The organism is Nostoc sp. UHCC 0252 (genome assembly GCF_034931145.1).
Lineage (GTDB): Bacteria > Cyanobacteriota > Cyanobacteriia > Cyanobacteriales > Nostocaceae > Nostoc.
The window spans coordinates 22,197-79,867 of the sequence record NZ_JAYGHE010000032.1; the positions used below are offsets into that span (position 1 = coordinate 22,197).

General features: G+C 40.4%; 48 protein-coding genes (1 of these 48 only partly in view). 30 read left to right on the forward strand and 18 right to left on the reverse strand.

What is annotated here, in order from left to right:
* Positions 1 to 107: 107 nt before the first annotated feature.
* Positions 108 to 1,928 carry a tetratricopeptide repeat protein gene (locus tag VB732_RS18435; RefSeq protein WP_323232355.1) on the reverse strand — a complete coding sequence of 607 codons (1,821 nt, stop codon included), beginning with the start codon at positions 1,926 to 1,928 and terminating at the stop codon, positions 108 to 110.
* A gap of 276 nt (positions 1,929 to 2,204) precedes the next feature.
* Here VB732_RS18435 and VB732_RS18440 point away from each other — a divergent pair, with 276 nt between their 5' ends.
* The 6 genes from VB732_RS18440 to VB732_RS18465 all read left to right on the forward strand — a co-directional run bounded on the left by VB732_RS18440 (position 2,205) and on the right by VB732_RS18465 (position 8,000).
* Positions 2,205 to 4,055, forward strand: a complete 1,851-nt coding sequence (locus tag VB732_RS18440; protein ID WP_323232356.1) for a hypothetical protein — start codon at positions 2,205 to 2,207, stop codon at positions 4,053 to 4,055.
* Positions 4,056 to 4,097: 42 nt separating this feature from the next.
* Entirely contained in the window at positions 4,098 to 5,015 is a 918-nt protein-coding gene (locus VB732_RS18445) for a hypothetical protein (protein WP_323232357.1), read from the forward strand.
* A gap of 177 nt (positions 5,016 to 5,192) precedes the next feature.
* The gene (locus VB732_RS18450) at positions 5,193 to 5,447 is read left to right on the forward strand and encodes a SemiSWEET transporter (protein WP_323232358.1); all 255 of its coding nucleotides are present in this window, start codon (positions 5,193 to 5,195) and stop codon (positions 5,445 to 5,447) included.
* A gap of 145 nt (positions 5,448 to 5,592) precedes the next feature.
* Complete coding sequence (locus VB732_RS18455; protein WP_323232359.1) at positions 5,593 to 7,248, forward strand: radical SAM protein; 1,656 nt, start codon at positions 5,593 to 5,595, stop codon at positions 7,246 to 7,248.
* 82 nt (positions 7,249 to 7,330) lie between these two features.
* On the forward strand, positions 7,331 to 7,519 hold the full coding sequence (locus VB732_RS18460; RefSeq protein WP_012411100.1) for a CPXCG motif-containing cysteine-rich protein: 189 nt from the start codon (positions 7,331 to 7,333) through the stop codon (positions 7,517 to 7,519).
* A gap of 19 nt (positions 7,520 to 7,538) precedes the next feature.
* Positions 7,539 to 8,000 (forward strand): SRPBCC family protein, encoded by a 462-nt coding sequence (locus VB732_RS18465; protein ID WP_323232360.1) that lies wholly within the window; start codon positions 7,539 to 7,541, stop codon positions 7,998 to 8,000.
* Positions 8,001 to 8,009: 9 nt separating this feature from the next.
* Here the strand turns inward: VB732_RS18465 and VB732_RS18470 are convergent, their stop codons facing one another.
* Positions 8,010 to 8,828: an SDR family oxidoreductase gene (locus tag VB732_RS18470; RefSeq protein ID WP_323232362.1), complete on the reverse strand. Its 819-nt coding sequence runs from the start codon at positions 8,826 to 8,828 to the stop codon at positions 8,010 to 8,012.
* 327 nt (positions 8,829 to 9,155) lie between these two features.
* On the opposite strand from VB732_RS18470, the gene VB732_RS18475 reads away from it, so the two are divergent.
* The 8 genes from VB732_RS18475 to gshB all read left to right on the forward strand — a co-directional run bounded on the left by VB732_RS18475 (position 9,156) and on the right by gshB (position 17,853).
* On the forward strand, positions 9,156 to 9,347 hold the full coding sequence (locus VB732_RS18475; protein ID WP_323232364.1) for a chlorophyll a/b-binding protein: 192 nt from the start codon (positions 9,156 to 9,158) through the stop codon (positions 9,345 to 9,347).
* Positions 9,348 to 9,665: 318 nt separating this feature from the next.
* A complete protein-coding gene (gene crtW, locus VB732_RS18480; protein WP_323232365.1) occupies positions 9,666 to 10,427 on the forward strand; it encodes a beta-carotene ketolase CrtW in 762 nt (253 codons plus the stop codon).
* Between the two features lie 86 nt (positions 10,428 to 10,513).
* Positions 10,514 to 11,485, forward strand: a complete 972-nt coding sequence (gene cofG / locus VB732_RS18485; protein ID WP_323232366.1) for a 7,8-didemethyl-8-hydroxy-5-deazariboflavin synthase subunit CofG — start codon at positions 10,514 to 10,516, stop codon at positions 11,483 to 11,485.
* 155 nt (positions 11,486 to 11,640) lie between these two features.
* On the forward strand, positions 11,641 to 13,386 hold the full coding sequence (gene hflX / locus VB732_RS18490; protein ID WP_323232401.1) for a GTPase HflX: 1,746 nt from the start codon (positions 11,641 to 11,643) through the stop codon (positions 13,384 to 13,386).
* A gap of 274 nt (positions 13,387 to 13,660) precedes the next feature.
* A complete protein-coding gene (locus tag VB732_RS18495) occupies positions 13,661 to 14,545 on the forward strand; it encodes a 2OG-Fe(II) oxygenase (protein ID WP_323232367.1) in 885 nt (294 codons plus the stop codon).
* 440 nt (positions 14,546 to 14,985) lie between these two features.
* On the forward strand, positions 14,986 to 15,900 hold the full coding sequence (locus tag VB732_RS18500; RefSeq protein WP_323232368.1) for a PEP-CTERM sorting domain-containing protein: 915 nt from the start codon (positions 14,986 to 14,988) through the stop codon (positions 15,898 to 15,900).
* 515 nt (positions 15,901 to 16,415) lie between these two features.
* Positions 16,416 to 16,679, forward strand: a complete 264-nt coding sequence (gene grxC, locus VB732_RS18505; RefSeq protein ID WP_114086110.1) for a glutaredoxin 3 — start codon at positions 16,416 to 16,418, stop codon at positions 16,677 to 16,679.
* A 196-nt stretch (positions 16,680 to 16,875) separates the two neighbouring features.
* Positions 16,876 to 17,853: a glutathione synthase gene (gshB, locus tag VB732_RS18510; RefSeq protein ID WP_323232369.1), complete on the forward strand. Its 978-nt coding sequence runs from the start codon at positions 16,876 to 16,878 to the stop codon at positions 17,851 to 17,853.
* Positions 17,854 to 18,057: 204 nt separating this feature from the next.
* Here gshB and ftsZ read toward each other — a convergent pair whose 3' ends face one another.
* The 3 genes from ftsZ to VB732_RS18525 form a co-directional block, all read right to left on the reverse strand.
* Positions 18,058 to 19,380: a cell division protein FtsZ gene (gene ftsZ / locus VB732_RS18515; protein WP_323232370.1), complete on the reverse strand. Its 1,323-nt coding sequence runs from the start codon at positions 19,378 to 19,380 to the stop codon at positions 18,058 to 18,060.
* A gap of 54 nt (positions 19,381 to 19,434) precedes the next feature.
* Positions 19,435 to 19,725, reverse strand: coding sequence for a hypothetical protein (locus VB732_RS18520; RefSeq protein ID WP_323232371.1), 291 nt, complete (start codon positions 19,723 to 19,725; stop codon positions 19,435 to 19,437).
* 562 nt (positions 19,726 to 20,287) lie between these two features.
* Entirely contained in the window at positions 20,288 to 21,142 is an 855-nt protein-coding gene (locus tag VB732_RS18525) for a cell division protein FtsQ/DivIB (RefSeq protein WP_323232372.1), read from the reverse strand.
* 797 nt (positions 21,143 to 21,939) lie between these two features.
* On the opposite strand from VB732_RS18525, the gene VB732_RS18530 reads away from it, so the two are divergent.
* Together VB732_RS18530 and VB732_RS18535 are read left to right on the forward strand one after the other, a co-directional pair.
* Entirely contained in the window at positions 21,940 to 23,271 is a 1,332-nt protein-coding gene (locus VB732_RS18530; protein ID WP_323232373.1) for a P-loop NTPase fold protein, read from the forward strand.
* Positions 23,272 to 23,500: 229 nt separating this feature from the next.
* A complete protein-coding gene (locus VB732_RS18535) occupies positions 23,501 to 28,552 on the forward strand; it encodes an eIF2A-related protein (protein WP_323232402.1) in 5,052 nt (1,683 codons plus the stop codon).
* Between the two features lie 95 nt (positions 28,553 to 28,647).
* On the opposite strand, the gene VB732_RS18540 is transcribed toward VB732_RS18535, so the two are convergent.
* On the reverse strand, positions 28,648 to 28,998 hold the full coding sequence (locus VB732_RS18540) for a hypothetical protein (RefSeq protein WP_323232374.1): 351 nt from the start codon (positions 28,996 to 28,998) through the stop codon (positions 28,648 to 28,650).
* 819 nt (positions 28,999 to 29,817) lie between these two features.
* Between VB732_RS18540 and VB732_RS18545 the strand changes: the two genes are divergently transcribed.
* The 4 genes from VB732_RS18545 (at position 29,818) to VB732_RS18560 (ending at position 33,807) form a co-directional block, all read left to right on the forward strand.
* Complete coding sequence (locus VB732_RS18545) at positions 29,818 to 30,651, forward strand: photosystem II manganese-stabilizing polypeptide (protein WP_323232375.1); 834 nt, start codon at positions 29,818 to 29,820, stop codon at positions 30,649 to 30,651.
* Positions 30,652 to 31,766: 1,115 nt separating this feature from the next.
* Positions 31,767 to 32,543: an RNA polymerase sigma factor SigF gene (locus tag VB732_RS18550; RefSeq protein WP_323232376.1), complete on the forward strand. Its 777-nt coding sequence runs from the start codon at positions 31,767 to 31,769 to the stop codon at positions 32,541 to 32,543.
* A gap of 164 nt (positions 32,544 to 32,707) precedes the next feature.
* On the forward strand, positions 32,708 to 33,562 hold the full coding sequence (locus VB732_RS18555; protein WP_323232377.1) for a hypothetical protein: 855 nt from the start codon (positions 32,708 to 32,710) through the stop codon (positions 33,560 to 33,562).
* Between the two features lie 2 nt (positions 33,563 to 33,564).
* Positions 33,565 to 33,807: a hypothetical protein gene (locus tag VB732_RS18560; RefSeq protein WP_323232378.1), complete on the forward strand. Its 243-nt coding sequence runs from the start codon at positions 33,565 to 33,567 to the stop codon at positions 33,805 to 33,807.
* 348 nt (positions 33,808 to 34,155) lie between these two features.
* On the opposite strand, the gene acsF is transcribed toward VB732_RS18560, so the two are convergent.
* Positions 34,156 to 35,232 carry a magnesium-protoporphyrin IX monomethyl ester (oxidative) cyclase gene (gene acsF, locus VB732_RS18565; RefSeq protein WP_323232379.1) on the reverse strand — a complete coding sequence of 359 codons (1,077 nt, stop codon included), beginning with the start codon at positions 35,230 to 35,232 and terminating at the stop codon, positions 34,156 to 34,158.
* A 421-nt stretch (positions 35,233 to 35,653) separates the two neighbouring features.
* Between acsF and VB732_RS18570 the strand changes: the two genes are divergently transcribed.
* Complete coding sequence (locus VB732_RS18570; protein ID WP_323232380.1) at positions 35,654 to 36,148, forward strand: TM2 domain-containing protein; 495 nt, start codon at positions 35,654 to 35,656, stop codon at positions 36,146 to 36,148.
* 69 nt (positions 36,149 to 36,217) lie between these two features.
* On the opposite strand, the gene VB732_RS18575 is transcribed toward VB732_RS18570, so the two are convergent.
* Complete coding sequence (locus tag VB732_RS18575; protein ID WP_323232381.1) at positions 36,218 to 36,904, reverse strand: DUF2996 domain-containing protein; 687 nt, start codon at positions 36,902 to 36,904, stop codon at positions 36,218 to 36,220.
* Positions 36,905 to 37,136: 232 nt separating this feature from the next.
* On the opposite strand from VB732_RS18575, the gene VB732_RS18580 reads away from it, so the two are divergent.
* Positions 37,137 to 37,982, forward strand: coding sequence for an alpha/beta hydrolase (locus VB732_RS18580; protein ID WP_323232382.1), 846 nt, complete (start codon positions 37,137 to 37,139; stop codon positions 37,980 to 37,982).
* Between the two features lie 32 nt (positions 37,983 to 38,014).
* On the opposite strand, the gene VB732_RS18585 is transcribed toward VB732_RS18580, so the two are convergent.
* On the reverse strand, positions 38,015 to 39,070 hold the full coding sequence (locus VB732_RS18585; protein WP_323232383.1) for a DMT family transporter: 1,056 nt from the start codon (positions 39,068 to 39,070) through the stop codon (positions 38,015 to 38,017).
* A 252-nt stretch (positions 39,071 to 39,322) separates the two neighbouring features.
* On the opposite strand from VB732_RS18585, the gene VB732_RS18590 reads away from it, so the two are divergent.
* A complete protein-coding gene (locus tag VB732_RS18590) occupies positions 39,323 to 39,685 on the forward strand; it encodes a hypothetical protein (RefSeq protein WP_323232384.1) in 363 nt (120 codons plus the stop codon).
* 335 nt (positions 39,686 to 40,020) lie between these two features.
* On the opposite strand, the gene VB732_RS18595 is transcribed toward VB732_RS18590, so the two are convergent.
* The gene (locus VB732_RS18595) at positions 40,021 to 41,535 is read right to left on the reverse strand and encodes an NYN domain-containing protein (RefSeq protein ID WP_323232385.1); all 1,515 of its coding nucleotides are present in this window, start codon (positions 41,533 to 41,535) and stop codon (positions 40,021 to 40,023) included.
* Between the two features lie 63 nt (positions 41,536 to 41,598).
* On the reverse strand, positions 41,599 to 42,471 hold the full coding sequence (locus VB732_RS18600) for a D-alanyl-D-alanine carboxypeptidase family protein (RefSeq protein ID WP_323232386.1): 873 nt from the start codon (positions 42,469 to 42,471) through the stop codon (positions 41,599 to 41,601).
* Between the two features lie 330 nt (positions 42,472 to 42,801).
* Here VB732_RS18600 and mnmG point away from each other — a divergent pair, with 330 nt between their 5' ends.
* The 3 genes from mnmG to VB732_RS18615 are packed head-to-tail and all read left to right on the forward strand — an operon-like array spanning position 42,802 to position 46,295.
* Positions 42,802 to 44,724 carry a tRNA uridine-5-carboxymethylaminomethyl(34) synthesis enzyme MnmG gene (gene mnmG, locus VB732_RS18605; protein ID WP_323232403.1) on the forward strand — a complete coding sequence of 641 codons (1,923 nt, stop codon included), beginning with the start codon at positions 42,802 to 42,804 and terminating at the stop codon, positions 44,722 to 44,724.
* Positions 44,725 to 44,771: 47 nt separating this feature from the next.
* A complete protein-coding gene (locus tag VB732_RS18610) occupies positions 44,772 to 44,894 on the forward strand; it encodes a hypothetical protein (protein WP_323232387.1) in 123 nt (40 codons plus the stop codon).
* A gap of 60 nt (positions 44,895 to 44,954) precedes the next feature.
* Positions 44,955 to 46,295, forward strand: coding sequence for a hypothetical protein (locus tag VB732_RS18615; RefSeq protein ID WP_323232388.1), 1,341 nt, complete (start codon positions 44,955 to 44,957; stop codon positions 46,293 to 46,295).
* A gap of 26 nt (positions 46,296 to 46,321) precedes the next feature.
* Here VB732_RS18615 and VB732_RS18620 read toward each other — a convergent pair whose 3' ends face one another.
* Both VB732_RS18620 and VB732_RS18625 read right to left on the reverse strand, forming a co-directional pair.
* Positions 46,322 to 47,887 (reverse strand): glucosaminidase domain-containing protein, encoded by a 1,566-nt coding sequence (locus tag VB732_RS18620; RefSeq protein ID WP_323232389.1) that lies wholly within the window; start codon positions 47,885 to 47,887, stop codon positions 46,322 to 46,324.
* A gap of 205 nt (positions 47,888 to 48,092) precedes the next feature.
* Positions 48,093 to 48,857 (reverse strand): N-acetylmuramoyl-L-alanine amidase, encoded by a 765-nt coding sequence (locus VB732_RS18625; RefSeq protein WP_323232390.1) that lies wholly within the window; start codon positions 48,855 to 48,857, stop codon positions 48,093 to 48,095.
* A 202-nt stretch (positions 48,858 to 49,059) separates the two neighbouring features.
* Between VB732_RS18625 and VB732_RS18630 the strand changes: the two genes are divergently transcribed.
* A complete protein-coding gene (locus VB732_RS18630) occupies positions 49,060 to 49,335 on the forward strand; it encodes a hypothetical protein (RefSeq protein ID WP_323232391.1) in 276 nt (91 codons plus the stop codon).
* 62 nt (positions 49,336 to 49,397) lie between these two features.
* Here the strand turns inward: VB732_RS18630 and VB732_RS18635 are convergent, their stop codons facing one another.
* On the reverse strand, positions 49,398 to 50,024 hold the full coding sequence (locus VB732_RS18635; RefSeq protein ID WP_323232392.1) for a hypothetical protein: 627 nt from the start codon (positions 50,022 to 50,024) through the stop codon (positions 49,398 to 49,400).
* Positions 50,025 to 50,388: 364 nt separating this feature from the next.
* Positions 50,389 to 51,330 (reverse strand): DNA polymerase III subunit delta', encoded by a 942-nt coding sequence (locus tag VB732_RS18640; protein ID WP_323232404.1) that lies wholly within the window; start codon positions 51,328 to 51,330, stop codon positions 50,389 to 50,391.
* 245 nt (positions 51,331 to 51,575) lie between these two features.
* On the opposite strand from VB732_RS18640, the gene VB732_RS18645 reads away from it, so the two are divergent.
* Positions 51,576 to 52,187, forward strand: coding sequence for a DUF411 domain-containing protein (locus VB732_RS18645; protein WP_323232393.1), 612 nt, complete (start codon positions 51,576 to 51,578; stop codon positions 52,185 to 52,187).
* Positions 52,188 to 52,475: 288 nt separating this feature from the next.
* Here the strand turns inward: VB732_RS18645 and VB732_RS18650 are convergent, their stop codons facing one another.
* Entirely contained in the window at positions 52,476 to 53,423 is a 948-nt protein-coding gene (locus VB732_RS18650; protein WP_323232394.1) for a tetratricopeptide repeat protein, read from the reverse strand.
* A gap of 227 nt (positions 53,424 to 53,650) precedes the next feature.
* Positions 53,651 to 54,046 carry a hypothetical protein gene (locus tag VB732_RS18655; RefSeq protein WP_323232395.1) on the reverse strand — a complete coding sequence of 132 codons (396 nt, stop codon included), beginning with the start codon at positions 54,044 to 54,046 and terminating at the stop codon, positions 53,651 to 53,653.
* A gap of 583 nt (positions 54,047 to 54,629) precedes the next feature.
* On the opposite strand from VB732_RS18655, the gene VB732_RS18660 reads away from it, so the two are divergent.
* Positions 54,630 to 55,541, forward strand: a complete 912-nt coding sequence (locus VB732_RS18660; RefSeq protein WP_323232396.1) for an SGNH/GDSL hydrolase family protein — start codon at positions 54,630 to 54,632, stop codon at positions 55,539 to 55,541.
* Positions 55,542 to 55,887: 346 nt separating this feature from the next.
* Entirely contained in the window at positions 55,888 to 56,883 is a 996-nt protein-coding gene (locus VB732_RS18665) for a folate-binding protein (RefSeq protein WP_323232397.1), read from the forward strand.
* Between the two features lie 10 nt (positions 56,884 to 56,893).
* On the opposite strand, the gene VB732_RS18670 is transcribed toward VB732_RS18665, so the two are convergent.
* Positions 56,894 to 57,671, reverse strand: partial view of a DUF5331 domain-containing protein gene (locus VB732_RS18670; protein ID WP_323232398.1) — the 3' portion only. The gene runs 86 nt beyond the window's last position; the window shows 778 of its 864 coding nt (coding positions 87–864); its start codon lies off the right edge, out of view — the gene reads right to left on this strand; its stop codon occupies positions 56,894 to 56,896.

The following is a 57,671-nucleotide window of genomic DNA, read 5'->3' on the forward strand; positions in this document are numbered from 1 at the left end:
TCAAAGACTCGTCGGCGAGTATCAAAGACTCATTCACGAGTATCAAAGACTCGTCGGCGAGTATCAAAGACTCATTCTCTATTCCCAATTCCCAATCCCCAATCCCTTCATCGAATCTGTTCAATTAGCTCCATAATTTGCTGATAATACTGAACATTTCCCTCTTGGTAATACAAGTCTGCGGATTTCTGGAAATCTGCAATTGCTCTTTGAGAATCACCTAAATTTTGGTAGACATCTGCTCGCAGGATGTAAGCTGAAGCCCAATGAGGCTGAAGTTGTAAGGCTTGGTTTAAGTCTGCAAGCGCTCCTGGTAAATCTCCCAAGAGAGAACGGCTACGACCCCGATTGTACCAGTCTTCGGCAAAGCTGGAGTCGATGGCGATCGCCCGACTGTAATCTTCGATTGCCCCTTGATAATCTTCTACTGCATAGCGAGCATTGGCGCGATCGCTGTAAAATGCAGCAGATTGGGGATTTATTTGCAATGCTTGGGTATAATCCGCGATCGCACTTTCATATTCTTCTAAAGCATAATGGGTTGAACCTCGGTTGTAATATGCTTCAATTAAATCAGGGTTAATTTTCAATGCTTGATTATAATCTGCGATCGCTCCTTGTTCATCCCCCAAAAGACGACGAGCATTGCCTCGGTTGCAGTACGCTTGCGAAAACTCAGGAACAAGCTCTATTGCTTGGGTGTTATCATCAATTGCTCCTTGTAAATCTTGCAAGGCTTCACGGGCAATTCCGCGACCGTAATAAGCTGCGGCTAAGTTATCATTAATTTGTAATGCCCGATCGTAATCTTTAATTGCTCCTTTATGATCTCCTAAAGAACGACGAGCCGCCGCGCGATCGCAATATCCTTCAGCTAAACTAGGATTGAGTTGTAATAGGCGATTGCTATCTTCAATTGCACCTTGATAATCTCCCAGTCGGCGGAGAGCGTTCGCCCGAAAGCCGTATACTAAAGCTAGAGTCGGATTTTCTTGTAAAGCTTTGTCATAATCTGCGATCGCACCCTCATAATCTCCAAGAGTACTACGAACAAGACCCCGTTCAGAATAGGCTTGAACATCATCAGGATTAAACTTTAACGCTTGGTTAAAATCCTCAATTGCTCGGTGATATTCTTTGAGATGAGCAAGAACTAGACCCCGATTGTAATATGCTCCGGCAAACCTGGGATTAATTTCTAGGGCGCGGTTGTAATCTGCGATCGCATTTTGATAATCTGCTAAAGAGTAGTGGGCATTACCTCGATTATGATAAGCCTCGGCTAAGTTTGGATCTAATTGTAATGCTCGGTCATGATCTGCGATCGCTTCGGGAAAATTTCCTAAGATATGGTGAATATTACCCCGATTGCTGTAAGCTGCGGCAAAATTGGGATGCCATTGTAAAGCTTGTTGAAAATCTGCGATCGCTCCTTGATGATCGCCCTTTTCAAAACAAGTTACACCGCGATTATGATAAGCATTAGCAATATCAATATTGATATTATCAGCTAACTGGGTACTAGTTTCGATTGTTTGGATATAATCAGCGATCGCTTTGTCATATTTTTCTAAGGCAAAGTAGGCATTACCCCGGCTGTGGTAAGATTGGGCGAGATTTGGATCAATTTCTAATGCTTGGTTATGATCTGCGATCGCTCCTTCGTAATCGGCTAATAAGTAACGTGCATTACCTCGGTGACAGTAGGCTGTGGCAAAATTGGGATTAATTTCTATAGCGCGATTAAAATCTGCGATCGCACTGCGGTAATCTTTGAGTTGATCACTGAGAATAATCCCTCGATTATGGTAAGCTTCGGCATAATTAGGATTGAGCTTGATTGCTTGGGTGTAAGCTGCATTACTCTCTTGATAATCCCCTTGCAAACTGTAGTTCAATCCTTGGTTTAAAAATTCTTCAGCATTCATGTAATTTTCTTAGATTTCAACATTTCCTAGCTTAAAGGCAACGGGATTTTTAACGATATGTTTTGAAAATCGTTTCAGCTACTATTGTGCCTCTTGCTAAGATTTTAATTCCTGATTTTCTGTGAGCTTAGATTCAGTGCGACATATTTCAGGCGACTTAAACAGCAGCAAGCACCGCAAACAAGGACAGTAGGTGTCTGACTCGCCGTTTTTTACTGGTATTGCTATAGTAGCGAATAACACATTTATCTGCGTGCGATCGCATCTACTAGCAATATGCGTAAACAGTTTCAAAATCGTTTAGAACACTTTACTAGCCTAAAGTCCAAGTACCAAGCAACTAAATATAACGATTCATCACCCGCAAGTCTGTTGTATCTCATCTTACGAAAAGTTGATTTAGGTATTGAACTTAGTGATTTAGAATTTAATTGGTTGGGAGAGTCTGAGCTTAAAGAGACTTTAGAAGCTATCAAGCAAGAGCAGCAACATAGATTCCAAGAATTCGGAAATCTAGAATTTGAATTCTCAAAATTAAAATCTAAGTATAAAGCTACAAAGTACAACATTTCTTGGCAATCAAGCCGTCTGTATTTGATTTTTTTGAAACTTGAGTCAGGAAATTTACTCACTGATTCAGAAGTTAAATGGCTCATATCAAACGGTTTACATGATACGAATCAAATTGCTCAAGAGGTAAAACGATTTACTCACCTTAAATCTAAATACAAAGCTACTCAATATCAAGACTCATATCCTGATAGTAAACTATATCAAATACTGAAAAAATTAGAGGTTACACAAACTTTAAGTAATTCTGAATATAATTGGCTTATTAATAACCAACTTTTGGAAACAGCAGAAATTTTTAAGCAGCAAGAGTCAGTAGAAGAAGCTAAATTTGCTGAATTAAGAAATAAATACCAAGCGAATACACACTCAGAGTTATCATTATCCAGTCCGCTATATCTAATACTGCAAAACATTGACGCAAAAAATAATTTGAGTGAGTCAGAAATTAACTGGCTAGAACAGCAAGGACTTAGCGAAACAATTGCCATTGCTCAAGAATTGGAACAAACACGAGAATTTGCTGCCTTGAAAGCTAAATATAAAGCAACTGAGTATCAGGATTCAACGCCTAAGAGTCACCTGTATAAAATTCTCAAAAGGCTTGAGTTGTCCAATCAGTTAGGTGAACAGGATATTAACTTTCTCAAAAAACGCAAGCTGACTGGGATTATAGAAATTGCAAATGAAAAATACGCCTCTACCCTAAAATATAAAATAGATTTAGGAGAACTACTTAATGAATCAGAAATTGAGTGGCTGAAAAATAATAGACGTGAAGACATCATTCTTCTCGCTCAACAAAAGCATTTCACAGCCTTGAAAACAAAATATGATGTTTTAGACTATCAAGATAAATCACACACCAGTCTTTTATACACAATTTTGCAAAAAATTGAATTAAAAGAGCGACTTGAACCAACAGAGTTTGCTTGGCTTCAAGAGACTAAAATTAAAGTGCCTCAAGCAACATATAGTTATTATAGGTGGCAAAAAGAGCCTCAGTATGAAGGGGCTAAATTATTCTCTGGTAAGATTTTGATTGCTTACCACACAATTGAAGCAAATTTCTATGAGCAGGAATTTCAGCGCACTGACAACAAATGGAACTTAGCAAATGCTAGTAGCCATTGGCGTAAAGCATATGAACCAAAACAGGCATTGCAACTGACAAATAATTTGGAATTCGACAAAATTAAAGAAAATAAACTCAAGTCAGCTTTACTAACTAGCAGAGGTGGAGCCTTTCGAGATATTGAAAAACTAGATAAAGCAGAAAATTGCGCTCGTCAAGCTATTGAGCATCAACCAAAAAGCCATCACCCTTATACCTTGATGGGAGCTATTTGTTTTGAACGGCATCAATATTCAGATGGTGAGTATTGGTTTCAAGAAGCAATCAAACGTGGGGCTAATCCTAGAGATATGGATTCTGAAATCAAGCGAGTAGTGAAAAATGCTAAGGATGAAAACAAGCGTCGAGAAGTAATAGAGTATCTGCTGAAAAAAGATTCACAACGCTACTCTTGGGCTAAGTCTTATCTCAAAAAGCTGTAAGCTAATAGTAAATAAACTGGTTTGCATCATCAAACTACCAACATGACCAGATTTATTCACGACCAATTTGCCAAAGACTATCTCGAAGAATTACTGACTCCTTACGGCGAAGTCCAAGCAGCTAGACGAGTCGCAGGAGAAGTTAGAGAAATTGACGTTTATTTCATCCCCAAACCACAACCAAGTAACATACCAGAAACACTCGGATTATTAAATCAACTTGTCACTACCCCTTGTCTACTTGAACCATTTCGTAACGCAGCATCAGCTACAGAAATTTGCGATTGCCTCTTAAAATTATTAGAGGTACGTGGCGATTTACAACGACAGTCCAATCGAAATAAAACACGTATTCTAGAATCTGATTTACCAAAATTATGGATTCTTACCCCCACAGCATCAGCGCAACTCTTATCAGGATTTGGTGCTAACCCAAAAGTTGACTACCTGCCTGGAATCTACTTCATGCCAGAATATTTGCGTACTGTGATAGTAGCAATTCATCAGTTGCCATCTATCTCAGAAACCTTATGGCTGAGAATCATCGGTAAAGGGAACGTTCAAAAGCAAGCAATTGACGAACTAGAAGCGCTTACTCCTGATAATCCTTTCCGAAAAGCAGCGTTAGAATTGCTGTACAACTTGCAACAAAACTTACAAGTCACTCAAAATCAAGACGAGGAAGATAAGGAATTGCTTATGCGATTAGCACCACTTTACCAACAAGACCGAGAACAGGCGATACAAGAAGGTGAACAACGGGGACTCGAAACAGGACTCCAAACAGGAATTCAGCAGGGAGAACGCTTGGTGGTGGAAAACTTGCTCAAAGTTCGCTTTGCTGAAATAGATAATGAGCTTCAAGCAATTATTGAACCTTTATTGACGTTACCACCAGAAGAGTTTACGCCTTTACTTTTGCAGTTATCCCGTGAAGAATTAATTGATAGGTTTTCATAGTGTCAATCAGATATTTTTTATTGATTAAGGAAAAGAGTTTAACTCTTTTCCCTCTTTATTTTTTACACTTTCTACCTCGCGTTACAATGTAAAATCGAAGACATTAATACAGTATTATAAAAATCAATTTATAAGTTGTTTAACTAATGAAAACTTTATTTTATAGGTTTGCATCGCATGGATTTTCTGACAATTCTAGGATTAGCGGCTGCCACAATAACCACAATCTCTTTTTTGCCACAGATGTTTAAAACGTGGCAAACCAAATCAGCGAAAGATGTTTCTATCGTTACGCTAATTACATTCATAGTTGGTGTTTTTTTGTGGTTAATCTACGGAATTTATTTACAAGCCTTGCCAATTATTCTTGCTAATAGCGTGACATTGTTATTTAACTTGATAATTCTATGGCTTAAAATTAAATATAGATAACCCTGCTCATAACTAAAATCTCTGACAGTAAAAGGATATATTCTGTGAATAGCAAGAAGAAAAACAATTAATTGCAAACTCCCTGTATATAACCTGAGTCTAATTGTATTAATTACGAATTACGAATTACGAATTACGAATTATCATGACCTCATCTGTATTTACCTCTGAACGCCTCCTTTTCACCCCTGCTAACCCAGATACCAACGCTATCCCCATCATTTTTGCCTTTCCCAATGAGTACAGTGTAGGTATCACTAGCCTCGGCTATCAGGTAGTTTGGGCAACTTTGGCTATGCGTGATGATGTGCAGGTGAGTCGCCTGTTTACAGATACTCACGAACAACTCCCCAGAACCCCGGAAATTATGGGATTTTCGATTTCCTGGGAACTGGATTATGTGAATATTTTAAATCTGCTGGAATCTTTAGAAATTCCCATTCTGGCAACTTCTCGCAATGATTCTCATCCGATAATTTTTGGTGGTGGCCCTGTTCTCACAGCGAATCCCGAACCTTTTGCAGATTTTTTTGATGTAATTTTACTGGGGGATGGCGAAAACCTCCTGGGAGATTTTATTGAGGCGTACAAAGAAGTGAGAAATGCTTCTAGGCAAACTCAACTAAAAAGACTTGCACAAATCCCAGGAATTTATATACCCAGTTTGTATGAGGTGGAATATCACAGCATAGATGGTGCAGTAAAGTCAATTAAACCAATTTCTCCCGAAATTCCCGCAGTGGTGCAAAAGCAGACTTATCGGGGAAATACCCTATCGGCATCAACTGTAGTCACCGAAAAAGCCGCCTGGGAAAATATTTACATGGTGGAAGTGGTGAGAAGTTGTCCAGAAATGTGCCGCTTTTGTTTGGCGAGTTATCTCACGTTACCTTTTAGAACAGCTAGTCTTGAAGGTTCATTAATTCCAGCCATTGAAAGAGGTTTAGAAGTCACAAATCGGCTAGGATTATTAGGCGCTTCTGTAACTCAACACCCAGAATTTGAGACTTTGCTGGATTACATTAGTCAGCCAAAGTACGATGATGTCCGTCTCAGTATTGCTTCAGTGCGAACCAATACCGTAACAGTCAAATTAGCAGAAATTTTGACGAAACGAGACACGCGATCGCTTACCATTGCTGTAGAGAGTGGTTCTGAGAAAATCCGGCAAATCGTCAACAAAAAGCTGCATAACGACGAAATTATCCAAGCGGCGATAAACGCTAAAACTGGCGGATTAAAAAGTTTGAAACTCTACGGAATGGCAGGAATCCCCGGTGAAGAAACAGAGGATTTAGAGCAAACCGTGACAATGATGCGTAATATCAAAAAAGCTGCGCCGGGATTGCGGTTAACATACGGATGCAGCACCTTTGTACCGAAAGCACACACACCATTTCAATGGTTTGGGGTAAATCGCCAAGCAGAAAAGCGGTTGCAGTTTTTGCAAAAACAGCTAAAACCACAGGGAATAGAGTTTCGTCCAGAAAGCTATAATTGGTCGATTATACAAGCTTTGTTGTCGAGAGGCGATCGCAGACTATCCCAACTTCTCCAACTTACTCGTGACTTTGGCGACTCCTTGGGTAGTTATAAACGTGCTTTCAAACAACTCAAAGGACAAATCCCCGACTTAGATTTCTACGTTCACGCCGAATGGTCAACAGAACAAGTATTACCTTGGAGCCACTTGCAAGGGCCTCTGCCACAGTCTACACTACTAAAGCATTTGGCTGAAGCTAAAAGTTATATCAACCCATCCCCCAAAGAACTACAGCCAGTACTGGGGACTAGGAACTAGGGACTAGGGACTAGGAATTAAAAGTTAATACCCAATACCCAGTCCCCAGTACCCAGTCCCCAATACCCAGTCCCAAAACTTGATGCAAAACACAGCCGAGTATTACTGCGCCTATTGCGGTGAACCGAACTTAACTTTTATTGATTTGAGTGCTGGAGGACAGCAATCTTATGTAGAAGATTGTCAAGTTTGTTGTAACCCAAATATTTTGTATGTAAGGGTTGACGAAGATACCCTAGATATCGAGATTGATACCGAATCCGAAAGTTGAATTTTAGGTTTTTCTTTCCATGCTGCACTTTAAACATTCTTCAGTAATTAATGCCTCACCCGAAGTAGTTTGGAAATTTCACGAAAGGCCAGATATTTTGCAACTGCTGAATCCACCTTGGCAGCCAGTTCAAGTTGTTCGCCGTGAGGGGGGTTTGAACGTAGGCGCTATCACAGAATTTCGCCTGTTTCTCGGCCCATTACCCTTAACTTGGTTAGCGCGTCATACTGAATGTGAAAAATATCGCCTGTTTACCGACGAACAGATATCTGGGCCTTTTGAGTCTTGGGTACATCGACATGAATTTGAACCTGAAGCTGGCAAAACCAGACTAACTGATACTATTTCCTTCTCTATGCCTGGCGGAGGAACAGTTGAATTTGTCAGTGGTTGGTTAGTGCAAGTGCAACTAGAAGCGATGTTTCGCTATCGCCACTATGTAACGAAACGAGAATGTGAGTCACAATACAACTTGGGTTAATAGCAAAAATTAATTATCCTGATTCTTCAACCCTTGCCGCGAAACCCACTTTATCAAACCAGGAAACAATCGGTATAAAGCTTGTGAGAAATTCGCTGAACCAACCATCACTTCGGACTTATTATTTTTGACTGCATCCCAGATAGCATTTGCCACATTTTCAGGCTTCTCCACCACCGGATTTTTCAGCACACTCTCAAGCTGTCCACGACGACTTTGAGTATCTTGCTCATCCTTACCTCGAAAAACTGCCCGTTCCATTAAAGTACTCTTGATTAAATTCGGATAAATCCCACAAACATGAATACCTTTTGGCTGTAGTTCTACTTGTAGAGATTCCGTCAACCCTGTCACGCCAAACTTACTAGTACAGTAGGGAACCAAGTAAGCAGTTGGTACTTTACCACCGATGGAACTTAAATTAACTATAGTTCCACTTCGACGCTGAAGGAAATGAGGCAGAAGGGCATTAATAGTGTGAATATATCCCCATAAATTAGTGTCTATAATTTGATGCCAATCATTGAGAGAAAACTGCTCTACTGGCCCCGATGCAAAAATGCCCGCGTTGTTTATCAGTACGTCGATATAACCATAATTTTCTAATGCCTTTTGCACTAATGCGTTTACCTGAGATGAGTCAGTGACATCGCAAGTAACCGTTAATGGTGCTGCACAACCAATGCTTTGCACCTCTTGCGCTAAGGCTTCCAAGCCGTCAGCATGACGAGCTGCAAGTACCAAGTCATATCCTTGCCGCGCAAATAAAAGAGCCGTTGCTTTGCCAATGCCTTCAGAAGCACCTGTAATCAGTACTGTAGGAGTCATACTTGAAGTTTGAAAAACCTATTTACTCTTTATTAGTTTGGGTAATAACATTCCAGAAACCTTCTAACTTTCGTTAGATTTTTGTCATATCCAAAATATTTTTTTATTGATACTAAAAGTTTTCATGAGCAGTAGTTTGGTAAAAATACCTCTGCTCTATAGGCTAGTAAAAGCTATTACTGAACTTTTGTTAGATAAATATTTCTTAAACCCCTGAAAATCTCATTCTTTAGAGTTGCTTCTACTTTGAAACTATAGACAGATAGCGCTAAATGGGTAAGTTAAGTAATATGTACAAAGTAACTAGCTTCTTAAGGAAAATTAACAATGGCACTTTATCCTAGCGATAAAACTGAAACTGCATACAATGGCAAAGACCGCAATGCTGCTGATCTTGGGATAACTCCTCAGTCTGAACTTTGGAACGGTCGCTTGGCTATGATCGGTTTTCTAGCTTACCTACTTTGGGATCTCAATGGTTATAGCGTAGTGCGGGACGTACTTCACCTCGTTTCCTAAACTCCTCACTAAATTATTGACCATCTTTGTTACAGCCTTAAATTGTATCCAAAGTATCAGATAGAAGGCACTGGTTATACTGAATACCAAGTTTCCCAGTGTCGTTACTTGTATCACCCAGCCTTCTAACCAAAAACAGTTTTTAGAATAGTAGTTGCTTGTGTAATACTAGTTAAAGTATCTTAATATTTATACATATTTTTGAGCATTGGCATTGTCCAGTGTAAAAAATTGGGCACTAACAGATTTTCCGGTTAGTTTTTTTTGTCATGACTATATTTTTGAAATTTTCACCTGAATGCTAGGCGGAGTAAAAGCGTGATCCAGTTAGAACAACCACCCAGTCATCAAACAAAACTGACTCCAGTAGTGAGAAGTAAATCTCAGTTTAAAGGGCTTTTAATTGCTATTGTCATTGTTAGCGTATGGGTCATTAGCCTGAGTATATTACTTTCCCTTGACATCTCGAAACTAAAATTTTGGATTTTATTGCCTGTTATACTATGGCAGACATTTTTATATACAGGATTATTTATTACATCTCATGATGCCATGCATGGGGTAGTATTTCCCCAAAATACCAAGATTAATCATTTGATTGGAACATTGACCCTATCCCTTTATGGTCTTTTACCATATCAAAAATTATTGAAAAAACATTGGTTACACCACCACAATCCAGCAAGTCAATTAGACCCAGATTTTCATAATGGGAAATACCAAAATTTCTTTGCTTGGTATTTTCATTTTATGAAAGGTTACTGGAGTTGGGGACAAATAATTGCGTTGACTATTATTTATAACTTTGCTAAATACATACTCCATATACCAACTGATAATCTAACTTACTTTTGGGTGCTACCCTCGCTTTTAAGTTCATTACAATTATTCTATTTCGGAACTTTTTTACCCCATAGTGAACCAATAGGGGGTTATATTCAGCCTCATCGTGCCCGAACAATTAGCCGTCCTATTTGGTGGTCATTTATCACGTGCTATCATTTTGGCTACCACGAAGAACATCACGAATATCCCCATATTTCTTGGTGGCAATTACCAGAAATTTCCAAAGCAAAATAGTTATTGTTTATCTAATTATCATGGCAACAAGAGTCACACGGTAATCTATATAGTTTGAGTAAGGCATTCTTTTAGATTATCCTCTTATGTCAATTAATAATTCTCGTCTTGTCACCTATAGCCCTGCTTATACAATCGTTCCTACTTACGAGTGCTTTAATCGCTGTAGTTACTGCAACTTTCGCAGCGAACCGGGTAAAAGTCCCTGGATGAGTATTTCAGATGCAGAAAGTATTTTAAAACCACTTCAAAGCGAAAAAATCTGTGAAATCCTCATCCTTAGCGGTGAAGTGCATCCCCATTCGCCAAAGCGTCAGGCGTGGTTTGGGCGGATTTATGATTTATGTGAATTAGCGCTTTCAATGGGGTTTTTACCGCACACCAATGCAGGCCCCCTGAGTTTTGAGGAAATGCAAAAGCTCAAAGGTGTAAATGTTTCGATGGGGCTGATGTTGGAACAGTTAACGCCAATTTTGTTAAATACTGTACATCGCCACGCACCGAGTAAATTACCTGAAGTTCGTTTACAACAATTGCAATGGGCGGGAGAGTTGCAAATTCCCTTTACAACTGGGTTACTGTTGGGAATTGGGGAAACTGTAAATGATTGGTGGGAAACCTTGGAAGCTATATCTAAATTGCATCAACGTTATCACCACATTCAAGAAGTCATCCTGCAACCTCATAGTCCAGGACATCAGCAAACCTTTGATGCGCCACCTTTTGACCCTCATCAGTTACCAGAAGTCATTTTTAAGGCGCGTGAGATTTTACCGCCAGATATTACTATTCAAATTCCGCCGAATTTAGTTAAAGATGACCGATGGTTACTCGCTTGTATCGAAGCTGGTGCTAGAGACTTGGGTGGAATTGGCCCAAAAGATGAAGTGAATCCTGATTATCCCCATGTTCAGGAACAGGCATTAAGAGAAATTTTACAGCCTGCGGGGTGGAAATTGGTGGCGCGATCGCCAGTTTATCCACAATTTGATAGCTGGTTGTCTGAAGAATTACAAACAGCAGTGAAGCGATCGCGGAATGCTATGTTATTGGTTTAACATTGCTAGGCTCATACCAGCTAAATAGTTTCAAATCAAGACTATGGGCGATAAATTCCCAATGCATCCCTCAGAAGATATAGATAGCAGCCTAAGCCCTGTTGTAAAATAGATATATAAGGATTTGGGGGGCCATTAACTGGTCATAAACGCCTATAGAAACTATCTACGGAAATCTCCAAGGTTTAAAGTCCAGCCAGCTGAAACAACTACAGCGGCTGTATCACCAGCGTATACCAAGCGATCGCATCACCACGCCTGAGTTTTCCCAGCGTCTGGCAGCAATTAGCACAGAAGTGAATCAGCCGGTGTGCGCCTATATCAACCGTCGCGGACAAGTGATTCGTGTCGGGGTGGGTACACCACGACAAACGCAAATACCACCGATGGAATTGCCCCGTTACGGTGCAGAACGACTCAGTGGTATTCGTTGTATTGCCACCCATCTGAAGCCAGAACCGCCAAATGAAGCGGCACTCACCGCTATGGCCCTGCAACGCCTAGATGCCCTAGTTGTCCTAAACATTACCGGAACGGGATTTACACGGCGGGGAGGCGGTGCGACTGGATATGTCAAAGAAGCTTATCTAGCTCATCTAATACCCCAAGAGTCTCGTACCCTAATTACTAGTCCTGCTGCTTTCAAAGTAGAAGAAAGCAAAATTCAAACCCCAAGTTGGAATATATCGCCACCGATGGATTTGGATGATCTGGGAGATCAGGATTTAGTAGACTTGGTGGAAAATCTGGAAGCAGAATTCCAGCGCGAATTTATCGCCCAGGAAGTAGATGCTGACCACGATCGCGTCCTAATTGTGGGGCTGATGACCAGTGAGACAACTCCTCTGCAATTCCAAGATACCCTATTAGAACTGGCACGTTTAGTTGATACTGCTGGGGGAGATGTATTACAGACAATACAACAAAAGCGATCGCGCGTTCATCCCCAAACAGTAGTTGGTGAAGGTAAGGTGCAAGAAATTGCCCTAACTGCCCAAACACTAGGAGTCAACCTCGTTGTCTTCGACCGCGACCTCTCACCCTCCCAAGTCCGCAACTTAGAATTGCAAATTGGTATCCGGGTAGTTGACCGCACCGAAGTAATTTTGGATATCTTTGCTCAACGCGCTCAATCCCGTGCCGGTAAGTTGCAAGTAGAACTAGCACAGCTAGAATATATGCAACCGCGACTAGCTGGTAGAGGTCGCACCATGTCCCGATTGGGTGGTGGTATAGGGACTCGTGGCCCTGGTGAAACAAAACTGGAAACCGAACGCCGTGCCATTGGGCAGCGTATTTCTCGACTGCAAAAAGAAGTAACTCAGTTGCAAGCCCATCGTTCGCGCTTACGGCAACGACGGCAGCATCGAGAAGTTCCCTCAGTGGCTTTGGTTGGATATACTAACGCTGGGAAGTCTACCCTGTTGAACGCTCTCACAAATGCAGAAGTTTATACAGCCGACCAACTATTTGCTACTCTCGATCCCACCACCCGCCGCCTAGTGATTCCTTATGGCGAAACAAATGAACATCAGGAAATTCTGATTACAGATACGGTAGGGTTCATACACGAACTGCCTGCATCATTAATGGATGCCTTCCGCGCCACCTTGGAGGAAGTAACAGAAGCCGATGCCCTACTACATTTGGTAGATTTGTCTCACCCAGCTTGGTTGCGTCATATTCGCTCAGTCAGAGAAATCTTGGCGCAAATGCCAATAACTCCTGGCCCGGCGCTAGTTATTTTTAACAAGATTGATCAAGCCAATAGTGAGACACTAGCTTTAGCTAGAGAAGAATTTCCCCTAGCGGTATTTATTTCAGCAAGCCAGCGCTTAGGATTAGAAACCCTACGTCAGCGCCTTGCTCAACTGATTGAATATGCCGTTGACTCTCGGTAAATACGGAAAATAAATTTTTGAATTAGCATTATTAATGCCGTAGTTGTCTTGACTACGGCATTAACTTTTGAAGATGAATAATATTACTACTTCAGTAAGCTTTAGCAGTTTATGCAGTTTATGTGGAATTTGCTGAATGACAATATTAGAAAATACGTGCTAGAACCATTGATTACTGGGCATTTTATATGTTTGGAATTGGAGCGCTATATTAGCCTTTCAGTATGACTTTTAACAAGTGTCCCAGCTATTAACATCATAGCAGGCAAAGTTTATGCAATCACCTTCGCAGGAGTTGGGAGAGTCTAAAGATGTCAAAGTCCAGCTTCTTTTAACTGGAGGACATCAATATACTGTTTATTTAAAATCAGATGCACCTGTACTACATAGTCTGTTAACAACAATTGTGGGTCGTGCTTATAAACAAGAGTCTGCTTCTCACACTTTATTTCAACTTCCCATAAATGAAGGTCATTCTGCTTTGTGTTTTTCAAGCGATCGCCTTGTGGGTGTAGTAACAGAACCTCCTATTTGGATACAGCAAGTAGAAGATACACAACTTCCATCTAATGATATTTTAAATTCTAATTATATACAAATAGATAACTTTTTACCTCAGAAAGAATATGAACGATTAATTAAATATGTGTTAGACAAAAACTCAGATTTTGTGCAGGCTAATACTTCTACCCAAGATAAAGATTATCGCCAGTCAATGGTTCTCTACTCGTTTCCCGAATTTGCTGATCTGATTATCAAGCGTATTCAGGAGATGATTCCTGATGTAATTAGCAAATTAGGGCTACCATCATTTTCGGTATCTCAAATAGAAAGTCAACTGACAGCACATAATCATGGTAATTATTACAAAATTCACAATGATAATGGCAGCCCAGAAACGGCTACAAGAGAACTCACATACGTTTATTACTTTAATCGAGAGCCAAAGCAGTTTTCTGGCGGTGAATTGCTAATTTATGACAGCAAAATTGAAAATAACTTTTATGTCAATGCAGAGTCTTTTAAGACTATTGAACCACGCAACAATAGTATTGTATTTTTCATCAGCCGATATATGCACGAAGTGAAGCCTGTGATTTGTCCGTCTAAAGCTTTTGCTGATAGCCGTTTTACAATCAACGGCTGGATACGTCGATAAGCGAATTTAAGCAGTTAGACAATACCTTCGGCAATTACCATAGGGTTGAGTTAGGTAAATACACCTGACTTAACCCCCTGGTAAAATCTATGGTTGCTTAAATTAGTTCTACTTTTTGTGGAAAGCATTTTTATTGTCTCGTCCACAGATAGTCTTTAAAAGCTCTTATGCGATAGGCATTGAAGAGGCTTAGTTTGCAGTGCAAAATTTTTTCAATTTATAAAGCCAATATTAAACGGTATTTATTCTTATAGTATTTGTTGCACATGCAGTATATGGCAAAAAAAAATTTAATATTTTTAGTGATAAACAAACTTGTTCATCTAAGTGTTCATACTATCTATTCAATAATTATTTATAGAAATAAACCCATAAATAAAGATATCAATAAAGCTATAAAAAACAGCAGACACTTAAAAGATATAAGGAGAAAATAGAAATTGAAATTAACAAAAATTTCTGCATATAACGACTATTATTTAGTACATCACATCATGGCAAGAGTATTTTCTATTCGGCTAGGATCTTCTTTGATAGCGGCTGCGGGTATAGCTGTATCTACCTCTTCGTTCAACCCTGCTAATGCCGCTTCTATGAGTTTCACTGCCACTAACTTTACAGGCGATCCTCTGCAAGTTAGATACACTCTAGATGACACTGTAGCGGGTGCCGGAAATGTTCAGTTTAAAGTGGAATTTTTGACTGACTCAACCTACAAAAATATCGGCGATATACGCGGAGTCTTCTTCAACATTAAAGATAACTCGCTTCTATCTGGACTCGAAGTCAAAGGTGTAGGCGTACCCATAACGGACACTGCATATAACACCGATGGACAGCTTGCAAGTGTCGGTCAAGCTAATCTGAACGGTGATGGCAATACCCACAAATTTGAATACGGTGTAGAAATTGGTGTGCAAGGTTTAAAGGGCGGGAAAGATGACTTTCAAACAGCAACCTTTGTCCTGTCTCACAGTACAGCAGCCTTAAATCTCGATCAATTTTTAAATCAAGACTTTGGCTTGCGTGTAATGAGTGTAGGACTTCCAGGTTCTAGGCGTGAGGGAAGTAGCAAACTTGCAGGCATATCACCAACACCAGCACCAGCGCCAACTCCAGCACCAGCACCTGCTCCCGCACCAGCACCTGCTCCAACGCCAGCACCTGCTCCAACGCCAGCACCTGCTCCAGCGCCTGCCCCTGCACCGTCAGTACCGCCTTACTATCAACCTCCTGCACCTGCACCTCAACCGACAAAAGTACCTGAACCCAGTACAACCGCAGCATTAGGATTATTTGCCTTGGGCATTTTCGGACTCAAGAAGAAAAACAAAAAAAATATTCCTCAAAATTAAACCACACTGCTGAGTTTTAGTAAGAGGGAGCTTAAATATGGGTTTAGAAATGCTTATGCTCTTCTAAACCCATTTTTGTTAGGGTAAGAAACGCTAAACTAGAACTCACCCCAATAATTCCTGCTTTTTAACTGGCGCTTAGTAGCAAAAAAATTTGAGCGACAGAAACAATCTAAATATAATTCCTGCTATTGCTAGCATTTAAACTGAAATATTATTAGCTTGTTAGCTCAGATGCAAAATAAAATAATCTACATATTTGGCTAGCTTAACCTTGGAGTATAAATAAGCTGCGTAAATAATTCAAGGTTTGTAGACGCTATGCGTACCTTGCTTTCCCAAAGGGGTACATTACAAACTAATATCAATATTTTTACATTACTTAACACTAATTTGATTTATTTTTACCTACTTACATCAGAGGCTTCTGTAGATTAGGTTATGAAAAAATAAACCAGCCACAGTCAATGGCAAAGCTCTAAAATTAAAAAGTATTAAATCAAGTTGAGGACATCATGGCTGCAAAAGTAGAAATTTACACTTGGAGGACTTGCCCGTTTTGCATTCGTGCCAAAAGTTTGCTGAAGAGTAAGGGTGTTGAATTTACAGAATACAGCATTGACGGAGATGAGGCAGCTAGAAATAAAATGGCTCAAAGAGCAAATGGACGGCGCTCTTTACCGCAAATTTTCATTAATGATGACCATATTGGTGGTTGTGATGACATCCACGCTTTAGATAGTCAAGGCAAGCTGGATGAGCTACTAACTTCCGTGTAAACTTAGAAGATATTGCGATCGCTAGCAACAAGCGACTACAACTCTGTTTACGAACTTTTTTCTCGTAAAAGTATCTGTCCACAAGACTTTACCCTCCAGTTTCTACTCAGCAGTACAGATGTACGTCAATTGGTGAGAGCATCAAGAGATAATAATTGAATAACCATTTAATTTCTTGGTGATTGAGGTATAAAGGGTGAAACTGGCTTTTATCATTGATCCCATCCATCTGCTTGACCCGTGTCATGATACCAGCATTGCCCTGATCGAAGCAGCGCAAATCCTGGGACACGAAATTTGGGTGACTCAAGCAAATCTGCTGAGTGTAGTGGAGGGCAAAGCTTGGGCTGTCCTACAGCGAGTCGAACTTGTACCAGTGCGGTTGGTGGAGGGACGCTGGGTAGCGGCAAGTCCTTGGTATAAGTTGAGTGATTCTTCCTTAACTTCTTTAGAGACAATGGATGCCGTATTTATGCGGACAGATCCACCTGTGAATGATTCCTACCTCTATGCCACTTACATTCTGGATTACATTGACCAAAATAAAACTCTGCTGATTAACAGTCCTAGCGGCATCCGAGGGGCAAATGAAAAAATGTATGCCCTCCAGTTTACCAAGGCGATTCCAGAAACAATTGTCAGTGCTGATAAAGAGTTTATTCGGCAATTTGTCAAAGCAAAGGGGGCAGCAGTTCTCAAACCACTAGGTAACAAAGCTGGGGAAGGAATTTTATTTTTGCAATCAAGCGATCGCAATTTTAACTCCATTGTCGAACTCAGTACCCTCCAAGGTCGAGTGCCAGTAATGGTACAAACCTATCTACCGGAGGCGAAAGCAGGAGATAAACGAATTATCCTGCTTAATGGCAAACCGATTGGTGCGCTCAATCGCCTCTCTAGCGGAACTGATTTTCGCAATAATATGGCCACTGGCGGTACAGTCGCTCAAACCGAAATTACTCCAAGAGAAAATGAAATTTGTACCCAAGTAGCCGAACACTTGCGTCAAGACGGTTTAATTTTTGTGGGTATAGATGTTATTGGTGGCTACCTAACTGAAGTTAACGTCACTAGTCCTACAGGAATTCGTGAGATTGATCGCCTAGATGGTACTAATCTTGGTCATCAGATTATTCAATGGATTGAACAGTCATTAACTAAAAAACAAATGTAAATTATTGTTTACTTGGTGTTTTATTTACCAGAAAACACAATTCCTTTAAGCGTTGATGAGTTTTTTACCAATTAGCAAAATTAGGGATGGCAACAGATTGCTTATCCCTGCTTTTGGTAAAACCCTGAAACTAACAGATTTTATATAGCACTCAGCCTAATTTGAGACTGCTAATTTAATCTAAAATCTCAAATCCACAATCTTTTAATTCCTCGGTGTTCGTCGGTTTCTCAGGAAGTCAGGTATATCTAATCCAGGTTTTTCTTTTGGTTCTGGAATTGGAGTTGGAGTTGGATTTGGAGTTGAACTCGGAGTTGAGGTTTGAGGATTAACTGCGGGTTGTTGTGTTGCTGGTCGCTTCGAGGTATTGGGGGCTACTCGAACATTAGCTGCGCTTTGTTGTACCGCAGCTTGTACTTCACCTGTAAATCCAGTGGCAATTACAGTAATTCTTACCTCACCTTGGAGCCTGTCATCAATTACAGCCCCAAAAATAATATTGGCGTTGGGATCAACTACTTCATAAATTGCTTCTGCGGCTGCATTCACTTCATGCAAAGTCAGGTCAGTACCACCTGTAATATTAAAGACAACACCTCTAGCACCTTCAATAGAACATTCTAGCAATGGTGAAGAAATAGCTGCGATCGCAGCTTCTCTGGCTCTAGACTTTCCAGAACTAACGCCGATTCCCATCAATGCCGATCCCGCATCTGCCATCACAGCCCGGACATCAGCAAAGTCAACGTTTACCAAACCGGGAATCGTGATGATATCAGAAATACCTTGCACCCCTTGACGCAACACGTCATCGGCATAGCGAAAAGCTTCTTGCACAGGTGTTTGTTCGGGGATCACTTCCAGCAGTTTATTGTTGGGAATAATAATTAATGTATCTACCCTACTTTTTAACCCCTCAATCCCTTGTTCAGCTTGGCTGGTGCGGCGGCGACCCTCAAAAACGAATGGACGTGTAACTACACCAACAGTAAGAGCGCCCATTTCTTTTGCTACTTCTGCCACGATTGGGGCTGCACCAGTCCCAGTACCACCACCCATACCAGCAGTAATAAATACTAGGTCAGCACCCTCTAAAGCTGTAGCAATTTCGTCTCGTGATTCCTCAGCAGCCTTTTGACCAATGGCAGGATTACCACCTGCTCCTAAACCCCGTGTCAACTTCTGCCCAATTTGTAATCTACTGGGAGCGCCTGCCAAAGTTAAAGCTTGGGCATCAGTATTAATTGACCAAAATTCCACACCAGAGACATCAGATTCGATCATGCGGTTAACGGCATTGCCACCACCGCCACCGACACCAATCACTTTGATGTTGGCAACCCGGCCAGGAACAATCTCACCAATTCGGCTATTTTCCGCAGAAATCTTTTTATTATCGTGATTTTGTCCGAAGTTCAAACCAGAGTTATTAAAGGGATTAGTCGAGTTAACTGCTAGAGAAAGCCCAGGCTGTCCCGGAGATTGGGAATTTTTATAGGTGAGTCCTTGGTTATTATCAAGTGTCATTGGATTTGTGAAAGGGTAGATAAACGACTTTTTCAGGTGTTATTCACTTAAGAGTCAACTATAGTTTGACACTGCCACAAAACGATGGCACTGTTCTTTATGGTTTTCACTACTGCCAAGCCTAACAGAATTAGCAGTGCGAAAATTTGCTATGGGATAAGCTTTTAAGGCAGCCGATCGCACAGCCAATTCTAGAGAAGTATACCTATATTTATCTAAAATTGACTTGTATAACTTCAACCAGACATTAATCTCTTCAGTCTTCTTGGCAGAGAACGTCAGTTCTAAAGGCACACCACAGCGTATCTTATCTGCCTCAATAATATTGTTAATAGGTTTCACCATTGGGGATAATTGCAACTTTAGACACAAAATTTACCTGAGACTTACTTAATTCTTAAGGTTTAAGTAAGCAAGAATTTACTTGTCAGACTATACCTGATTAATTTGTTGTTTGGGGGGTCTTAATGGACACTTTGTTGGAGCAATAGTCTATCTTACGAGAACCCTTACTAGTGTGGTCAACAAATCAAGATTTTCCTAAAGATTTCGTAACCAAATTAGGAATTACGGTACAGAATAGTCCAAACTGATCGCCCAAAAGCAGCTTTTACGCAACTCTTTACAGTACTTTAAATTACAATTTAAAACTTCAGTAAACTGTCTTTGGAAGTATCCTCAACAGACCAAAGTTAGATTTTCTGACATTTTGCACCCTAGTATTTAGATGTTAGGGTAACAATTGAGAGTGTTTTCCTCACAAGAGAGATTTTATGCTTGATCTTCTCATTTTAATTAGAAGTTAATGCCGATTTGCCTGCGAGTTGCCGGAAAACTGAAAATAATAAATATATTTATCAGCATAAAGCTTCTTAATTTACTATGAGCTATCAATACATTAAACACGCTAGATATTTTTAGGGTTTTTGGGAGTTACTTTTTGGTCTTTCTGGTTCGTTTGTACTAATGGAAATTCGGGATTTTTCAGATCAATATACTCTATTTGGCCGGAATTGAGTTTTGTTGTTAAAGGGAGCATTTGGGCGAGTACCTTAATTTGTTCAGACAACTGAGGGCCTGGAACACCGAGATGCACATTTCCTAGTTCTGTTTTCAAAATTAAATTCGCTGGATTTTGGCAATCAATTTCCCTAACTTTCACAGGACTTTGGCTGACAGCTTGATGAATTTGATTCCAGTCGAGACAGTATTGTTTTGGCGATCCGATTACTCTAAGATTGGGCAATTTCCGATTGGGATTCAAGGATGTGTATTTTTCTAAAGGTATCCAGGCCCCACTTGCATCTAGTAAGCCGATTGTGATTTTTTTGTTGCCAGTGCCTTGATTTTGTACACTTGGTGTTTGAGTCACCGCTACAGGAACTCGTTCTTGGATTTCGATGTTTAATCCAGGAGGAAAAAGGCGGCGTCTAACGATCGCTTGGGCAATAGTTGGTTGTTTTTTCAAAGAGTTTGCGATCGCAGCCGGTTCAATCCGCCACAAAGATTGGGGGTAAGATAGCACCAACAGGGATTGAGTTGTCTCATCGGACAGTAATTGATTGCCTGACTTCATCACTACTTGTTTGGGAGTTTTTAACACCCATACCGGTTGAACTGCTACCCACAACAATCCACCTGCCAAACCAGTAATGGCAAAAGTTCGCCAGATAGCTTGAATAATTTTCATCTGCCGCCGCCGCCGTAATTTCTTACGACGCTGGGCTAAATCCGTGCGAGAAACTGATATTATGCCAGCCATTCAAACCCCTTTCTCGGTACAGTCCAAATTTATTGACAAAGCTCAGTATTGAGTGCATGGAAAGACTCTATACTGATGTACTTAGTACAAGTCCTACTATTTTATTGCTTAACTTGAAGTTTACCAGCATCAAGCAAGTGGCATTGCGGTCTTTTAACTTAGAACACTTCATGCGCTTGTATCATTATTAATCCCAGTAAACACTGTCCGCATCTGTTAGCCGCTCTCCTCAAGACTTTTTTTATTTTTAGTAACACTTTACAGTAACTACAGAACCAACGTGGCACTAGTTATTCTTCCTATTAAAGTTTCAGGAGTCCATTCTTAACTCACTGTTGTATTTTTGACAAGTGATTATCAAAGATTTTTTCTCTAAATTAATTTGAATATTTCTAATTTTGTTTTCTTGACAAATAGAATGTGAAATGATAGCTAAGTATCCCTAGAGTCCTGTATAAATTGCTATAATTCATACTAGTCATGTCTCATCAGCTATACAAACGGGGAACTATACAATGTAGTAGCTTTTTTTACTGATTAACTCAGCGATAAAGGTTTATGCCTCAAACAAAAGTTAGAGATTGTCAAAACCCCATTAGCAGGTGTAAAAAGGACAAATATGCTTAAGGTTATTAGGATCAATTAAATCTCTACCATACTACTGACAGCGATCCTGTAATAAGCGCTGACTTCTGCAAGATACTATCAACTTGCGAATTAATCCTATGCCTACTCCAGGCTAGAGATTGTTGGTATAAAAAATACGAATTAAACTGCATCTACACACATCTACATACATGAAAACGGCATTCAATTTATCACGTTTTTATAAGGCATGTAACCCAAGCTACACGCTCAATATAAGTAACGCGCTAGATCGTCAATATTATATAGATTTTGCTGATGTCCGTGGTTGCAAGATTGTCGAAGAATTGCAACGGACTATAGTTCGGATTTCTCCTGATGAGCCAACCTGCCAGTTATTTACAGGTCACATTGGTTGCGGTAAATCAACGGAATTGCAGCGTCTCAAAACAGAACTTGAATTAGCGGGATTTCACGTAGTTTATTTTGAGTCCAGTCAAGACTTAGACATGGCAGATATTGATATCAGCGATATTTTGCTGAGTGTAGCTCGCCAAGTCAGTGCCAGTTTAGAAGGCATTAACATCAAACTCAAAGGTGGTTACTTTACCAATTTATTTAAAGAAGTAGGAGATTTTTTGCAAACCCCTATAGAGCTTTCTGGACAAGCAGAATTGTCCTTGGGTATTGCCAAAATTACCGCCAAAACCAAAGATAGCACCCAGATGCGGAATCAACTGAGGCAATATTTGGAGCCACGTACCAATAGTATTTTGCAAGCGATTAACGAAGAAATTTTAGAAAAGGCTGTTGAACAGCTAAAGCTACGGGGTCAAAAAGGACTGGTAGTAATTGTAGATAATTTGGATAGAGTAGATATGCGTCCCTTAGCATCAGGGCGATCGCAACCAGAATATCTTTTTATCGACCGAGGCGAACAGTTACGCCGACTCAAATGCCACCTAGTTTACACCATTCCCCTAACCTTAATATTCTCCAACGAGTACGAAACACTAAAAAATCGCTTGGGGGGAGGGATTGCGCCAAAAGTACTGCCGATGGTATTAGTGCGGCAAAGAGATGGCAGTGACTACGAACCAGGAATGTCACTAGTACGCCAGTTAGTCTTAGCAAGAGCTTTTCCAGAAGTTCCTTTGAATGAAAGGCTTTTATTAATTACAGAATTATTCGATCATTCCCAAACCTTGGATCGAATATGTCGCGTTAGTGGTGGCCACATTCGTAACTTACTGGGTTTACTTTATAGCTGCCTGCAACGACAAGATCCACCTTTTTCTAGGGACTGCCTAGAAGCCGTCATTAAAGACTACCGCGACGATTTGCTATTAGCTATTGATGAATCTCAGTGGGAATTATTGTTTGAAGTAGTTCAGCAACAGAGAGTTAAAGGTGAGTCTGACTATCAAAGCTTACTACGAAGTATGTATTTGTTTGAATATCGTGATCCTGTGGGGCGCTGGTTTGGCATCAGTCCAGCCCTAGCAGAAACAGAAAAAGTTTTAGCTTGGCAGCAAAACAAGTAATAGTGCTGGGTAAGTTAATAGTCAATACAGTTCAGTTAAGCATTTTTTCCTTCTCTCTGTGTTCTCTGCGCCTCTGTGGTTCGTTAAAAAAATTGATTTCACAAAGGGTTTTAGCCTTAACTGAACCATATTGAGTTAATAGTCATTAATCATTAGTCCTTTGTCTTTTGCCATTGGACTAGTAACTAATGCCCCATGCCCCATGTCCAACGCCCAACGCCCAATACCAATGACTACTGATAAGCCGCTACACATCTACACTAAAGAAAATCAACATACCTTGCAAAGACTAATTAGAGCGATCGCACTCTCCGAAGGCCAATTTGCCCTAATTTTAGTTCGGTGTAACTATGGGCAATTACGCGAGCAAATGTTAGAAAATATTCGCTCAAGCACTAAAGATATCAATATCAGAGAAATCTTTCTCAATTCATCAACTACTTCTTTACACAACACAATAGTTTCAGAACTATCTCTTGATAATCCTGCTGTCGCCACAGACTCTTTGCCAGCTGCTGTAATGATTTTTGGTATTGAGTCAGTGTTCGATCTAGAAAACTTACTTACAGGTATTAACCAAGCACGAGATATTTATGCTGCGACTTTTCCATTTCCAGTAGTCTTGTGGCTACAAGACGAAGTGGCATCATTGTTGTCTAGGTTAGCACCTGATTTTAAAAGTTGGGCTGCAACCACAATTAAATTTGAAATGGCAAAAGTAGATTTAATTGCTTTGATTCATCAAGAAACAGAATCCCTATTTGCCAAAGTTTTAGAAGCAGGTGCTGAAACATTTTTATCTAATGCCTCTCTAGATTTAGATCCCAAGTCTCAACACCGCCACGAAATAGAATCAGCCCGTAATGATTTATTGCGCCTATACGGTGTTAAATTAACACCAGGATTAGAAGCCAGTTTAGAATTTGTCTTAGGGCGAGATAAATACGCCAACGATCAAATTAATGGTGCTTTAGCCAATTATCAAAGAAGCCTAGCATTATGGCCGCAGGAAACGAAGAGAATAGCAGAGTTGAAGAGTGATTCTTCTTTGTCCCTCCCATCTTCTCATCCTACCTTTTCCTCGTCTTTACTCAAACAAGCAATAGTACTATTCCATCTGGGGCTGTGTTATCACCGAATGGCAGATTTGCACCACAATAGTAATAGTAGATATTGCGAACATGCTTTCTTGTGGTTTAAACAATGCCTAGATGTATTGGAGGGAGTAGAAAGAGAAGACTTAGTTGCTAAATTTATTTTGCCCGCTTGTGAAATGCTGCAACGTTTACAAGCTTGGGATGACTTAAAAAAACTAGCTAAAAAGTCATTACATCTACATAAAATCTATGGAAATCCTGCACAAATTGCTCAAAATTATGGTTTTTTAGCAAATGTGGCAGCTTCTGAATCGAATTGGATACTAGCTCATGAATTAGTGAATACAGCACTTTCGATTTCCGAAGAAGCAACAGAAATTCCTCTGCGAGATGCTTGGCGAACACGACGACAAGAAAGTTGGTATCTGCTCTTACTCGCCCGTACACAAAGGCATTTAGGTGAGTCAGGGGAAGCTATCAATAATCTGGAATGGGCGAGGATAGTTTGTGAGCTACAACATCAGCCATCACTTTATTTAGAGATTTTAGAGGAACTGCGATCGCTTTACTTTTTTGAGCGTCATAATTATACAGAAGCTTTTAAACTCAAGCAAGAAAAAATTCAGATAGAACATCAGTATGGCTTTCGTGCTTTTATTGGTGCAAGTCAATTACAGCCGCAACGCTCTAGAATTAACCCAGCATTAGAATCTCAAAAAATACCATTTATTCCTGAAGGAGTTGCCCAAGAAATATCAGCTTCAGGACGACAGCAAGATGTAAATCGTTTGATTGAGAGAATTAGTCGTGCTGACTATAAACTCACGATAATTTACGGGCCATCAGGCGTAGGTAAAAGTTCAATTCTCAAAGCTGGTTTAGTCCCAGCGTTGAGAGGAAAAGCTATCGGAGAACGCATTCCTATACCTACTGTTTTGTCTGTTTATACTGATTGGCTTACAATCTTAATAAGCAATCTAAACCAAGCTTTGGCATACACAGGAATATCGATCAGTCCTGACTCTACACCCACTAGTTTACTAGATAGAATTCGGTTAGCTACCGAGCGCAACTATACAATAATTATCATATTAGACCAGTTTGAGGAATTTTTCTTTATTAGTAATCCTCCTACGCAAAGAATAGAATTTTATCAGTTCCTTAGTGAATGTTTAAATATTTCTTATGTAAAAATTATTCTTTCTTTAAGAGAAGATTATTTACATTATTTATTAGAATTTGAGCGGTTGAGCCAAAAAAATAGTATTGGAATATATGATTTAGGCGTAATTAATAAAAATATTCTCGATAAGGACATTCGCTACTATTTAGGAAAATTCTCTAGCCAGGATGCTAAAGCCATCATTCACAGTCTTACTCAACGTTCACATTATGAACTGAGTGATGAATTAATTAACCGATTAGTCCAGGATTTGACAGGAGAACTAGATGAAGTACATCCAATTGAATTACAAATAGTTGGCGCTCAACTACAAATAGAAAATATTACTACCCTTGGACAATACAAGCTTTGCGGTGGATCGGCAAAATTGGTTGAACGCTGGCTTGGGGAAGTGATCAAAGACTGTGGCCCGGAAAATGAAGAGTTAAGTTGGAAATTATTATTTGAGTTAACTGATGAAAAAGGGACGCGACCATTAAAAACTAAAGCTGATTTAGCGGCTGCATTAGTTAATAACCACGATATAGATACAATATCAAGCTTTGACAGAGTTGGGGAACTGATTTTAGAAATATTGGTGGGTTCAGGTTTAGTGTTGCGAGTCAGAGAAGAATTAGGCGATCGCTACCAGCTAGTTCACGATTATCTCGTTGAGCCAATTCGCCAAAAAAACAACTATGGTATGCTCGCCGAATTTGAAAAAATCAAACTCGAAAAAACTAAAGCAGAATTCGCCCAACAACTTAGTGAAAAACAACTCAATTTGGTGTTGCAACGGCGACTGCGGGAGGCACGGTTTGTAGGCGCAATGCTGGCAATCATGGGCGGAACAATAGCAGCATTATGGTGGCAAGCCGACTTGCAAAAAACAGCAGCAATTCGCCAAACTCTACGAGCGGAACGCAGTGAAACCAACTTGAGCATTAGTGGAATCACTGCTGCTAGTGAAGCTCTGTTTGCGTCTAATAAAGAGTTTGATGCTTTATTAGAGAGTTTGCGGGCTTGGAGAGGACTGAAACAGGCAGATGGAGTGCAATCAGACACTCGAATGCGGGTAATAACAGCCCTACAACAAGCTGTTTATGGAGTAACAGAAGTCAACCGCCTGGAAGGGCACACTGATATTGTCTGGGGAGTAACTTTCAGTCCAGATGGTCAAACCCTAGCATCAGGTAGCCGAGATCAGACGGTGAAAATTTGGCATCCTGATGGTACTTTACTTCAAACCCTCAAAGGTAACACCGATGCTGTTACCAGTTTAAGTTTCAGTCCAGATGGTCAAACCCTCGCGTCCGCCAGTCTCGACAAAACAGTGCAAATTTGGCACAAAAACCTGGCTACAGGTAAATTCGACCCCAAGCCATATAAAACCCTGAAAGGACATAAAGATTGGGTTTATAGCGTTAATTTTAGTCCTGATGGCGAGTTGTTAGCCACTGCTAGTAAGGATAGAACTATAAAACTCTGGCGCAAAGACGGCACATTAGTAAAAACTCTGAGAGGACATCGAGGGTGGGTTAACTGGGTAAACTTTAGTCCCGATGGTCAATTAATCGCCTCGGCTAGCGATGACAAGACAGTAAAAATTTGGCGACGGGATGGTAGCTTGGTTACAACTTTGGAGGGACATCGGCAGGGTGTAGTTGTAGCTGTTTTTAGCCCCGACGGTAAATTTTTAGCCTCAGCAGGTCGAGATAAGACAGTGAAACTTTGGCGGAGGGAGATTAACAATACTAAAGACGGTTTTGACTTTCGTCTTTACAAAAATTTACGGCAACATAGCAGTACAGTGTGGAGTTTAAACTTTAGTTCTGATAGTAAAAAGTTAGCTTCCGCAGGTGAAGACAATACTATAAACCTCTGGAGTATCACTGGTAATTTACTCAAAACCTTTAAAGGACACAGCGATGCTGTTGTTAGTTTAGCTTTCAGTCCAAATAACAAATTGTTAGCTTCAGGAAGTTTCGATAAAAGCGTGAAACTATGGAGTTTAAATGCCCCAACACCGTCTATTTTGAAAGGGCATCAGGATCGAGTTTTGAGTGTTACTTGGAGTCCCAACGGCCAGATGCTGGCTTCTGGTAGTAGCGATCGCACCGTAAAACTTTGGCAACGATACACCAGTAATGGCGAGTTTAAAACCCAGCTTTACAAAACTTTAGCGGGTCATAAAAATAAAGTTCCGAGTGTCAGTTTTGACCCCAAAGGGAAAATGCTGGCTTCAGGAAGTTATGACAAAACCGTGAAACTTTGGCGGCTTGACGGTACTTTAATCATGACTCTCCACGGACATAGCGATAGTGTGATGAGCGTGAATTTCAGCCCCGATGGTCAGTTTTTGGCATCAGCTAGCAAAGATAAAACAGTAAAACTCTGGAACCGTCAAGGTAAGTTACTCAAAACCTTAGTCGGACATCAAGGTTGGGTAAATAGCGTGAATTTCAGCCCTGATAGTCAGATTTTAGCCTCTGCCAGTGATGACCAAACTGTAAAACTGTGGAACCGTCAAGGCAAATTGCTCAAAACTTTTTCGCCCCATGAAAGTTGGGTGTTAGGTGTCAGCTTTAGTCCCACTGATGAGTTGCTGGCTTCTGCCAGTTGGGATAATACGGTGAAACTGTGGCGACGGGATGGTACGTTGTTAAAAACCTTGTTAAAGGGGTACAGCGATAGCGTCAATGCTGTAACTTTCAGTCCCAATGGTGAATTGCTTGCTGCCGCCAGTTGGGATAGTACAGTGAAACTTTGGAGTCATGAAGGCAAATTAATTAAAAGTCTAAATGGGCATCGTGCCCCAGTCTTAAGTGTTAGTTTTAGCCCAGATGGTCAAACATTGGCATCAGCTAGTAATGACAACACGATAATTCTGTGGAATTTAAATCTTGACGATCTGCTTGTTCGTGGTTGCGATTGGGTGGGTGATTACCTCAAGCACAACCGTAATCTTGAGGAGCGCGATCGCCTTCTTTGTGATGGCATAACCACTAAAAACCCTTTTTAATTACGAATTACGAATTACGAATTAATTTGAAGCCTCAATGAGCAACCGCTCTTGGTTTAGCGGTTGATGAGGCGATCAGAGTTGTTAATTTCGAGCTAATCAGCAGAGGAGCGATCGCTCTCCAAAACTTCACGATTATTTTCTGGGGGAGCCTCTTGTGGCAAATTCGCTAAAAAGGCTTGTAGTCTCATGCGCTCAATATAAGGCCAGCCTCCCTCAGATTCAATATCTTTCAGCAGTGAGTAAAGTTGCCGACGATTAACAGGCAAGCTCTCTTGAAAAACCCCATCCCGGATCTCTCGGTGTAACTGTTCTAATTGCCTAAGCATTGCCAAAAGAGCTACAGTATTGCCTTTACAACCCTGAACTGCATCATTCACCACAGTTGCGATCGCTTGCAGTTTATAGGACAACTCCCCTGATTCCAGATTTTTGTGATCGTTCATCCCAGCCTTTCCGTATAAATGAGGTCAACTCAAATTTACCGGAGATTTTTAATTTTCCCTAGTTACTCTAGACAAGGAGTAAATAAAATCAACCTTCTGTGGGCTACTAGATGGTTTTTTTCTAGATTCACTGCGATCGCCCATCCCTTCTCTGGACTAAGCCAGAGTTGAATATAACTAGATTTGTATCTTTATTAAAAGCAATTGCGATCGCTCCTAAGACGGAGCGGTAAAGTTTAACATAGGCTCCACGTCAGCTAGATGCGATCAAGACGAGAATTTCTTGGATTTTGAGTACTTTGATTTTGAGTTAAAAAAAATCGTATGATCTGGCTAATTTACCCATCAAACAATGGGCTGTATGTAGTAGCGTCACATACATGATACAAAAAGACTTGGGCGACGCTGTTTTTGCAATTGGCAAAAGCAAAGTGCGAAGCAGACACCCCTGTTCGCACTCTTTGAGATAAGCACTTATGCTGCTCTGTGTAGCGCTTACTCATCCATCCGTCCAACTCTAACAAATGCCACCAACAGTAAAACTGCTGGTTTTTGCTCCCCTAGTTACACACATCCAAAAAGGATAAAGTGTGCTAATTACTCTGGGGTTTACACCCTAAGCTCAAGAGAACGACACGTTTAACTACGTTTAGCAGAGAAAAGTTTGAATGGCGACTTCCAACCTATACACCCGGAGATTTGCCTCGCCTCTGACCATCAGAGCAACGCAGTATCCGATTAAGGATGGTTTTCGTCAGCGATCAAAGCTTCGATGCAGTTTTACAACTTAGATATTAATTTTTGAGATTGAGGTTGACCATGAGGTATCGCGCTTTAATTGTTGCATTCTTCGCTTTGTGCCTGGGGCTAATAACTGCTTGTAGTGATGCTCCTGCTACTAGTAGTAGAGATGTACTGACTTACGACCAAATTCGTGGCACTGGCTTGGCAAACAAATGCCCTCAACTAGCAGAAACAAGCCGTGGCTCCATTCCCATTGATTCTAGCCAGTCTTATGCCATCAAAGAACTTTGCTTAGAACCAACTAGCTTCTTCATCAAAGAAGAACCTGCTAATAAACGCCAACAAGCAGAATTTGTTGCTGGCAAATTGTTGACCAGATACACTTCCACCATTGACCAGGTGCAAGGCGACCTAAAAATAAACTCGGATAATAGCTTGACCTTTGTGGAAACTGATGGTCTTGACTTCCAAGCTATCACTGTTCAACTTCCTGGCGGTGAGCGAGTACCTTTCCTCTTCACCATCAAAAACTTAGTTGCTCAAACCCAACCCAGTTTGAGCAGTATTAACACCTCCACGGACTTTGAAGGTACTTTCAAAGTTCCTTCCTATCGTGGTGCTGCCTTCCTAGATCCTAAAGGTCGTGGTGTCGTCAGTGGCTACGATAATGCTGTGGCTCTCCCCGCCCAAGCGGATGATGAAGAACTTACCCGCACTAACGTTAAGCGTGCTGAAAATCTAAATGGTAAGATTTCTCTGCAAATCGCTAAAGTAGATAGCTCTAGTGGTGAAATTGCTGGCACTTTCGAGAGCGAACAGCCATCTGATACAGATTTAGGTGCTGGCGAACCTAAAGAAGTCAAGATTCGTGGTCTATTTTTTGCACGGGTTGAACCAGGGCGTGGTTAAATTCTCTGGAGTTAGATAATTGACCTGACATTCAGAACTAAAATTCTGTCAGCATCAGGTTTCATCACAAAAGCTCACTTCTGCACCATTCGCAGGGCTGTTTCATTACTATAAAAGCCTTACATAGACGAAAAGAGACAAGAGATAAATCACTCCTTCCCTTGTCCCCAAGTTTTCAAGAGGCTTTGAAAGAATGAAACAGTCCTGCCTTTTTTTAGGGTGGTAGATAGATTTTTTATCAAGAGAGGAAACTTTAAAGCCTAATTATGATTGGGTTATATCATGTCCGGCAAATTACTTGTGATATATCATTGCGAGTGCAACGCAGTGGAATGTTCTTAATGACAATTGTTTAACTAAACATGATATTAGCGGGAATTAGACAAAAAACACCCAAAAAAGAGCCTCAAATCTATCAGGACTTACGCAAAAATTGCCGAAAAGCTTAATTTATCGAACCGCCAAGATGCCAAGAACGCCAAGAATTCGTAGAGTGTGCGTAAGTCCTATCTATATAAAAAACGATTTAGACATTATTTAGCTTATTTTATTGATATGTCTGGGTTTAAGCCATTTTTTGTTAGTGATATTTTGCCCCGCAATATCTCCTAGTACAACGAATAGCGAGATTAAGCTTTGTTGTATTGGCTTACGTAAATATACATACTATTTTCCCGATATTGTTAGTAATTTTTAATTATTGGTTGAATCTCCCTTGAATAGACAAGTAATTTTACTGTCAATTCAACTTTTACCATCCAAAAAAATTTTGACTAGTGTTGTTTTATTTCTAGAAACTAGCTTCACCATTAATTAATTAAAGTTAAGTAAAATCTCGGTTTTATATTTAGTGATTAATTTTATATTTTATTTCTATGTAGTTCTAAAAGTAGCTACAGATCATTTCCAAGATAAATAACAAACTAAATACCAATTTCGCCCATTTAAATTTTGCTCGATTGTCAGGCAAATCTATGGAATTTTATTTTAAAAAATTGTTAATGCCATAGTATTTGTTATTACATATAGCGCTTTATTGTCTTTAATATCGTGCGATCGCAGCTAGATTTAAAAGTGAGTAATTGATTGTTAATTTACTCAATAAACACGGTGCTATGCCTACCACAGTCACCAATGAACTAAAACATGAAATTTGGCAGTTGTTGCGAGAATATCAGCAATCTCGGTCAGAAAATGTTCGCAATCAACTGGTAAAACTCAATTTTGGACTTGTGAGAAAAGAAGCTCACTACTGGACAAATCAATGTCATGAAACCTACGATGATTTGCTCCAGGTTGGATGTTTAGGTTTAATTAGGGCGATTGAAAAATTTGAAATTTCTAAGGGACATGCCTTTAGTTCCTACGCTCTTCCTTATATTCGGGGTGAAATTCAACACTATCTCCGAGATAAAGGTGTTACTGTGCGAATTCCTCGGAAGTGGTTAGCACTGCAACAACAAGCAATAGGAGTGTCACGTTCTTGGCGTGAAAAGCATAATCGCCAACCAACAGACACCGAATTAGCAACAGCGTTAGAAATTTCTCCAAATGAATGGCAAGAAATTAAGTTAGCGTGGATAAATCGCGCTCCCTTGAGTCTTGATGTACCAATCCAAGATGGAGAAGAAGGCTCTACTTGTTTGGGAGAATTGGTTCCAGATCCTCACTATCGCAGCTTTCAATTGGCACAAGAAGACCAACTTCGTTTGCAACAAGCATTGGTTCAGCTTGAACAACGCACCCGCGATGTTTTGGAATGTGTATTTTTACAAGATTTGACACAAAAACAAGTTGCAGAACATCTAGGAATCAGTGTCGTCACAGTTTCCCGTAGAGTCAAGAAAGGTCTGGATTTGATGAAACAGCTTATGGGTGTAGCAGACGATTAACTGCAAAAAACTGAATCCGCAGTTATGCTGGGCTGTTAGTGCTAAAAATAACCCTTGAAATGTAAAAAATTAGGTTATAAAGGGAACATACTTTGCCTTTAATCCAAATTTCAGGCATGTAGATTTCCATTTTTAAATTTTCCAATGGCTTTTGAGAGCAACTCATGGGCAGAAATTCAAAAATTACAATTGCAGCTATTTTAACCTTAGCGATCGCTGGATGTGCTTCTGAAGATACACAACAAGCCATCAATCCTGCGCCAATTCCTAAAATAGCAACAAAGTCGCCACCATCGGCTCAATCCTTTAAGAATCCTGTGATACCTGCCAAACAGGTTTCACAAGTTAATCCCGCATCTGTTAACTTGATTCAATCCACTAATGCTACAGAGCGAATAGGGTTACTTCAGGTATCAAAAGAGCGGAGTGACCCGTTTGCACAAATTTTAGGGCAGACGGTTCCCGGAATGCCTAGAACATCTGGAAGACCTATTCCTGTGTTGCCTAAGCTACCTACTGCATCGCTAACAGTACGAAAACTTCCAACACCCAGGATCATAGCTTCAAATCAGAAGAAAAATAACATTGCTTCTGTACCAAAAAAAGTCAATCCTACTTTTACTTCAGTCTTACCTAGAGTTTTGCCTCAAGTTGTCCCCAACCCGACTTTAGTATCTGTATTGCCACCACCAGCACAACCTGAGTTAGCAAGAGCAGTTATTGTGACTGGTGTAGTTCTAATTAGTAAGGAACCACAGGCAATTATCAAAGTACCAGATGAGCCGACAAGTCGCTATGTGCAAGCTGGACAGCGATTAGCCAATGGCGTACTGATTAAACGCATTGAAATGAATGGAGGCTCCAATCCGATTGTAATTCTTGAACAATTTGGTATCGAAGTTGCCAAAATGGTAGGGGAAGGGCCTGTCAACTCAACGCCATCAGCTGCATCTGCTAATGGTAATCCTGTTTCAGTAGCAACGCCCTCCTCAAATCCTTTTAATGTTGGAGCTTCATAGAGATGGAGACTAAGGAAAAAGTTGAATTCGCTGGTTTGCCTTTAGCTGTCTATAGAGAGATAGCAGCTCATTTGCGTCAAATCGAAGGGGTAGAAGTGGATTTAATTCCCCAATCATCCCAACAGTTTGATTACAATCAAAGTCAAATTGGTGGCTTGTCCATCTCGTGGACAGCAAACTCTAGTTTAGAAAGTCGGCAACAAGTTAACCAAATTTTGGCTTACTATCAAAATCGCTATAAGTAACTACGCAAAGTTAATTACAGTCATTGCGAGCGAAGCGTTCGCGGAGCGTCTCGTAGAGATAGCAATCCCAGCCCTTGCGATTGCTTCATTTCGCTTCGCTGCATTCGCAATGACATTGTGTAATTAATTATGTTTACCCACTTATGAATCCTATTTGATTTGTAAAAATTGAAGCTTTAGATTCCCGATTTCTTCAAGAAGTCGGGAATTTTGTTGTTCATGAATGATTAAGTAAGGGTTAGATAGGGGCAATTGATGAATTACCCCTACAGCAGAGTAGTGTTTTAGACAAAAAAAGTGGCTCTGCAATCAGCAGAACCACTAAAGCTTTCGCAAACCTGTTATGATTTAGCGAACTGCCCCTTGAGCAGAAACAGTATCAATCGGTTTCATCAGGTACAGCCGCAATAACTGCCAACCATTGGAAATATAAAGTGGTAGTTTCTGGAAGAATTGTAGGAATTTGGGAGTGTTGGAATTAGCGATCGCACCCAGTTTTTCATTATTGCTGATACAAGTATCTAAGCGCTGATAAAACTCTGGATTCTCTACATCCAGCATCAGAGGGAATACCCGACCTGCATTTTCGTTAGTCTTCTGAATTACATGGATATCATATTCTCGTGCATCCAATCCCAAGGTGGCGTAAAAGTCCTTGCGTTGGATGTCATTGAGATACATTGTCGCAAACACTGACAACAGGAAGAACCGACTCCACAGCCGTGCTTTCCAATCATTCAATATTTGTGGCTGGGATTTCATGATGGCATCAAAGAAATCACCGTGGCGGTTTTCATCTTGACACCAGTTTTCAAAGAACCGGAAGATTGGATAAACCCGATCTTCGGGATGTGCTTCTAAATGGCGATAAATGGTGATATAGCGCCAATAACCGATCTTTTCAGAAAGATAAGTAGCGTAAAAGATGAATTTCGGTTTAAAGAAGGTATAACTGCGACTCTTGGTCAAAAACCCTAAATCTAGGGACAGATTAAAGTCCGACAAAGCTTTGTTCAAAAAGCCAGCGTGACGTGCTTCATCCCGTGACATCAGGTTAAAACACTCTGCCAAGACGGGGCTTTTTCCTTTCAAGCGACGGCCAAGTTCTTTATACAGCAAAAAGCCGGAAAATTCTGCTGTACAGGAACGTTCTAGAAACTCAACGAACAATTTGCGAGTTTCCCCGTCAATATGATCCCAGGATTGGTCAAACTCCTCATCTCGAACAAAGTGATGGCGGTTGTAGTCAGTGCGGAACTCTTCGAGAATGGCTTGTAACTCGTCTTCATTGACGGAGATATCCATCCGCGCCATTTCATCAAAATCGGTAGTATAAAACCGAGGTGTTAACAGGGTTTCTTTTGCCGGGACTTTAATCCCTGGCCGGATTTCTTCAAAGCCTGGTTTTTTGAGGGAATCTACCATGTCTTGATTGCTCTTTCGTCTTTATTATCTTAAGTAGACCCTTCGGGTTCGGCAGTTCCTCATGGGGGAAACCCCCAAGACCGGACTGCCTCACCAGAAAGCCAAGGTTAATGTTCTGTTAAGGCGTAACAGCCCACAATAATCCAATTGTATAAAGTTCAGTCTACCAAGGTGCGGGTGAGAAATTTGTAAGTAAAAGATTAAGAGTTGCAACAATCATTCAATGTTTACGGAATCAAAAATCGCGGATTAGGAGTCAAATAAACGTAGTTCGGTGATTAGCAGGGTTTTGATCAAGTGGAGTAGCACGCATTTTTTGTATTTTAAATCGCCATAATATCAGTAATTTTCTGTAGTTGCTACTACAACATAGAAAATCCATTTTAGACAACAAGAGCAAATCCAAAGGGTTGAAAACAAGATGAATCTTGAAAACAATCAGCATAAAGACCGACTACTTGTCTCTTACATTTTGTGTGCGGCATTCTTTTTCGGATTAGGAGGACTGCACCGTTTCTACAATGGCAAAATCGGAACTGGTTTGTTGTGGCTGTTGACTGGTGGTGTGTTTGGGATAGGGCAGTTCGTAGATTTGTTTCTCATGTCCAACATGGTTGACGAATACGAACACAACCTGAGACTAAAAGCAGGTGTATCTCCTTTTGGAGTACCGTTGAATCAAGCCGTGGTTGCCTCTCAAGTCCACCCTCCAACAGGCAATCAACTGATGATTAAACTGATTGAAGCGGCAGAAGGCAAAGGTGGTATTTTAACTGTTACTCAAGGCGTGAAGTTCACGGGAGCTAGCTTTGCACAAGTGGAAACTACTCTCAATGAAATGTACAAATCAGGTTATGTAAAAATAGATAACGACCCCAATACTGGAGCCGTTATCTACCATTTCCACGAACTTTAAATTGTCATTTTGTCATTTGTCATTTGTCATTTGTTAAAAACCCAACGACCAATGACCAATGACCAATGACTAATTTATACCTAGCCACTTTTGACCGTCCAAGCGCTGAACTAAGCCAAACACCAACAAATCGAGTGTAATTTTGCGCTCATCGATTAAGAAGGACTCAAGAGTGCTAGGTTTTTTGCCTTCATTACAGGAAAATCCCTTTTTTCCTTGAATATCTTCGTCGGGGAAATACAGGTTAAACTGACGCGCACCAGTTTCTTTCCAACTGCCGATAATTTGCCAACATTCTTCAGCAGATTCAAAGCCAGTAATTGGTAATTTTTGCTTGGCAAAAGACACCTGTAAATCTTGCACTCCTTGTTGAGCGATCGCTTTTTGTAAAGCTGGCAAGTAGTCTTGCTCGATAAACTCTACAAATGGCTTATCTTCAACAGATGGGGCTTTTTCCTTTTTGGCGGCTTTAGCGGCAGGTTTTTCTTCTGTTGCGGCGGCGGGTTTTTCGCCTACTGCGGCTTTAGCTGCGGCTGCGGGTTTTTCTCGCTTGGGGGGTGTAGCGGTTGGTTTAGCAGCATTTGGGTTAGTTTCTGGATTTGCAGCTTTCGGATCTGGCGCGTTGGCAGTAGGAAGGTCTGTGGCTTCAGGTGAGTCTGTACTCGGAGCGTTTTCTTCAGCCACACTAGGAGCTTGCTTGTCAACAGTGCTGGGAGCTACTTCTCCCGCTTGATTGTGATTGGTTTGGTCTGCCATTGCTCAGGTCAATCCTTTAATCTAGCTTTGGGAGCGATCGCTCACCTTGATGTATCGGGTATTCTCATTTTGACATATTAGCGGAGTTTGTAGTCAGCACTTAAGTGCTTCGATCCCATATAGCAGCAACGACCTCTGGAAACCCTCTGTACATCTACATAAATTACCCTTGTCTGAATAAAGGATAACCTCACATAGCATTGGGTATTAGAAAACATAAAAATAAAAGCTAATGGATAAAATGCAACTCACAAAACTGCTAATTGGGGATTTTACTTGGCAACGACTGATTAAATCTTTAATTTTTATCTATATATTTTTTGCTGGTTTTGTATATTTTCGCGCAGATAGCATGATTTTTCTATCTCAACCTTCTAGCTATCAGGATGATCCAACAATTATTAAATTAAAAAGTGGAGGAAATAATATCTCAGCTACATATTTGTTGAACAACCAAGCTAAATATACTATTCTTTACTCTCATGGTAATGCTGAAGATTTAGGAGATATAAAACAGATACTACAAAAATTATATGCATGGGGGTTTAGTGTCTTTGCTTATGATTATCGCGGTTATGGTACTAGTCAAGGAAAACCTACAGAAACTCACGCATACGAAGATATCGATAGCGCCTACAATTATTTGACCCAAAATTTAAAAATACCACCTGAAAGAATTATAGTTTTAGGCCGTTCGGTTGGCGGTGGTTCTGCGGTAAATTTAGCAATGCGGAAACCAGTAGCTGGTTTAATTATTGAAAGTTCGTTTATTTCCGCTTTTCAAGTAATAGTACCCTTTCGGATTTTACCTTTTGATAAATTCCCGAATATTGACAATATCAAAAAAGTAAAATGTCCGATATTGGTAATTCATGGAAAAGCAGATGAAGTTATTCCTTTTGCTCATGGAGAAAAGTTGTTTAACGCTGCAATATCCCCAAAACTTTATTTGTGGGTTGAAGAGGCAAATCATAATGATTTATTCTTAGTAGCTGAAGAAAAGTATCGCAAAACTTTACAAAATTTCACTAACCTTGTAGAGATAAATCAGCAATTATCCCGTCCTAGTAATTCATAATTGCTAATGGGCTAGACTTCCCCCTGCAAACTTCAAATCCCCTTAAATCCTATACCAGTTTCTGCCTGTTGCTGTGCCGGAGTAGAATTCATTTTTCCAGACGCAATCCTAGAAGTTTTACGCCAAATACCAAGTTGGCTCAAGAATATCCCCACTAAAATTAAGCTACCACCAATATATTGAGGTAGGTTGGGAGTTTCACCCAAAATTAAATAGGCTGCTAGGATACCTATAATTGGGCTAAAGGAGCTAACCAAGGAAGCTGTAGAGACAGTAGAAGTTTTTAAGCCTTTAATCCAAAAAGACTGACCTACTACCACAATTAACCCACCATAGAGAAACATCCACTGCCACAAGAATGGTGAGAAGACATCAGCGAAATGATCGCTGCCATAGAGGATTAAAGCAGTGAAGAAAAAAATTACAGTTCCTAATGCAGTGCGAAAAATGCTATAGATTCCCAAAGGGATCTGCGAAAGATATTTCTTACCAATAATCGTAGAAGCAGTTCCAGCTATAGATCCTAATACTGCTAAGAGTTCCCCTATGCCTAACCTGAAACCTCCCATATTCATCATGGCATCTGCTGGAGGCTGAAGGATGATAGTTAGCATAACACCGACAAATGCTGCGATCGCTCCGATAAATTCCCAAATATTTACCCGTTCCCTCAATAACCAGACTGATAAAGCCAGAGTTAGAGGCGGTTCCAAGCGTCCTACCAAGATGACATTATTTACCTGTGTTAGTGCAAGCGCCTGGAAAACCAAGCCAGGAGCCAATGCTCCCGATAAAATAGCTACTGCTGTTAGACTGACCCAATCCTTCCTTGAGAGTTGCTTCAAAGTAGCTTTGTTCCACTGTCGCCCATAAATAAGGATCAGAAGTATCAAGGCGCAAAGATTTCCCACAAATAAAACATTACACAAAGAAATTGGATTGCGTTGACCGATAAAATGTTCAGCACCAATTTCTGTTAGCTTCCGGGTAACTGCGCCAGATGCCGCAAAAATTAGCATTGCTAGCCAGAGATATGTTTGTCCTGAAACTCCATGAACTAAGCGATGTGGTCTTTTGGGTCTAGTCACAATAACACCACTGCAATAAAAGCATTGCTCATTATAAATTGCGATCGCGCAATTCAAAATGAGGTTTTGTTGAGAAAATACTTAAATTATGCTGTGACTTTGAGTTACCAGCATTCCCTGAGAAAGTGCTGAGAATCAACTAAGTTTTCTCAAAGGATAAATTCATGAAAATAGTGGCTAAGTTTCAATAAGTTCTCACTCCCGCCTGAGATGCTTGGGATGTTCAGGATAAAAAAACAAGAGAAGTCACAAATGAAACTCGCACCCTTACTTACAAGTTTTGCTTTGGTTGGTTTTTTCACAGTTTGGGACGTACCATTAAAAGCGATCAATCCGTCATTATTACAGGCATCAGCAGCCGAAGAGATGTCTGTAGCGCAGAAACTAGATTTGCTTACCAAGAGTAAGGGTCAGATTGGTAGTGGCGATCAACTACGTCGTTTCTTTTTTGCTGACTTGGAGCCAATCGGTATCCAGGTAGGTGGCGCAGGTCATGTAGTTAACCTTTATAACAAAGCTAATAATGTCACCTTCGCTTACTGTTCGCACTACGATGTGATTGTAGCGATTAAAAAAGGTAAGGTGACAAAGTTTGAACCCAGCGAAGTGAAGTAATATTAAATCGAATTTTCAATTAATATTTTTTTCAAACTAGAGAAGCTATTTAATTACATCTAGGACTTGAAAAAATAACTATCATTGCGTTCGCGCAGCGTCTCGTAGAGAGGAGGAACGACGAAGCAATCGCATGGACTCACTCTTCGTTAGAGATTTTGCGATTGCTTTGCTTCGCTCACAATGACATACCAAAAAGCGGGATGCTCCCGATCGAAAGTGCCTAAAGTCATAGCGAAATACTTTTAAAACAACCTCTTAGAACCTTGAACAAGGAGCTTAAGTTCCTTGCCTCATAAAAGCTTGATTTGATAAAATTTTATAAATCATCGCTATTAAGATTTACCAGATGCTACAATCTCTTTGAAGTTACTACTAGAGTTAGTTACACCTTTCAAAATTTTATTTGATGAGCCATTAGAGCCTATCGTTAATATTTCTCTTAAAATTAATTTATTGTTCTCAATCGATAGAAAAATATCCGTTTCTTCAATGACTTTATTCAAAAATATTGTCAGTTTTTCACCGTAGGTTTCTCTTTTTTGGTCAAAATCTGGAATTTTATCTCTTAATATCTTGTGAATTTGAGATATAGGGATACCACCTTGCTTAAGCTGATTTAATTGCTCCAAATTTTGCTTTAATTCCTGCAAAGCTTGTTTGGTGACTACTAAAATATCATCACTTAATGAATTCTCATTATTGACTTTGTTAATTGGAATCTCCTCTATTTTTGCATGAGGAGCAGGTATAGGTATAAAGCGATCGCAAACAGATTTGAGAACGCGATTAATTTGTCCTTCGTAAGCACATCCAATTACGGTTTTTCCGTATTCGTGAAGCTTTTTCGCTAAAGCGGCAAATGCACCATCACCTGATACAATAACGAAAACTTGCAATGTAGGACGATTTTGGGCTAATTCCATTACATCAATGGCTAGTTGCATGTCTGCTGCATTCCGCTTATGACTGTAATCAAAAATTTGAATAGCTTCAATGCCAAGTTCTTGAATTTCATTCTTTAGCAATCTTAATCTAGAATCACTCCAGTCAGCATAAGCACATTGGATAGCGATTTTATTAACTAAGCTAGTGTTTTCCAGATGTGTTTGGATTTGTTTAAGAGAAAAATTTAAGTTAGGGTTGCTTCTACCCATTGTTAAGTTCTCAATATCATAAAAAATAGCTGTATTGAACTGCTCAATATGAGGTGAAACATAAGCTGTAGGAGTAAACTGCTCTACACGAATCTGACGCTGCTTTAACTCTTTCAACTCAGCTATTAAAGACGTTATTTCTTGCGTTGACTCGGAACTACTTACTTGCTGCTTTAACTGCGTAATTATTGTTTTTAATTCATTAACTTGTAGTTTTGCTTGTTCTGATTCCTGCTGTAACTGCTCAGTTAATGTATTAATCTGGCTTTGGGTTTGAACAGTATGTTCTCGCAATTCACCAACAGTTTTGGAGAAAATTTGCTGGCGTTGTTGATAAGCTGTTACTAAAGCTTGCTGAACAATATCCCATTCCTTGGGAAATGCTTCGCGTGTACACACTTGTAAAACTGATTCATAACCTGCGATCGCAATTTCCAAATTACTTGCGGGGTTCCCTTGTTCAAAGCCTTGAATAATTGTACTCAGTTTGATCAAAACTTTAGCTAAATTAATAGCAATGGCAGGTTCCTGAGCAAAGCGATCACTTACCCATTTTCGCAACATTAAAGCTAAATTATCGTTGAGTTTGCTTAAGTTATGTTGCAGAATTGGATATATTTCCTGATTTTGATAAGTTGCTCTTAATAAATCGATCAGGAAGCTTTGCTCCCGATTAGCAGCTTCGTTTGGCATAGCTAAATCCCTGACAATATATATTTTAGATTAGTATTCCCAAGGTTTTATGTTATCTAACAATTAAAGTGGTGTAATCCAATAAGTGATTCCCCGGATAACTTGTTTGTTAAAACCAAATAGAGGTAAGTTCTCTTCAGTTAAACCCACATAAGTCCAATGTGGAACATCATTTTCTACAGTTTGAAACCAACCATTTTGGTTAAGAGCTTTTCTTTGTTCTTTACTACCTACACGTAAATCAATTGCTAATCCCCAGAGATGTTGTGAAGTTCCAGGAGGTGCAACCAAACCGAGAATTTTTGTTTCTTTGCCTTCTTGAACTTTTGCCAAAACCTGATTATTAGCATATTTTTGCCAAAATCTTAAATTCGTGTTGAAAGTGCGAGTACAATCACCAGAGCCATAACCAGACTTTAGCGGTATTTGTTGTTGGATTCGCGCTTTATTTAAAGCATCAGCCGCAGATTTTTGTAAATAACAGTCCTTAGTACCATCAACACGGCCCATTGTTAAAGTAGCTTGAAACTGTTGGGTTTCTTGTTCATTAGCAAATATACCTTTTTGCGGCAGTTTAATTCTGACATCTTGATTTACAAAGACTGCACCATAAGCTCGCAGCAAAGTATATTCATAAGTACCAGGCTGGGGAATTGTAGGTAATTTCTGGCTAATCGCAGATAAAAAACGCTGTTTTCCGTTTAATTCTGGGTTGGGAATAAACGGTTCTGATATTGTCTCTTTAGAAGTATCAATACAAGGTAATGAACCAGTATCAGAGCATAAATTTAATGGTTGGGCAGTTATAGCAAATTTGTGGTGGGTAATCTCATTACTAGCGACTAAGACAAAACTTATCACGATAACTATAATAATGAAGCTTGTCTTTTTAATAAATCTAGTAATATTTTTGTGTTTTTTGATATTAGATTTCATTATTTAAATAGTTGTTTATTTAATTCAACGATAAATATAACGATATTATTGATGGTTTATACAAGCTATCTAACTATCTAACTTACTTCAATAAAAAATAATTTGTATGAGCTGTTAGGCGTATGAACAATAGCTATGATAAACAACCCGGAACGCTGTCATAAAAATTAAAACCTATAACATTTTTTCTTTAATACTCAATAAAAATAGAAACCTGTTTCTAATTGAGTACTAGTAAATTTGATAACTTTTTTATTAGAAAGTTACATCCATGAAACCACTGGAACAGCTAAAATTGAAAAGAACTCTAAGCTTGCCGATCCTGTAAGTATGACCATGCACAATTCCGTTGAATTTCAAGACGCTTTTGATGTCATAGTCGTCGGTGCAGGTCACTCCGGTTGCGAAGCGGCTTTGGCCTCTGCACGCCTCGGTTGTCGTACCCTGTTATTGACGCTCAACTTGGATAGAATCGCTTGGCAACCCTGTAATCCAGCAGTGGGTGGCCCGGCAAAATCTCAGTTGACTCATGAGGTAGATGCACTCGGCGGAGAAATCGGTAAAGTCGCAGACCGTACCTACCTGCAAAAACGTATCCTCAACTCTTCACGGGGGCCTGCTGTTTGGGCATTACGCGCTCAGACGGACAAGCGCGAATATGCAGCAGTGATGAAGAATATTGTGGAGAACCAAGAAAACTTGACAATCCGCGAAAGTATGGTGACAGATTTGGTGCTGGGTACTAATGATGAAGTCATCGGCGTTGAAACTTATTTTGGTGTAGGGTTCCAATGTAAAGCAGTCATCTTGACAACTGGCACCTTCTTAGGGGGCAAAATTTGGGTTGGCAACAAATCAATGCCAGCAGGACGCGCTGGGGAATTTGCGGCTGAAGGATTGACACAAACCCTAAATCGCTTGGGATTTGAAACCGGAAGACTCAAAACTGGAACTCCAGCAAGGGTAGATAAGCGATCGGTAGATTATAGTAAAATGCTAATCCAGCCAGGAGATGAGGATGTGCGCTGGTTTAGCTTTGACCCAGATGCGTGGGTAGAACGGGAACAAATACCTTGCTACATCACCCGCACCACCGCCGAAACCCATCGCCTAATTCAGGATAATTTACACCTGTCGCCAGTTTATGGCGGTTGGGTGGAAGCTAAAGGGCCGCGTTATTGTCCCAGTATTGAGGATAAAATTGTGCGCTTTGCCGATAAGGAAAGCCACCAAATTTTTATTGAACCAGAAGGAAGAGATATACCCGAACTTTATATCCAAGGTTTTTCTACAGGGTTGCCAGAAAATTTGCAACTGCTTATGTTGCGGACTCTCCCCGGTCTGGAAAAATGTGTGATGTTGCGTCCGGCTTATGCTGTGGAATATGACTATTTACCAGCAACTCAGTGTTATCCCACACTGATGACCAAGAAGGTTGCGGGATTATTTTGTGCTGGGCAGATTAATGGCACAACAGGTTATGAAGAAGCGGCAGCTCAAGGGCTGGTAGCAGGAATTAACGCGGCTCGATTTGCTCGTTCTCAAGAAATGATTGTGTTTGCCCGTGAGCAAAGTTACATTGGAACGCTAGTTGATGACTTGTGTACCAAGGATTTACGGGAACCTTACCGGATGCTCACTAGTAGGTCTGAGTACCGATTATTATTGCGTTCTGACAATTCTGACCAACGTTTGACACCCTTGGGACGAGAAATTGGTTTAATTGACGATCGCCGTTGGGATATGTTTACCAAAAAACAGGGTAATATTACCACAGAAAAACAAAGATTGCAAGCTACACGAGTTAAAGAACATGATGAAATAGGAATAGCGATCGCATCTGATACCCAACAATTAATTAAAGGTTCAATTACACTCAACGACTTACTGCGCCGTCCGGGATTCCATTACGTTGACCTCGACAGGTTCGGACTGGGAAACCCCAACCTCAACCGCGCCGAGAAAGAAGGCGCAGAAATTGACATCAAGTATTCTGGCTATCTCGCTAGGCAACAAAATCAGATTGACCAAATTGCCCGCCAAGCACACCGCCAGTTACCTGCGGATTTGGACTATACAACAATTGATACCCTATCCAAAGAGGCACGGGAGAAGCTGACTCACGTAAAACCACTCACTCTTGGTCAAGCTGCACGTATAGGTGGTGTAAACCCAGCCGATGTTAACGCTCTATTATTATATTTAGAATTGCGTAAAAGCAAGAGCCAGCATGAATTTCCAGCGTTAGCTTAACACAAGCTTGATAAAGACTGAGTATAGTAGTAAGCAGGGAGGTTGGTATGATAGATGACATAACTATTAGTACTGCTATCATTATCAATCCCCAGATTCAAGTTGATTTTAATACCAACGCTCAACCAACTCGTCTCAATAAGACGGCGGATTGGATATCTCATCTGTAATCCTAATTCCCAGGCAGTAGGCGCGGCGTTTCCTCGTCCTAGCAATAACCCAGAACGTCTATGTTACAAGAAGCCAGCACCCGTCTCATAGTACCAGAACCATCAGAAGACTTAATCGCCAACGAGCCTTGGTCGATAGAAAACTATGCTGATGGTCTAATGGATGAACTCTTTGCCGATATCGACAACATTCTGGATGTTAGTGATAATCTGCTTTCTCAAACCGTTAGGCATGGTAGGCAGAACAAATCGAGCCAGTCTTTTGCTGGGGTTTCCGCCCAAGCTCAACGCCAGTCACCTCCAGCATACGTACCTCTGCAAACAGTTACGATACCGCAGATTATCTTGCCAAACGCACAGTCAGTTAGTCAAGATAACCACAAGCACTTGAGTACCGTTGTCTTTGACAACAACACCATTAACCCAGTTAGTAGAAAGCGTCAAAAAAGTAGCCGGACTTTGGGCAAACTGCTAATTGTGGGGACAACTTTAGGCGTGGCGATCGCTAGTATGATCTACCTTGTGCAGTCTGGAGTCGTATATCTTTTAAATCCCAATACCCAGACAGCCCTTCTGGTTTCTCAACCGCAGTCAAAGTTGCCTGTAAAAACAGAAATTGAGGCAGATTTGGTTGACTATATGCTAGGAGCGCTAGCAGTTATAGACAAGCAAGAAGTAAAAAGCAATCAAAAACCTGGCATACCTGCATTTTCCGGTCAGACAAATACTAATCAAACAGCCTTTGGTAACGGGCAAACAACTGGTAATTTACCACCACTTCCACTTCTAGCTAACAATACACCACCAGCCCCTAGCCGTTCTGGAAGCGTTGTTGAGCGGATCTATGTTCCCGTTTATCAAGCACCGTCGCCAATGCACAATGCACTGCCGGCGATTCCTGGTACTCCTACACTTGTACCAAAAGTTGCCAGTGCGTTACAGGGATTTCAACCTAATGTTGTGAAAACTGCCCTGAATAAAGTGCAACAAGCTGCCAAACCTGTAACTGTTGGTATGTTGGCTGCGGCTGTGCAAGCAGAACTTAAACCTGTAGCTGGACGAACTGCACCTATTACTGTGCGCCAAACACCTAAACCTCTCCCTGCATTACCAGTAGTTCCATTACGAGAAGCACTTGCGCCATCAGAACCAACTATTATTCAGGAACAAGTATATCCAGCAACTGCGATCGCAGTTGCTCCAAGTAATACCTTAGAAGGATTGCTAGAGTTAGGTAACAAATCTGCCGCTTTATTTAAAATTGATGGTGTGACTCGTCGCGTCAATATGGGCGAAAGCATTGGACAAAGCGGTTGGACACTTGTAGAGGTTAGTAATGGCGAAGCAGTCATCCGTCGTAATGGTGAAGTGCGATCGATTTACGCAGGGCAGAAGTTGTAAAATCCAATGATCTAACTCACCAAAAATTAACTTCTGACTGGTGGGTTAATTTCAAAATGAATATGATTGTCGTGGCCACTTAAAGAAACACAAAGCCGCTCTTTAATTAGCTGTTGATCGTTGAAAAAGACTGCCCGTACCAGCTTTTGCTTACTAATAGACCTGAGAATAGCTCGTGTAGCATCTTGATCGTATTTAGAATTTGACCAAACAATGCCACCAAAATCTCCATTTTTTAGGGGCAAATAAACATCGCACATCATGCCAGTTTCATGTCCATGATGATCGGGAGTATCGCCTCCATAAGGAAGACTAACATCGTTAATTGCGAATGGAGCAGCTAGGGGGCGAGTATTACGATAACTGCTTTGATAATCTTGGGCAATTTTTTTAATAACATCAGCTAACCAGTGTGTTCCAAAATCATGGTTATCTTGGGTATCTTCTAATTCACCGTTAACAAAACCATTCTTACGATCGCTTTTTGGCATCAACTCCCAGCGTGGTGCGTTAGCTGCTTGCAACCATCGATGAGTGATTCCACCAACATCAACTCGACCATCACCATTAACGGTACTGCGACCAGCAATAATTGATTGAAATAATTTGATTGCGTCAAATAGTCCTCTGTCTCTGTCTGCACTGTTAGGATCGCCCACCCATTTGTAACCTAGTTCATACAATCGCGCCTTAATAGCCTTAACATCATCAGCTTTATTGACTCCGCCAATTCCCACACTACCACTAAGTTTAATTACCTTCGCTCCTGGTAAGCTGGATGGTGTGGGTTGTTGAGTGTTCTCATCGTCTTTGTTATCAAAAGGAACAACAACTTTAATAGGGATTTCTAGAGTTTGATCCTCAACAGAAATTGTTATGCGGCGATCGCCTTCTTGTTTAAAAACTAAATCAAATTGCCATTTACCATCCAGGCTAATTACTACATTTGGGGCTGGAAATCTGTCATCGATGATCGCCGACAAAACTTTGCCACTATCTGCTAAACGAGCTATACCTTCAACCCGGAAAGGTTGCCATACTTCCACTTCTTGAGGCGCACGAATTAGCTGTAATTGTTCCACTGGAGCGACGATAGCAACTCTACCTGCATTGGTGAGTAAATTTTGTGCCTCTGGAAGCAAGTTTACAACTTTAATGACATAGTTAGGATCGGATGAATAGCCTTTAGCCTTGAGAAATCCAAGGAAATTTTCTGGTGTGTTGGTATACTCTTCTAAACCTTTATAAGGAGTGCGAGTTAAAAACTTCCAATAACCAATAATAAAAGCGTCTATATCTGTAAATTTGCAGAACTCAACTTCTTCTGGCTCAGAAGGAACCTTGATTTTCAACGGTTCAGCAAACCCTTTCATGTCAGGAACTCGCCATTTTAATCCAGCAAAATTGTTAGCATTGACAGCAAGATCGCTATTCCCTCTACTAGACTCTAGCAACCATTGAGCCAGGGTAACTTCTTTTAAAATTTGCCGATTTATCTCAGTAACTTTTGCATTTGCAATACCAATTTCTGTAAATATTATTGCTAAATCTTTCTGAGAATAACTATTGACTAAATCATCTAATAATGGCATAAATTTTTCCTATTAAAAACGGGAGCATCCCAATTTTGCAAGCTGACAAGATGATAGATAGATTGTCATTGCGAGTAAAACAAAGCGGAATGAAGCAATCACAGCTTATCTTCACGCACATCTGGGATACTCTCTTAAAACTATTTGCACGCCGGCTTCTCGAATAAGCCGGGGTTCTATATGTTAAAAAATGAAATAGAAATCGTTAATCCTTTTCTACAATTTTGGCGTGTCCAGCGAAAACAAAATGCTCATTTCGGTTTCCCTTACTTTTATCAGGCCACTTAACCCAATAATGGTTTTCCTCAAAATGAGCATCTAATATGGGATAACTCCCTGGCTCAATATCGAATAGAGATTCTTTTGGTATTTCTGATGCCTGTTCTGTAGAAGGCTTTAAAACTGTTTTTGTTGTGATTTGCAAAATGTAGCTTTTATCAGATTTAGCTTCATCTTCCTTTGATTCACCAATTAATCCATCTTTAATGGCTTCAGCCATTTTTTCAGCATCAAACCGAGTCATATCTGTTTTGGAATCACAAAAGCAGCACTCAATTAGAATAGCTGGCATTTGTGTATTTTTGATAACAAAGAAACCTGTACTTTTAACTTTTCTATCATTGAAACCAAGTTTAACAATTTCTTTTAAAACTGATTGAGCGATACCTTTTGATGCATTACTAATGGCAAAAATTTCTGCACCATTGGCTATGGTGTTGAACTTATTAAAATGAATCGAAACAAAGACGTTAACATTATTGGCGTTAGCTTTATTGACTCGTTGCCTTAAAGAATCGTTTACACTACTAGCACTTGTAGGAGTACAATCAATAACCGTATGACCTGCTGCTTTTAGTTTTTGTATCAACTTTGTACCAACTGCTTTAGTTAAAGCATCTTCTTGTTGGATGCCTGTTGCCCCTGTATCGTGAGGAGAGCAATTGTGTCCTATATCAATACCAAATTTCATAGATTTGATGTCCTTTTTATAACTTAAGAGGTACGGGTTAGCTCACTATACTGTATTAATTATTAACCCATAAGCGATCGCTCTGTCGGTAAGAAAAAGTGAGTTGTTACTGTAAAAAATTGTAACGGTTAACATAAAAATCTCATTAAAAAGAGAAATTTTATAAGTTCAATCTATAAATAAAGCAGGCTGAGGCTGACCTATGACGGCACAAGAAGCGCTGAATTTAGTCGATACTCTTTTAGGCTCTACGTTTGGGCAAAGGCTCAATGATGTACAATCTGTGGTTTTGCTAGAAAGCTGGCTGGGACGCACCTATGCGGAAATTGCGGTGCAAATAAGTTACGAACACGACTATATCAAACAAGTGGGTTCTCAGTTGTGGCAATTACTTTCTCAGGTAATTGGTGAAGAGGTTTGTAAAAAAAATATCCAATCTGTTTTGCGTCGCTATCAGCAATCTCAAAGCAATGGATAGTTAAATTAATAATTATTTAGTTACCACTTTCAACAGAATTATGTTTCATATAAGAGCCTTTTCTAGTAAATGCTTCGCCAAGCTTTCACCGTGCCTTTGCCAATTTCGCTATCAACAGTTTGGCCTCCTTCCAAGACTAGTCTGATGTCTAAGTTCTCATCTGGAGCATTTTTTAAAGCAGTGGCTAATTCTTGACTGACAGCAAATGTGCCGTTTGAACCGTCTAATTGAAAAACTTTTTCTCTGATTTTAAGCAAAAGTTTATCAACCTTCTTGGTGGTGGCAAACCTAATATAGTCAGGTCTGGGATAAATACGACCTGCGGTATAAAAAGAAGACCTTGCTTCAACCGAATTTAGGGTTACGAGGACTCGAATGCTTGAAGGAGTCCACAAACTAAGAACTTGCTTTGAACCCTTACGATACAAATAGCCCCCTAAAGAGTTTCGGTCAAAAACCCCAAGAAATTCCCCTTCAAAAGGGTCAACGACTCTCACGGCTTTCGACCAAGGTACATCTAAATCGGGGGACAATCCTGCTGATTTAACTACTGGTAAATCGCTTGATGCTTGCGCTTGGGCAAGATTACCTACCTCTTGAACATTAAAAGCAGCACAAACTTTAGGGGAAAGCACAGTCAAAATAGCCCCTAAAAAAAGAACTGGAATTGTCTGTGATAAGTTCATCATACGTCAGGGGTACAATCTTCAAAGATAGTAGTCCGGCAGGCTTTATAAGTCATCCCCCACAAGACTTTTCTTTGCTGTGAAGCTTTGAAAATTGAGCAAATTTCAGTGTCTTTGGGTAATGTCTTTTGACTGCCGCATTTTCTACGAGACATTTTGCGTAGTTTAATCCAACAATACACTAGTACTAATTAATTATAGTTAGGACTTACGCACACTCTACGAATTCTTGGCGTTCTTGGCGTCTTGGCGGTTCGATACATTAAGCTTTTCGGCAATTTTTGCGTAAGTCCTAATAGTTTCTTAGGTAATATTATTTAATATTGCTAAAAGGTTTGATGTTTTTGTGTAAGAAGCAAATAGTATTTTATTTTTGACATATAGATAAAAGTAGACATTCCCAAACTAGCCTGGGTTGAGCGTAAGCAAGTAAGTATTTGCGGGATTGTTCTAGTTGGCTAATAATACTGGGTTGATGCCAAAGCTGCCAGTAAAATTGCTGAAGATAATCAACTAACCACAGTTGGGCTTCCGTATCTAAATCTTTATCAATTTTCTTAGCTAACTCCAAGGCTTTGCGGTGAGAAGCAGGGGGTTTTTTCAAGTCTTCAAGTAACTCCGGGGGAATAACTTGTAATTGCTCGTAAGATGCGATCGCACTTCCCGCACTACCAGCTGCTATACTCAGCACTGCCTGATTTTGCAAAATTTCTTGATGATTTGTTTGTGTGAGAACAACAGCCAGAGACTCTGCATTTAAACGATAAAAAGGAATGCGTTGACAGCGTGACACCAAGGTTGGCAAAACCGACTCAGGTGTAGGTGCAATTAAGATTAACGTCGCCTGTCCCGGTTCTTCTAATGTTTTAAGTAAAGCGTTGGCTGCGGCTTCTGCCATTGTTTGGGCTTCTTCTAGCACTACCACGTTTCTCGGCGCTTCTAAGGGCGGACGACTTAAAAACTCGGTAATTTCCCGAATTTGCTCTAGTCGAATTACAGGTGGTGCTTTACGCTTTAGTCCTTTCTCAGCCGCTTCTGCTGCTGTTAATCTTTGTCCCTGGTACTGGTACGTCGGCTGCACCCACAACAAAGCTGGATGGTTCCCTTGACGCAAACGGTTTTGTAAAGCCGTAGTGACTCCCATCTCACTAGAAAATAGCAATTCCACAAAGCACTTTGCTGCCAAACTTCTTCCCACACCATCTGGGCCCACAAATAGATACGCTGGAGCAACTCGGTTTTGTCTGACAGCCTGAGTGAGTAATTCTATAGCTTGCTGTTGTCCTATAAGTGGTGCAAATGGGTTGATAGTTCAGTACCTTCGTTAAAATAAGAATATGAAAACAGAGGGCTGATGCAGTAGAGTTGTCTTTTCAAACAACAATTTAGAACCGAAAAAATCCCAATATTTGACATATTAGCACTCTTGCAATGATTTTTACCGTGTAAGTTTCGCAACCTTTTTAAACGCAGAGGAGCGCAAAGTATGCAGAGTTTTTTTGAATAGAATTTGTTACAACAAATTTATGCAATATCGTACTTAGGAAGTCTGAAATGTCATACAAACAATTTATTTATTGCTGGCAAAAATTCTTACCTCGCACCTTAGTACATGCTGCTGTACGTGCAGTGGTAATAATTTGTCTAACAGTGGGGATATTGGGAATCTTAGGAAGCACTGCTCCTATGAGTAATGCTCAAGCTGTTTTTTCTGCTTCTGTCGCAGGTAATGTTCAACTGATAAGTACTACGAAGCGTATCCAAGATAAGCAGACACTATCAAAAACAACAACGCTAAATGCTACTGTATATCATAGTCCCGCTTGTAACTGTTGTGGCGGGTGGATTGACCACTTAAAAACACAAGGTTTTCAAATTACAGACTTTTCTACACCTGATATCGAAACGGTTAAACAAAAGTACAACGTGCCGGATAACTTGTCATCTTGCCACACGGCAATTGTTAATGGATATGTCATTGAAGGACACGTTCCAGCAAATGATATCAAACGTTTGCTGCAAGAAAAGCCAAATGTAATTGGTCTATCTGTCCCCCAAATGCCTGTAGGCACTCCTGGGATGGAGATGGGAGATCAAAAAGACCCGTTTAGCGTATTTGCCTTTAATGACAACAACTCAGTTGCAGTATTCAATAAATACCCGTGATATGTCATTGCGAGTGCAACGTTCGCGCAGCCTCTCGTAGAGAAGAAGAGCAATCCCAAAAACCTTGCGATTGCTTCACTTCGTTCGCAATGACAATTACAATTGTTTAAGAGGTTATTTATAAAGTAAATATTAAGTAGGGTGTGCTACGGCTGTTTAGGAATTTGAGGGTTTGAGAAAGTCTAATTTAGCCGTAACACACCATATTTTTAGGTGCGTTACGCGCTGCTTTAACGCACCCTACAATTTTAGGTTTACTTTATAAATGGTCTCTAACCGGACATGATATTACTGGTTAGAATCAGTTTTAATAAACTGCGATAAATGACTGAACCATTTCTCAAACCAGAAGCGAGATTCTATGGTTGAAGCATTTTGAGAAAGAAGCTCAATTGCATGGTTACAATCTTGTAAACTTGCATGAATTCCCATTGTCTGATAAATGCCACGGGCATTGGAAAAGGCATCCATCGCTTCTGATTCTCGATTGATTTTTTCTAACACTAAACCCAAATTAAACCAAGCATTTGCTTCTGCATTTTGATCGTCAAGGTTCTTTCTAATCTCTAATGAATACTGATGAAAATCAACCGATCTTTGGTACTCTCCCAATGCCTTGTAAGCACCGCCTAAAGCACTTAAGGCCATGCCCTGTCCATTGCGATCGCAGTTCAATTTTGTCAGTTCTAACCATTGGTGGTAAAACTCAATTGCCAGTCGATACTGCCCCAATGATTCATAAGTATTGCCCAAACTTCCTAGACAAATGCTTTCACCGGTGCGATCGCCTGTTTTCCTGCTAATAGTCAACCACTGCTGATAAAACTCAATCGCTTGCTCGTACTTGCCCAGGTATTCATAAGTATTACCTAAACTTCCTAGACAAATACCTTCCCCAGTGCGATCGCCTATTTTTCTAGTGATACTCAACCACTGGTGATAAAAATCAATTGCTCGCTGGTATTTTCCCAGAGATTGATAAGCGTTACCTAATCCAGACAAAGACTTGGCAACGCCTGCGCGATCGCCTATTTCTTTCGTTATATCCAACCACTGGTGATAAAACTCAATTGCTAGATGATACTCTCCAATGGACTGATAAGCATTAGCCAAACTTGCTAAACAAATGACTTCCCTATTGCGATCGCCTATTTCTCTGGCTTGGTGCAAACACTGCTTTTCAAACTCAATGGACTCGATGTTATTTAGGCTCCCTGTTCTAATTACTTCTGTCATTCTCTATAGAAAACGAAATTTTTGGTTGATAAGTTGTTGATTATACGATTTTCTGCGCCTTCAGCACACAATAACAGAACTTATAAGTACAAGTTCTGTGAATATCTAACTTTGTTTTATACAGCAGCGATCGCTGTATATAAAAGGCTTTTATTTATATTGGTAAGAAGCACACGAGTATAGTATACTCATAAATTTAGCTTTATAAAAAATATAAGAAAAACCAATCAATCAGCAGCAGCATAGTCAGGTAATGCACTGAGTTGCAAATTAACAGCACTGAGATAATTTTGGTCGTTTAAAGCTTGTGATGGTAATCTATCTGCATTAACAGCAGCCTTCACCAAATCGGTTGCAATAATCTTTCTGTTCTGAGTTTCAAATACTAGTGTTTCTCCACTAGGAATACCGTGCTGTTTTAAACCTCCCTGATAAGCAAAAGTAACTAGATTGAAAGGCTCTAAGTAATTAACAGGGATAGAATTAATGGATAAATTATTAGAGTTAATAGCAATTGTTTCATCATTACTATTGTTAGTAGCTGTTTGAGCTACGGCAATTCCGGGTACAAGAGCAATAGAAGCAAAAATAAGTGCAGAATTTATTAAAGTAACGAGTTTCATAGGGTTATTTTAGGTAAAATGCGATGGGCGTTCTTTAGTAATAGAATCCTCTTTATTATTAATCTCAGCTTCCTTCAGTCAGTTCACCTGATCGGTTGATATACGACTCACCCAAAGGGGTGAGCTAATTGAGCAATAGAAAGCCCATTAACAGATATAGAACAGAGTGGTTGCCAAATACTTAACTGAGGCGAGTTGAAGATTTATGCCATTTCTCAACTCGCGTCTTGGGTTGCCTCAGCATTGCAGCGATTATTTTTCCAAATTAGCGAAAACTTCCTACGACTCTTTGGTGGGTTCAAGCCCCCACTGATTGCAATTTTTAATTGGAGCGTTCGCGTAGCGTCTCGTAGAGAAGCGACTTGACAAAGAGAGAAGTGCGGGCTACGCCTACGCATTGTGAGCAAAACTACAACAGCGTTGGATTAAAACAATTGGCAAAATCCACACCTGAAGGTATCCGGTTTTGCTCACTAGCCCTGAAACTAGCTTGTTAGCTTAGAGAAGTGTTCAATTGCAAGCTCAATCTTTACTGACAATAATCATCAACAACTATAGTCTTTAAATTTTGCAGAAAAGTTTAATGCAAAGAAAAAAGTGGTTTTCAAGAACGGGAATTGCTTTCCTAATTTTTATCATGGTTGTAGCGGCAAAATTTATGGATAAAACTCACTCCATCGCAGAAATCTACGTGTTTGGGGACAGTCTTTCGGATACAGGAATGGTATTTAGGGCGACAGGAGGAATGTATCCGCCTAACCCAACTTACTTTCAGGGGCGTTACTCCAATGGCCGGGTTTGGATTGAGTATCTTGCCGAATCTCTCCATCTCTCTTCCAAGCAAACTAATAATTTTGCTTACGGAGGATCGACTACTGGCAGTGTTGGCAACAGCTATGTACCTAGCTTACTAAATCAAGTGCAGTCGTTTACACAGACACATCAACCTACAAATCCAGATGCTTTGTATGTGCTGTGGGCAGGGGCAAATGATTATTTGCAAGGGGTAAGCAGTGCAACTGTTCCTATCAAAAATCTGACAACGGCAATCAACTCCCTAACTGATGCAGGAGCTAAAAAGATTCTGGTTGGAAATTTACCAGACTTAGGACAGTTACCTGCCACTAAAAACAGTTCAAATTCTGTGAATCTTAGTGCATTAACACAAGCACATAATCAAGGCTTAAGGCGATCGCTAAAAATCCTCAGTCAACAGCATTCCGATATTGAGATTGTGCAATTAGATGCCAGCGCATTGTATCGAAATGCCATTACAAATCCGGCAGACTTTAACTTTACCAATGTTATCAGTTCATGTCTAGCTGGCGTAGGCGATGCCAGCCGCAGGCATCGCGCCTGTAGTAACCCAGACCAGTTTTTGTTTTGGGATGGCATTCATCCGACAGCTGCGGCTCATCGCATCATTGGGAAAACTGCTTTTTCAGCAATTCAAGAAGCAGGGATGATTAATCCTCGTTCAATGTTAGTTCCCTAAGAGTGTTCCAAAAAATAAATGAAATGATCTAAAACCCGTCATTGCGAGCGAAGCGAAGCAACCCCAGCCCTTGCGATTGCTTCGCTTCGCTCGCAATGACAATTGAGCATTTTTTTACTTGAAGTACTCTAATACCATTTCTTTGTAAAGCTGCCCTAAATCTCTTATTTCTTGGCGTACTTGGCGCTCTTGGCGGTTCGTTCTTTTTCATACAGACTTGGTACAAGTTATGCCATTAAGGACAAAAGACAACCTCACCAGTTGATGTGCAATCTTATTTGCGTAACAGCTTATTTGTTAAGATTTTCAGTGCGACAACATTGAAACAGGGCAACTTCTCATCACTATGCCAACATCTACAATTGACGATAAAGACGCAGCAGCTATCCAAGCCGCAAAATTTGGGGTTGCTATATGCGATCGCACCGCCTGGGGACGCATCAAAGTCTCTGGCGACGATCGCTTGAATTTCTTACACAACCAAAGTACTAACAATTTCCAAATACTCAAGCCAGAACAAGGTTGTGATACGGTTTTCGTCACTTCCACAGCTAGGACAATTGATTTAGCAACCGCCTACGTTAGAGAAGACGCGGTAATTCTGCTGGTTTCACCCAACCGCCGCCAATATCTCATGGAATGGCTGGATAAATATATTTTCTACGCCGACAAGGTGGAATTATCTGATATTACAGAATATACCAACACCTTTAGCCTCATTGGCCCAGGAAGCGACGCTGTTTTAGAAAAGTTGGGTATTGGCGAACTCATTGGGCAACCTTACGCTAGTCACAAAGTATACACCATTGCTTCCGCCGAGGGAGTGCGGATTGCTGTCGGTAGCGGGTTAGCCGCGCCCGGATATACTTTAACTTTTCCCAATACTGACAAAGTAACGGTGTGGAACAAATTGTTAGAAGCTGGGGCAGTAGAAATGAGCGATCGCGCTTGGGATGCCTTGCGAATCTTACAAGGCCGTCCCGCGCCAGATTCCGAACTCACAGATGATTACAATCCTCTGGAAGTTGGTTTGTGGCAAACAATTTCTTTTACTAAAGGTTGCTATATTGGGCAAGAAACCATTGCTCGATTAAATACATATAAAGGTGTAAAACAACACCTTTTGGGTATCCGCCTCAGTGCCCCTGTAGAAGTTGGAAGTGCGATCGCAGTTGGCGATGAAAAGGTTGGCAAACTTACCAGTTTCACAGAAACGGCTGATGGTTACTTTGGACTAGGTTATATTCGCACCAAAGCTGGTGGTGTAGGCTTAAAAGTTAAAGTAGGAGAAACTGAGGGTGAAGTCATAGAAATCCCCTTTGTTTCCCATGATTACCCATAAGTAATTCAAGTCAAATATCTTCTTCTTTATTCCTACTGCCGTAACAAAATTCATCTACCCAGGAAGCTAGACTACGGGCATTAGTAGTTGGTATCAATTTGCTTTTAACATTTTGTGGTTGAATATTCGCATGTTTGGCGTTGCTTTTAGCCTCAGTAGTGATTGCTAGCGATCGCACTGCTTTGCCATTACTATTAATTTCAGTGCTAATTGCCAGCAATGCGCCTACAGGGATTCGGATAGATGGCACAGTTTTGGCTTTGCTGTCTACCTCAGCAGTCATTATCAGCGCAGAGGGCGATCCTATTGATTGATATTCCTTCATAAAACCAGAGGCTGGCATTTTTACCGGAGTATCTGGGGCAGTTTTAGTAGCAAATGCAACTGCCAACTCAGGTTTGCGTGTGTGAACTACTTCAGTGGTAGCTGTAATTGATGGCATGACTTGATCGGTGCGTGACAAGTTAGAGTCTAGAGTCTTGGCAAGAGAGTGAAGCGCAATTTTGCTGGCAGTTACAGCCGATGACAGATGTTTATCCTCAAAACGCTCCTCATCTAGCGACTCAATTTCAACTTGGCTGATATCAATAGAATCCTCTAATTTTATTAAACGCAACTCTTCATCAGGATTGAAATTAAGACCTAAAGCGGCGACTATTTTATCTGGATCGTTATTCAGATCCAGCATAAAAGCAAGTATTTCATTAAACTGGGGTTCTAAAACAGATAGTGTTCCCAAAATAAAACCGGACAAAGGACGGCGCAGACCATCATAAGTGCCCCAAATT

Bases quoted from the DNA above. Each gene is read 5' to 3' on its own strand.
- VB732_RS18630 (WP_323232391.1), top strand. From the start codon at position 49,060: ATGACGGCACAAGAAGCGCTGAATTTAGTCGATACTCTTTTAGGCTCT.
- grxC (WP_114086110.1), top strand. From the start codon at position 16,416: ATGGCTGCAAAAGTAGAAATTTACACTTGGAGGACTTGCCCGTTTTGC.
- VB732_RS18545 (WP_323232375.1), top strand. From the start codon at position 29,818: ATGAGGTATCGCGCTTTAATTGTTGCATTCTTCGCTTTGTGCCTGGGG.
- VB732_RS18660 (WP_323232396.1), top strand. From the start codon at position 54,630: ATGCAAAGAAAAAAGTGGTTTTCAAGAACGGGAATTGCTTTCCTAATT.
- VB732_RS18645 (WP_323232393.1), top strand. From the start codon at position 51,576: ATGTCATACAAACAATTTATTTATTGCTGGCAAAAATTCTTACCTCGC.
- VB732_RS18620 (WP_323232389.1), bottom strand. From the start codon at position 47,887: ATGCCATTATTAGATGATTTAGTCAATAGTTATTCTCAGAAAGATTTA.
- VB732_RS18495 (WP_323232367.1), top strand. From the start codon at position 13,661: ATGCAATCACCTTCGCAGGAGTTGGGAGAGTCTAAAGATGTCAAAGTC.
- VB732_RS18455 (WP_323232359.1), top strand. From the start codon at position 5,593: ATGACCTCATCTGTATTTACCTCTGAACGCCTCCTTTTCACCCCTGCT.
- VB732_RS18580 (WP_323232382.1), top strand. From the start codon at position 37,137: ATGGATAAAATGCAACTCACAAAACTGCTAATTGGGGATTTTACTTGG.
- VB732_RS18535 (WP_323232402.1), top strand. From the start codon at position 23,501: ATGACTACTGATAAGCCGCTACACATCTACACTAAAGAAAATCAACAT.
- VB732_RS18465 (WP_323232360.1), top strand. From the start codon at position 7,539: ATGCTGCACTTTAAACATTCTTCAGTAATTAATGCCTCACCCGAAGTA.
- VB732_RS18445 (WP_323232357.1), top strand. From the start codon at position 4,098: ATGACCAGATTTATTCACGACCAATTTGCCAAAGACTATCTCGAAGAA.
- VB732_RS18555 (WP_323232377.1), top strand. From the start codon at position 32,708: ATGGGCAGAAATTCAAAAATTACAATTGCAGCTATTTTAACCTTAGCG.
- VB732_RS18470 (WP_323232362.1), bottom strand. From the start codon at position 8,828: ATGACTCCTACAGTACTGATTACAGGTGCTTCTGAAGGCATTGGCAAA.
- acsF (WP_323232379.1), bottom strand. From the start codon at position 35,232: ATGGTAGATTCCCTCAAAAAACCAGGCTTTGAAGAAATCCGGCCAGGG.
- VB732_RS18530 (WP_323232373.1), top strand. From the start codon at position 21,940: ATGAAAACGGCATTCAATTTATCACGTTTTTATAAGGCATGTAACCCA.
- VB732_RS18575 (WP_323232381.1), bottom strand. From the start codon at position 36,904: ATGGCAGACCAAACCAATCACAATCAAGCGGGAGAAGTAGCTCCCAGC.
- ftsZ (WP_323232370.1), bottom strand. From the start codon at position 19,380: ATGACACTTGATAATAACCAAGGACTCACCTATAAAAATTCCCAATCT.
- VB732_RS18450 (WP_323232358.1), top strand. From the start codon at position 5,193: ATGGATTTTCTGACAATTCTAGGATTAGCGGCTGCCACAATAACCACA.
- VB732_RS18435 (WP_323232355.1), bottom strand. From the start codon at position 1,928: ATGAATGCTGAAGAATTTTTAAACCAAGGATTGAACTACAGTTTGCAA.
- VB732_RS18460 (WP_012411100.1), top strand. From the start codon at position 7,331: ATGCAAAACACAGCCGAGTATTACTGCGCCTATTGCGGTGAACCGAAC.
- mnmG (WP_323232403.1), top strand. From the start codon at position 42,802: ATGACCATGCACAATTCCGTTGAATTTCAAGACGCTTTTGATGTCATA.
- VB732_RS18635 (WP_323232392.1), bottom strand. From the start codon at position 50,024: ATGATGAACTTATCACAGACAATTCCAGTTCTTTTTTTAGGGGCTATT.
- VB732_RS18590 (WP_323232384.1), top strand. From the start codon at position 39,323: ATGAAACTCGCACCCTTACTTACAAGTTTTGCTTTGGTTGGTTTTTTC.
- VB732_RS18475 (WP_323232364.1), top strand. From the start codon at position 9,156: ATGGCACTTTATCCTAGCGATAAAACTGAAACTGCATACAATGGCAAA.
- VB732_RS18625 (WP_323232390.1), bottom strand. From the start codon at position 48,857: ATGAAATTTGGTATTGATATAGGACACAATTGCTCTCCTCACGATACA.
- VB732_RS18665 (WP_323232397.1), top strand. From the start codon at position 55,888: ATGCCAACATCTACAATTGACGATAAAGACGCAGCAGCTATCCAAGCC.
- cofG (WP_323232366.1), top strand. From the start codon at position 10,514: ATGTCAATTAATAATTCTCGTCTTGTCACCTATAGCCCTGCTTATACA.
- VB732_RS18560 (WP_323232378.1), top strand. From the start codon at position 33,565: ATGGAGACTAAGGAAAAAGTTGAATTCGCTGGTTTGCCTTTAGCTGTC.
- VB732_RS18525 (WP_323232372.1), bottom strand. From the start codon at position 21,142: ATGGCTGGCATAATATCAGTTTCTCGCACGGATTTAGCCCAGCGTCGT.
- VB732_RS18615 (WP_323232388.1), top strand. From the start codon at position 44,955: ATGTTACAAGAAGCCAGCACCCGTCTCATAGTACCAGAACCATCAGAA.
- VB732_RS18550 (WP_323232376.1), top strand. From the start codon at position 31,767: ATGCCTACCACAGTCACCAATGAACTAAAACATGAAATTTGGCAGTTG.
- VB732_RS18650 (WP_323232394.1), bottom strand. From the start codon at position 53,423: ATGACAGAAGTAATTAGAACAGGGAGCCTAAATAACATCGAGTCCATT.
- VB732_RS18570 (WP_323232380.1), top strand. From the start codon at position 35,654: ATGAATCTTGAAAACAATCAGCATAAAGACCGACTACTTGTCTCTTAC.
- VB732_RS18540 (WP_323232374.1), bottom strand. From the start codon at position 28,998: ATGAACGATCACAAAAATCTGGAATCAGGGGAGTTGTCCTATAAACTG.
- VB732_RS18610 (WP_323232387.1), top strand. From the start codon at position 44,772: ATGATAGATGACATAACTATTAGTACTGCTATCATTATCAATCCCCAG.
- VB732_RS18600 (WP_323232386.1), bottom strand. From the start codon at position 42,471: ATGAAATCTAATATCAAAAAACACAAAAATATTACTAGATTTATTAAA.
- VB732_RS18595 (WP_323232385.1), bottom strand. From the start codon at position 41,535: ATGCCAAACGAAGCTGCTAATCGGGAGCAAAGCTTCCTGATCGATTTA.
- VB732_RS18655 (WP_323232395.1), bottom strand. From the start codon at position 54,046: ATGAAACTCGTTACTTTAATAAATTCTGCACTTATTTTTGCTTCTATT.
- VB732_RS18520 (WP_323232371.1), bottom strand. From the start codon at position 19,725: ATGGTGAAACCTATTAACAATATTATTGAGGCAGATAAGATACGCTGT.
- VB732_RS18440 (WP_323232356.1), top strand. From the start codon at position 2,205: ATGCGTAAACAGTTTCAAAATCGTTTAGAACACTTTACTAGCCTAAAG.